This window comes from Halobaculum sp. D14 (assembly GCF_051195135.1).
Lineage (GTDB): Archaea > Halobacteriota > Halobacteria > Halobacteriales > Haloferacaceae > JBNTKA01.
In genome coordinates this window covers 113,699-168,588 of the sequence record NZ_JBNTKA010000001.1, presented here as the reverse complement: position 1 = coordinate 168,588, position 54,890 = coordinate 113,699, and the positions used below count along the sequence as shown (strand labels likewise).

Annotated in this window: 55 protein-coding genes (2 of these 55 running past the window's edge); 26 read left to right on the top strand and 29 right to left on the bottom strand. The window is 72.6% G+C overall.

Features of this window, described 5'->3' with window-relative positions:
- From ACQUST_RS00770 to ACQUST_RS00755, 4 genes are all read left to right on the top strand, one after another.
- On the top strand, positions 1-1,388 hold the 3' portion of the coding sequence (locus ACQUST_RS00770; RefSeq protein WP_435123906.1) for a transglutaminase TgpA family protein. It extends 913 nt beyond the left edge of the window; the window shows 1,388 of its 2,301 coding nt (coding positions 914-2,301); its start codon lies beyond the left edge, outside the window; the stop codon is at positions 1,386-1,388.
- Between the two features lie 114 nt (positions 1,389-1,502).
- Positions 1,503-1,796 (top strand): stress response translation initiation inhibitor YciH, encoded by a 294-nt coding sequence (gene yciH, locus ACQUST_RS00765; RefSeq protein ID WP_435123904.1) that lies wholly within the window; start codon positions 1,503-1,505, stop codon positions 1,794-1,796.
- 164 nt (positions 1,797-1,960) lie between these two features.
- Positions 1,961-2,938: a hypothetical protein gene (locus tag ACQUST_RS00760; protein ID WP_435123902.1), complete on the top strand. Its 978-nt coding sequence runs from the start codon at positions 1,961-1,963 to the stop codon at positions 2,936-2,938.
- Between the two features lie 108 nt (positions 2,939-3,046).
- Positions 3,047-3,226 carry a hypothetical protein gene (locus ACQUST_RS00755; protein WP_435123900.1) on the top strand — a complete coding sequence of 60 codons (180 nt, stop codon included), beginning with the start codon at positions 3,047-3,049 and terminating at the stop codon, positions 3,224-3,226.
- 220 nt (positions 3,227-3,446) lie between these two features.
- On the opposite strand, the gene ACQUST_RS00750 is transcribed toward ACQUST_RS00755, so the two are convergent.
- Positions 3,447-4,583, bottom strand: a complete 1,137-nt coding sequence (locus ACQUST_RS00750; protein ID WP_435123898.1) for a WD40/YVTN/BNR-like repeat-containing protein — start codon at positions 4,581-4,583, stop codon at positions 3,447-3,449.
- A gap of 240 nt (positions 4,584-4,823) precedes the next feature.
- Here ACQUST_RS00750 and ACQUST_RS00745 point away from each other — a divergent pair, with 240 nt between their 5' ends.
- Positions 4,824-6,935 (top strand): hypothetical protein, encoded by a 2,112-nt coding sequence (locus ACQUST_RS00745; RefSeq protein ID WP_435123896.1) that lies wholly within the window; start codon positions 4,824-4,826, stop codon positions 6,933-6,935.
- A gap of 14 nt (positions 6,936-6,949) precedes the next feature.
- Here ACQUST_RS00745 and ACQUST_RS00740 read toward each other — a convergent pair whose 3' ends face one another.
- From ACQUST_RS00740 to ACQUST_RS00710, 7 genes are all read right to left on the bottom strand, one after another.
- Positions 6,950-7,390 carry a rhodanese-like domain-containing protein gene (locus tag ACQUST_RS00740; RefSeq protein ID WP_435123895.1) on the bottom strand — a complete coding sequence of 147 codons (441 nt, stop codon included), beginning with the start codon at positions 7,388-7,390 and terminating at the stop codon, positions 6,950-6,952.
- Between the two features lie 130 nt (positions 7,391-7,520).
- Positions 7,521-8,174, bottom strand: coding sequence for an NUDIX hydrolase (locus tag ACQUST_RS00735; protein WP_435126060.1), 654 nt, complete (start codon positions 8,172-8,174; stop codon positions 7,521-7,523).
- Positions 8,175-8,224: 50 nt separating this feature from the next.
- Entirely contained in the window at positions 8,225-8,608 is a 384-nt protein-coding gene (locus tag ACQUST_RS00730; RefSeq protein ID WP_435123893.1) for a hypothetical protein, read from the bottom strand.
- Positions 8,609-8,640: 32 nt separating this feature from the next.
- Positions 8,641-9,237, bottom strand: coding sequence for a DUF5809 family protein (locus tag ACQUST_RS00725; protein WP_435123891.1), 597 nt, complete (start codon positions 9,235-9,237; stop codon positions 8,641-8,643).
- A gap of 23 nt (positions 9,238-9,260) precedes the next feature.
- Complete coding sequence (locus ACQUST_RS00720) at positions 9,261-9,806, bottom strand: DUF5810 domain-containing protein (protein WP_435123890.1); 546 nt, start codon at positions 9,804-9,806, stop codon at positions 9,261-9,263.
- A gap of 103 nt (positions 9,807-9,909) precedes the next feature.
- Entirely contained in the window at positions 9,910-10,482 is a 573-nt protein-coding gene (gene rimI / locus ACQUST_RS00715; RefSeq protein WP_435123888.1) for a ribosomal protein S18-alanine N-acetyltransferase, read from the bottom strand.
- A gap of 211 nt (positions 10,483-10,693) precedes the next feature.
- Positions 10,694-12,679, bottom strand: a complete 1,986-nt coding sequence (locus ACQUST_RS00710) for an aconitate hydratase (RefSeq protein ID WP_435123886.1) — start codon at positions 12,677-12,679, stop codon at positions 10,694-10,696.
- A 122-nt stretch (positions 12,680-12,801) separates the two neighbouring features.
- Between ACQUST_RS00710 and ACQUST_RS00705 the strand changes: the two genes are divergently transcribed.
- The 5 genes from ACQUST_RS00705 (at position 12,802) to ACQUST_RS00685 (ending at position 19,667) form a co-directional block, all read left to right on the top strand.
- Positions 12,802-13,428, top strand: coding sequence for a deoxyuridine 5'-triphosphate nucleotidohydrolase (locus tag ACQUST_RS00705; RefSeq protein ID WP_435123884.1), 627 nt, complete (start codon positions 12,802-12,804; stop codon positions 13,426-13,428).
- Between the two features lie 67 nt (positions 13,429-13,495).
- Entirely contained in the window at positions 13,496-15,325 is a 1,830-nt protein-coding gene (locus ACQUST_RS00700; protein ID WP_435123882.1) for an ATP-binding protein, read from the top strand.
- Positions 15,326-15,397: 72 nt separating this feature from the next.
- Positions 15,398-17,233, top strand: a complete 1,836-nt coding sequence (locus ACQUST_RS00695; RefSeq protein WP_435123880.1) for a flippase activity-associated protein Agl23 — start codon at positions 15,398-15,400, stop codon at positions 17,231-17,233.
- A gap of 95 nt (positions 17,234-17,328) precedes the next feature.
- Complete coding sequence (locus ACQUST_RS00690; RefSeq protein ID WP_435123879.1) at positions 17,329-18,708, top strand: ATP-binding protein; 1,380 nt, start codon at positions 17,329-17,331, stop codon at positions 18,706-18,708.
- Between the two features lie 131 nt (positions 18,709-18,839).
- Entirely contained in the window at positions 18,840-19,667 is an 828-nt protein-coding gene (locus ACQUST_RS00685) for an MBL fold metallo-hydrolase (protein WP_435123878.1), read from the top strand.
- A 48-nt stretch (positions 19,668-19,715) separates the two neighbouring features.
- Here ACQUST_RS00685 and ACQUST_RS00680 read toward each other — a convergent pair whose 3' ends face one another.
- Both ACQUST_RS00680 and ACQUST_RS00675 read right to left on the bottom strand, forming a co-directional pair.
- Positions 19,716-21,215 (bottom strand): aryl-sulfate sulfotransferase, encoded by a 1,500-nt coding sequence (locus ACQUST_RS00680; RefSeq protein WP_435123876.1) that lies wholly within the window; start codon positions 21,213-21,215, stop codon positions 19,716-19,718.
- 98 nt (positions 21,216-21,313) lie between these two features.
- Complete coding sequence (locus ACQUST_RS00675; protein ID WP_435123874.1) at positions 21,314-22,273, bottom strand: DUF5787 family protein; 960 nt, start codon at positions 22,271-22,273, stop codon at positions 21,314-21,316.
- Between the two features lie 94 nt (positions 22,274-22,367).
- Here ACQUST_RS00675 and ACQUST_RS00670 point away from each other — a divergent pair, with 94 nt between their 5' ends.
- Positions 22,368-23,132 carry a twin-arginine translocation signal domain-containing protein gene (locus tag ACQUST_RS00670; RefSeq protein ID WP_435123873.1) on the top strand — a complete coding sequence of 255 codons (765 nt, stop codon included), beginning with the start codon at positions 22,368-22,370 and terminating at the stop codon, positions 23,130-23,132.
- 282 nt (positions 23,133-23,414) lie between these two features.
- Here the strand turns inward: ACQUST_RS00670 and ACQUST_RS00665 are convergent, their stop codons facing one another.
- Entirely contained in the window at positions 23,415-24,659 is a 1,245-nt protein-coding gene (locus ACQUST_RS00665; protein WP_435123872.1) for an NUDIX domain-containing protein, read from the bottom strand.
- A 116-nt stretch (positions 24,660-24,775) separates the two neighbouring features.
- Between ACQUST_RS00665 and ACQUST_RS00660 the strand changes: the two genes are divergently transcribed.
- Positions 24,776-25,531: a coenzyme F420-0:L-glutamate ligase gene (locus ACQUST_RS00660; RefSeq protein ID WP_435123870.1), complete on the top strand. Its 756-nt coding sequence runs from the start codon at positions 24,776-24,778 to the stop codon at positions 25,529-25,531.
- Positions 25,524-26,597, top strand: coding sequence for a 5,10-methylenetetrahydromethanopterin reductase (locus ACQUST_RS00655; RefSeq protein WP_435123868.1), 1,074 nt, complete (start codon positions 25,524-25,526; stop codon positions 26,595-26,597). The genes ACQUST_RS00660 and ACQUST_RS00655 overlap by 8 nt, the downstream gene beginning before the upstream one ends.
- Positions 26,598-26,633: 36 nt before the next feature.
- On the opposite strand, the gene ACQUST_RS00650 is transcribed toward ACQUST_RS00655, so the two are convergent.
- Positions 26,634-26,861: a hypothetical protein gene (locus tag ACQUST_RS00650; protein ID WP_435123867.1), complete on the bottom strand. Its 228-nt coding sequence runs from the start codon at positions 26,859-26,861 to the stop codon at positions 26,634-26,636.
- Positions 26,862-26,984: 123 nt separating this feature from the next.
- On the opposite strand from ACQUST_RS00650, the gene ACQUST_RS00645 reads away from it, so the two are divergent.
- Positions 26,985-27,278 carry a DUF7573 domain-containing protein gene (locus ACQUST_RS00645; protein WP_435123865.1) on the top strand — a complete coding sequence of 98 codons (294 nt, stop codon included), beginning with the start codon at positions 26,985-26,987 and terminating at the stop codon, positions 27,276-27,278.
- 33 nt (positions 27,279-27,311) lie between these two features.
- Here ACQUST_RS00645 and mutL read toward each other — a convergent pair whose 3' ends face one another.
- Both mutL and mutS read right to left on the bottom strand, forming a co-directional pair.
- Complete coding sequence (gene mutL, locus ACQUST_RS00640) at positions 27,312-29,087, bottom strand: DNA mismatch repair endonuclease MutL (RefSeq protein WP_435123864.1); 1,776 nt, start codon at positions 29,085-29,087, stop codon at positions 27,312-27,314.
- Positions 29,080-31,944 carry a DNA mismatch repair protein MutS gene (gene mutS / locus ACQUST_RS00635; protein ID WP_435123863.1) on the bottom strand — a complete coding sequence of 955 codons (2,865 nt, stop codon included), beginning with the start codon at positions 31,942-31,944 and terminating at the stop codon, positions 29,080-29,082. The genes mutL and mutS overlap by 8 nt, the downstream gene beginning before the upstream one ends.
- Before the next feature lie 141 nt (positions 31,945-32,085).
- On the opposite strand from mutS, the gene ACQUST_RS00630 reads away from it, so the two are divergent.
- Both ACQUST_RS00630 and serS read left to right on the top strand, forming a co-directional pair.
- Positions 32,086-33,219, top strand: coding sequence for a thiolase family protein (locus ACQUST_RS00630; RefSeq protein ID WP_435123862.1), 1,134 nt, complete (start codon positions 32,086-32,088; stop codon positions 33,217-33,219).
- A gap of 204 nt (positions 33,220-33,423) precedes the next feature.
- Positions 33,424-34,806 carry a serine--tRNA ligase gene (gene serS, locus ACQUST_RS00625; protein WP_435123860.1) on the top strand — a complete coding sequence of 461 codons (1,383 nt, stop codon included), beginning with the start codon at positions 33,424-33,426 and terminating at the stop codon, positions 34,804-34,806.
- A gap of 125 nt (positions 34,807-34,931) precedes the next feature.
- Here serS and ACQUST_RS00620 read toward each other — a convergent pair whose 3' ends face one another.
- Both ACQUST_RS00620 and ACQUST_RS00615 read right to left on the bottom strand, forming a co-directional pair.
- Positions 34,932-35,114, bottom strand: a complete 183-nt coding sequence (locus tag ACQUST_RS00620) for an AbrB/MazE/SpoVT family DNA-binding domain-containing protein (protein ID WP_435123859.1) — start codon at positions 35,112-35,114, stop codon at positions 34,932-34,934.
- Positions 35,115-35,318: 204 nt separating this feature from the next.
- Entirely contained in the window at positions 35,319-35,669 is a 351-nt protein-coding gene (locus ACQUST_RS00615; RefSeq protein ID WP_435123857.1) for a nuclear transport factor 2 family protein, read from the bottom strand.
- Between the two features lie 148 nt (positions 35,670-35,817).
- Between ACQUST_RS00615 and ACQUST_RS00610 the strand changes: the two genes are divergently transcribed.
- Positions 35,818-36,333 carry a DUF367 family protein gene (locus ACQUST_RS00610; protein ID WP_435123856.1) on the top strand — a complete coding sequence of 172 codons (516 nt, stop codon included), beginning with the start codon at positions 35,818-35,820 and terminating at the stop codon, positions 36,331-36,333.
- 24 nt (positions 36,334-36,357) lie between these two features.
- Here the strand turns inward: ACQUST_RS00610 and ACQUST_RS00605 are convergent, their stop codons facing one another.
- Positions 36,358-37,248, bottom strand: coding sequence for a hypothetical protein (locus ACQUST_RS00605; protein WP_435123854.1), 891 nt, complete (start codon positions 37,246-37,248; stop codon positions 36,358-36,360).
- A gap of 92 nt (positions 37,249-37,340) precedes the next feature.
- Positions 37,341-37,961 (bottom strand): GTP-binding protein EngB, encoded by a 621-nt coding sequence (gene engB, locus ACQUST_RS00600; protein ID WP_435123853.1) that lies wholly within the window; start codon positions 37,959-37,961, stop codon positions 37,341-37,343.
- A 300-nt stretch (positions 37,962-38,261) separates the two neighbouring features.
- Between engB and lpdA the strand changes: the two genes are divergently transcribed.
- A complete protein-coding gene (gene lpdA, locus ACQUST_RS00595; protein ID WP_435123852.1) occupies positions 38,262-39,686 on the top strand; it encodes a dihydrolipoyl dehydrogenase in 1,425 nt (474 codons plus the stop codon).
- 60 nt (positions 39,687-39,746) lie between these two features.
- Here lpdA and ACQUST_RS00590 read toward each other — a convergent pair whose 3' ends face one another.
- Together ACQUST_RS00590 and ACQUST_RS00585 are read right to left on the bottom strand one after the other, a co-directional pair.
- Positions 39,747-40,325 carry a 2'-5' RNA ligase family protein gene (locus ACQUST_RS00590; protein WP_435123850.1) on the bottom strand — a complete coding sequence of 193 codons (579 nt, stop codon included), beginning with the start codon at positions 40,323-40,325 and terminating at the stop codon, positions 39,747-39,749.
- A 37-nt stretch (positions 40,326-40,362) separates the two neighbouring features.
- Positions 40,363-40,536, bottom strand: coding sequence for a DUF7554 family protein (locus tag ACQUST_RS00585; protein WP_435123848.1), 174 nt, complete (start codon positions 40,534-40,536; stop codon positions 40,363-40,365).
- 137 nt (positions 40,537-40,673) lie between these two features.
- On the opposite strand from ACQUST_RS00585, the gene ACQUST_RS00580 reads away from it, so the two are divergent.
- The 3 genes from ACQUST_RS00580 to ACQUST_RS00570 all read left to right on the top strand — a co-directional run bounded on the left by ACQUST_RS00580 (position 40,674) and on the right by ACQUST_RS00570 (position 44,330).
- Positions 40,674-41,906 (top strand): helix-turn-helix transcriptional regulator, encoded by a 1,233-nt coding sequence (locus ACQUST_RS00580; RefSeq protein WP_435123847.1) that lies wholly within the window; start codon positions 40,674-40,676, stop codon positions 41,904-41,906.
- A gap of 111 nt (positions 41,907-42,017) precedes the next feature.
- Positions 42,018-43,118, top strand: coding sequence for a DUF7096 domain-containing protein (locus ACQUST_RS00575; RefSeq protein ID WP_435123846.1), 1,101 nt, complete (start codon positions 42,018-42,020; stop codon positions 43,116-43,118).
- Between the two features lie 90 nt (positions 43,119-43,208).
- The gene (locus tag ACQUST_RS00570; RefSeq protein ID WP_435123844.1) at positions 43,209-44,330 is read left to right on the top strand and encodes a 60S ribosomal export protein NMD3; all 1,122 of its coding nucleotides are present in this window, start codon (positions 43,209-43,211) and stop codon (positions 44,328-44,330) included.
- Between the two features lie 103 nt (positions 44,331-44,433).
- Here the strand turns inward: ACQUST_RS00570 and ACQUST_RS00565 are convergent, their stop codons facing one another.
- The 3 genes from ACQUST_RS00565 to ACQUST_RS00555 all read right to left on the bottom strand — a co-directional run bounded on the left by ACQUST_RS00565 (position 44,434) and on the right by ACQUST_RS00555 (position 47,011).
- Positions 44,434-44,619 carry a hypothetical protein gene (locus ACQUST_RS00565; protein ID WP_435123842.1) on the bottom strand — a complete coding sequence of 62 codons (186 nt, stop codon included), beginning with the start codon at positions 44,617-44,619 and terminating at the stop codon, positions 44,434-44,436.
- A gap of 175 nt (positions 44,620-44,794) precedes the next feature.
- Positions 44,795-46,711, bottom strand: a complete 1,917-nt coding sequence (locus ACQUST_RS00560) for a helicase C-terminal domain-containing protein (protein ID WP_435123840.1) — start codon at positions 46,709-46,711, stop codon at positions 44,795-44,797.
- Between the two features lie 81 nt (positions 46,712-46,792).
- Positions 46,793-47,011, bottom strand: a complete 219-nt coding sequence (locus tag ACQUST_RS00555) for a DUF7561 family protein (protein ID WP_435123838.1) — start codon at positions 47,009-47,011, stop codon at positions 46,793-46,795.
- 153 nt (positions 47,012-47,164) lie between these two features.
- On the opposite strand from ACQUST_RS00555, the gene ACQUST_RS00550 reads away from it, so the two are divergent.
- Complete coding sequence (locus ACQUST_RS00550) at positions 47,165-48,184, top strand: NAD(P)H-binding protein (RefSeq protein ID WP_435123837.1); 1,020 nt, start codon at positions 47,165-47,167, stop codon at positions 48,182-48,184.
- A gap of 137 nt (positions 48,185-48,321) precedes the next feature.
- Here the strand turns inward: ACQUST_RS00550 and ACQUST_RS00545 are convergent, their stop codons facing one another.
- Complete coding sequence (locus ACQUST_RS00545; protein ID WP_435126057.1) at positions 48,322-48,483, bottom strand: DUF5786 family protein; 162 nt, start codon at positions 48,481-48,483, stop codon at positions 48,322-48,324.
- Between the two features lie 127 nt (positions 48,484-48,610).
- Here ACQUST_RS00545 and ACQUST_RS00540 point away from each other — a divergent pair, with 127 nt between their 5' ends.
- Positions 48,611-49,660, top strand: coding sequence for a DUF5784 family protein (locus ACQUST_RS00540; protein WP_435123836.1), 1,050 nt, complete (start codon positions 48,611-48,613; stop codon positions 49,658-49,660).
- A gap of 121 nt (positions 49,661-49,781) precedes the next feature.
- Here ACQUST_RS00540 and ACQUST_RS00535 read toward each other — a convergent pair whose 3' ends face one another.
- Entirely contained in the window at positions 49,782-50,066 is a 285-nt protein-coding gene (locus ACQUST_RS00535) for a DUF5789 family protein (RefSeq protein WP_435123835.1), read from the bottom strand.
- A gap of 143 nt (positions 50,067-50,209) precedes the next feature.
- Here ACQUST_RS00535 and ACQUST_RS00530 point away from each other — a divergent pair, with 143 nt between their 5' ends.
- A complete protein-coding gene (locus ACQUST_RS00530; protein ID WP_435123833.1) occupies positions 50,210-51,001 on the top strand; it encodes a PHP domain-containing protein in 792 nt (263 codons plus the stop codon).
- Between the two features lie 85 nt (positions 51,002-51,086).
- Positions 51,087-51,254 (top strand): DUF6757 family protein, encoded by a 168-nt coding sequence (locus ACQUST_RS00525; RefSeq protein ID WP_435123831.1) that lies wholly within the window; start codon positions 51,087-51,089, stop codon positions 51,252-51,254.
- Positions 51,255-51,396: 142 nt separating this feature from the next.
- Here the strand turns inward: ACQUST_RS00525 and ACQUST_RS00520 are convergent, their stop codons facing one another.
- Positions 51,397-51,897: a DedA family protein gene (locus ACQUST_RS00520; RefSeq protein ID WP_435126055.1), complete on the bottom strand. Its 501-nt coding sequence runs from the start codon at positions 51,895-51,897 to the stop codon at positions 51,397-51,399.
- 169 nt (positions 51,898-52,066) lie between these two features.
- The gene (gene hemB / locus ACQUST_RS00515) at positions 52,067-53,047 is read right to left on the bottom strand and encodes a porphobilinogen synthase (RefSeq protein ID WP_435123829.1); all 981 of its coding nucleotides are present in this window, start codon (positions 53,045-53,047) and stop codon (positions 52,067-52,069) included.
- A 142-nt stretch (positions 53,048-53,189) separates the two neighbouring features.
- Between hemB and ACQUST_RS00510 the strand changes: the two genes are divergently transcribed.
- On the top strand, positions 53,190-53,786 hold the full coding sequence (locus ACQUST_RS00510) for a DUF7474 family protein (protein ID WP_435123827.1): 597 nt from the start codon (positions 53,190-53,192) through the stop codon (positions 53,784-53,786).
- Positions 53,787-53,960: 174 nt separating this feature from the next.
- Here the strand turns inward: ACQUST_RS00510 and ACQUST_RS00505 are convergent, their stop codons facing one another.
- Both ACQUST_RS00505 and ACQUST_RS00500 read right to left on the bottom strand, forming a co-directional pair.
- Positions 53,961-54,704 carry a DNA polymerase sliding clamp gene (locus tag ACQUST_RS00505; protein ID WP_435123825.1) on the bottom strand — a complete coding sequence of 248 codons (744 nt, stop codon included), beginning with the start codon at positions 54,702-54,704 and terminating at the stop codon, positions 53,961-53,963.
- Positions 54,705-54,861: 157 nt separating this feature from the next.
- Positions 54,862-54,890, bottom strand: partial view of a DUF7535 family protein gene (locus tag ACQUST_RS00500; RefSeq protein WP_435123823.1) — the final stretch only. The gene runs 145 nt beyond the window's last position; the window shows 29 of its 174 coding nt (coding positions 146-174); the start codon falls outside the window, past its right edge; it ends in the stop codon at positions 54,862-54,864.

Below are 54,890 nucleotides of genomic sequence, written 5' to 3'. Positions count from 1 at the left end.
GCGGCTGGGTGCGGACCGGCGGGACGACGCGGTACAGCGGCGACCTGGCGTCGCCGCCCGGCGAGACCGAGCGCCTGGTCCAGGAGGTGACGGCGAAGGCGAAACTGAACGCGATGCCGGCGGCGTGGAAGCCCGTCTCCGTCCGGAACGCGCCGGTGGACACGATGCAGGTGACGGACCTCGACGGGCTGAAGCCGGGGACGGCGCTGCTCGTCAACGACACGTACACCGTGGTCAGCGAGACGCCGACGGCGACGCCCGCCGAACTCCGTCGCGCCGGCGTCGACTACCCGTCGTCGGTCCAGCAGCGGTACACCGGCCTGCCGGAAAGCACTCCGGACCGCGTCGCGAACCGCACCGCGCGGATACTCGACGAGGCGAACGCGACGACGCCGTACGACGCCGCCGTCGCCGTCGAGCGGTACCTGGAGTCGACGAAGTCGTACTCGCTGGACGTGCCGGCGCCGCGGGGGAGCGTCGCCGACCGGTTCCTCTTCGAGATGGAGTCGGGCTACTGCGTCTACTACGCGACGACGATGGCCGTGATGCTGCGGACGCAGGGCATCCCGGCGCGGTTCGTCACCGGCTACACGCCGGGCCAGCGCGTCGCCGAAGACGAGTGGGTGGTCCGCGGCCTCGACTCGCACGCGTGGGTCGAGGTGTACTTCCCGGAGCACGGCTGGGTCCGGTTCGACCCGACGCCGGGCGGGCCGCGCGAGTCCGCAGAGCAGGAGTCCGTCGAGGAGGCGCGCGCCAGCGGCGAGTCCGGCGTCGACGCCGCGGGCTCCGAAGACGGGACGTACAGCACGCCGACGCCGACGCCGGAGCCGGGGAGCGACAACGGGACGGCGGCCGCCGGCAACATCGGCGTGACGCCGTTCCCGAGCGGCGCCGGCGGCCTCGGCATCACGCCGGCCGGCCCGGGCGGCATCACCGGGAGCCTCGGCCGGCCGACGACCGGCGGCGGCGCGGCGGCCGGCGACGACGGCGGCTGGCAGCCGACCCGGGGGGACGCGGTGCTCATCGGCGCGCTCGTCGTCGGCGTCGTCGCCGGCGCGCGCCGCTTCGGGCTGACCGGCCGGGCGTACCGGGCGGTCTGGCTGCTCCACCAGTCACCGGGCGAGCCCGCGGCCGACGCCGAGCGGGCGTACCGCAGACTGGAGTACCTCGGCGCCGTCGCCTACCGGCCGCGGCAGACCGGCGAGACGCCCCGGCAGTACGTCGACGCGCTCGCCCGCGACGCGTTCGGCGACACCGCCAGAACCGTCGGCTCGGCGTACGAACGCGCCACGTACGGCGGCGGCGTCACGGCTGACGAGGCGGCCACGGCTGTCGACGCCACGGACCGGCTCGTCCGCGAGCACGCCCCGGTTCTGCGCCGGTTCTGACACGCCCGTTTCCGCCGCGGCGACGCGGGAAACCGCGGGACTGCGGCCGGATTCCGCCGGGGATGACAGTACCCGACACTGTTTAATACAGCCGTCCTGTATTTTGTAGTGGAAATGTCTGAGGTATGCTCGACGTGCGGGTTGCCTGAGGAACTCTGCGTCTGCGAGGACGTCGCCAAGGAGTCCCAGGAGATCACGATCCGCATCGACGAGCGAAGGTACGGCAAAGAGGTAACGGTGATCGACGGGTTCGACCCGAAGGACGTAGACATGGATTCGCTCTCGAGCGACCTGAAATCCAAGTTCGCCTGCGGCGGCACGGTCGAGGACGGCTCGATCGAACTGCAGGGGAACCACACGGGCCGCGTCGAGGACTTCCTCCGCGAGAAGGGATTCAACGTCGCGTGACCACCACCCGTACCTGACCCGCCGTCGAGCCACGGTCTTTTTCGCGCGCCGCCACCCGGAGCCGCGAGCCGCGCGTCCGTCGGACGCCGCCCAGAGTCGCCCGGATACCCGCGAGCGCCGCCTAATCTGTCCGCATCAAGGGCGCGCCGGGCGTAGCCGCTGGCATGTCCGACCCCGACTGGAGTTTCGAATCGAGCACCGACCCCGGCCAGTGGCGGCAGGTCGACTCGCCGGTGTCGACGACGCTGTTCGACGCCGCCGCGACCGTGAACGGGCCGGTCGCCGTCGGGAAGAAGGGCGTCGTCGTGGGGCGCGCCGACGACGGCACCTGGGGCGTCGTCGTCGAGAACGGGCCGGCCGCCCGCGGCGCGGCGCTGCACTCGGTCGCCGTCACCGACGACGGGAAGCGGCTCTGGGTCGCCGGGAACTCCGGCGCGCTCGGCTCGTACGACATCCCGACGGAGTCGCGCGAGGACCACTCGGAGCCGAAGGGAATCACCGGGACGCTGAACGCCGTCACGGTGTCCGGCGCGCGCGGCGAGGAGAAGCTGCTCGTCGCCGACAACTCCGGGAACGTCCTGCCGGGCTACGTCACCGACGACGGCGTCGACTGGGAGTTCGAGATGCGGCCGAACGGCGACACCGCCTTCGAGGACCTCGACGCCGACGACGCCGGCTACGGCTACGGCGTCGACGCGAACGCGAACGTCTTCGAGACGACCGCCGACCGGGGGTGGCAGCACGTCGGCGTCGCGGACGCGAGCGTGTCGCTGTACGCGGCCGCCGTCGACGGCGACCGGTTCCTCACCGCCGGCGGCAACGGCCGGGCGTTCGAGACGGTCGACGGCGGCGACGAGTGGACGCCGTACGACCTCGGGAACTTCTCGGTCCACGACGTCGACGTCCGCGACGGCTTCTCGCTGGCGGTCGGCAGCGGCGGCCACATCGTCGTCCGCGACGCCGGCGGCGACTGGGTCGGCGCCGACTGGCGGAAGAGCAAGACGGTCTACGGCTGCGTCGCCGGCGGCGACTCCTTCCCGAGCGTCGCGGTCGGCAGCGGCGGCCGAATCGTCGAACGCGTCTCCGAGCAGTCAGCGGACGGCTCGGGCGACGGCTCCGGCGACGGCTCCGGCGACGCCTGAGTCGTCGCTGCCTGAATCGCCGCTGCCCGAAGCGGCGCTGCCCGGGTCGGCGGCGAGCGCGCCGCGGCCAACCCTTATATTTCGGGTCCGCCTCTGTTCACGCGACTGATGGGTCTCTTCAAGCGGGTCGGTCGGCAGGTCGAACAGTTCAAGCGGACCGCCGAGGAGGCGGCGGCGGAACGCGCGGACTACCGGTGTCGGGACTGCGGCGAGCGGTTCCACGCCGACCACGACTCGTGCCCGGAGTGCGGCGCCGACGCGGTCGAGCGCGTGACCGACGCGGAGTGACCGCTGCCGCGGCGGCGACGCGGCTTCTCAGCGCAGGCCCGACCGATAGCGAGTGAATCGTCGTCGCTGTCGCGGTCGCTGTTGCCGTTGCTGTCGTCGTTGCTGTCGTCGTTGCTGTCGCGGTTCGCCTCGACGCTGTTCCCGTCGCCGTCCTCGACGACCGCCGAAAAGAGCGCGCGGCGAGTTCGGTTTCGCTCGACGCGAGCGACGCGGCCGGGACTCAGTTCTGCGTGTCGCTCGTGGAGCCGTCCGACGTCGAGTCGGTGGAGTCACCGGTCGAGCCGCCCGACGTGCCGTCCGTCGAACCGCCCGACGTGCCGCCGGTGGAGCCGTCCGAGGAGGTGTTCTCGCCGGGGTCGTTGTCGTCGCCGTCGAACGCTTCGCCGGTGCCGTCGTAGTTGTCGCCGTCCGGGCTCTTCCCGGACTGCCGGGTTTCGCCGCGGGGGCGCTGGATGACGACGCCGCCGCTGCCGACGGCGACGTCCGGGTCGCCGAGCGCGAGGCTGAACAGGTCCTTGCTGGTCGGCGAGTGGAGTTTCTCCCAGCGCTCCTTCCCGCTGCGCTGGTAGATGTCGCCGCTGTTGCCGACGACCACCATCTGCTCGGTGCCGTCGTCGCCGCGGTAGATGTCGATGGAGCGCAGCGACCGCTCGCCGACGCCGAGCGGCGTCCAGTCGTGGTAGGAGTCGTCGTACCGGTAGACGCGGCCGTCGCCGGCGGCGATGTACACCTTGTGTTCGGAGCCGGCGTAGATGTCGTAGAACTTCACCTGGGCGTTGACGACGCCGATGTCGTTCCACCCCTCCTCTCGCGTCGTCTTGAACGCGTTCCCGGAGGTGTCGATGCAGTAGCCGTAGCCGTCGGGCGTCGACGCGAGCGCCGCGATCTTCGACGCCTTCTGCGCCGGCTTCCGGACGATTCCCCAGTCGACGTCGTAGCCGTCGATGTAGAACGGCAGCACCTCGCCGGAGCCGTTCGCGGCGAGCAGCTTCTCGCTGCCGGCCTCCCCGGAGACGGTGATGCCCTCCCACGTCGACGTCATCTCGTTCGGGTAGGAGTAGTCGTACTTCCGCTGCTGGACGACGTCGTACATCCCGATGGCGCCGGAGGAGCCGAGGAACCACAGCCGCTTCCCGTCGTCGGTGACGGAGATGCCGTTCAGCGCGTTCTGCCGCGCGTTCGGGCCGTCCTCGATGATGACCTCCCAGCCGTCGCCGCGGTTCGCGACGATGACGCCGCTCTCGCCGACGGCGTACGGACCTTCCTGGGTCGCGACGACCTGCGTCAGTCCGGCGTCGAACGGCGTTTCGACGACCTTCCACTCGGGTCTGTCAGCTTCGGGGCCGAGATTCCACATGCGATTCGTGCGTCGGCCGGAATCGGCATGAAGCCGGAATTCTTCCCGGAGACGCACGGAGAACGGGAATCGTCGACGGCGACCCACTGCTCCTGCCGGCTCCGCACCGCTCCCGACGGATTCGCTCGGGCACGCTGAGTCGGTGTCGACTCGGCTGCCGCCGTGGACGGCGCCGAGCGCGTCGACGCGGGCGCCGCGGTGACAACGCCTTTGCGTCGCACGGCCGAACGCCGGAACCAGATGAGTCGCCGGCTCCGCGCCGCGTTGGTCCTGCTCGTTCTCGTCGCCGCCGCGGGCGCGTCCGCGCCGTCCGCAGCCGACACCGCCGCGGCACCGCAGCCGGGTGAGACGGCCGTATCGGCCACCGCAGCCACAGCGGCCGCAGCGACGTCGACCACGCAGCACGCCGGCACCGCCGCGGCGACGCAGACCGCCGGCAGCGACATCCGACTGGAGACGTCGCTGTCGCTGACGCCGGAGCGCCCCGGCGAAATCACGGTTCGGCTCCGCTTCGCGCCGCCGGACCGGGTGACGTCGCTGACGACGACGATCGACGCCGCCGCGACGGTGGTGTCGTCACAGGGGTTCGACCGCGTCGGCGGCGCCCGGTACGAGTGGGACGGCCGAACCGCGACGCCGACGCTGACCTACCGGCTCCCGGCGAACCGAACCTCGGCGTCCGGCCGGTTCGACGCCGCCGCGACTCCCGGACGGACCGCGACTCCCGGGCAGGCCGCACCGAGCGCGGCTGCTGCGACCCAGCAGTACCTGCTGGCCGACGCCGGGCCGTGGGCCATCGTGTCGATTCCGTGGCCGGCGGCGCAGTGGCGCTACACCGGCGCGACAGTCGGGCTGGAGCGGCGGACCGTCGTCGACGGCGCCGGCGTCGTCGGCACCCGGTTGGCGTTCCTCGGCGAGCACCGCGTCGTCGAGCGCACCGCGTCCGGCCAGACGTTCCGGCTCGTCGTGCCGGCGGCCGCCGACCTGCGCGAGCAGCCGGACGACGTGCTGGCGTCGCTGGCGTCGGCGTCAGCGGCGCTCCGCGTCGGCGACCGCGACCCCGTCGTGACGATGATTGCGGCGCCGACGAGCGTCGACTGGGCGGTCAGAGGGCTGCAGGTCGGGGAGGCGGACGCGTGGGTCCGCGCCGACGAGCGGCTGTCGACCGCCGACAATCCGTGGCTGCACGAGTACGTCCACACCCGCCAGTCGTTCGCGACGACGAACCGGACGAAGTGGGTCGTGGAGGGCAGCGCCGACTACTACGCGGCGCTGCTGACGCTCCGGCAGGACCGCATCGACTTCGAGCGGTTCGCGGCGAACCTCGAACGCGGGAGCAGACAGCCGTACAGCGGCGTCGTGCTCGCCGACCCGGAGACGTGGGTGTCGGGCGCGCAGTACCTGAAAGGCGGGCTGGTCGTCGGCGTGCTCGACCGGCGGATTCGGCTCGCGAGCGACCGGAGCCACTCGTTCGGGTCGGTGTTCTCGGCGCTGAACGGCCGCGACGACGCGGTGACCCAGTCGGCGTTCCTGGCCGCCGTCGCCGCCGCCGGCAACGACTCGGTCGCGGCGGCCGCAGACCGGTTCACGACGACGACGGCGGCGCCGGAGATGTGGACGCAGGCCGAACACGAGGCCGCCTTCGGCGCGCTCCCCGCCCGCGTCGGCTACACGCTCCCCGAGGTCGGCCGGGTGAGCGGCGTCGCCCGGAACGAGACGGTGCGGCCGCCGTTCCTGCTGGCCGCCGGCGAGACGCTGCGGCTCCCCGTCGAGGTCGTGAACGACGGCGGCGCTGCCGGCGAGTACCGCGTCGCGCTCGCGGTCGACAACCGCACCGTCGACGTCGCCGACGGCGAGATTCAGCCGGAGACCGCGACGACGGTGACGCTGTCGCACCGCTTCGACGAGCCCGGCCAGTACCGCGTCGAACTCCGCGGCCGCAGCTACGTCGTCCGCGTGCGCGAGCCGGCGACGCCGACGGTCGCGTCGGTGACGGCGAACCGGTCGACGGTCCGCCCGGGCGGGGCCGTGGCGGTGACGGCGACCGTCGCGAACGACGCGCCGGTGCCGGCGGTCGGCGACCTCCCGGTGACGGTCGACGGCGACCGCCTCCGCACCGAGTCCGTCGCGGTCGCGCCGAACGGCTCCGTGACGCTCCGGGCCGTCGTCGCGTTCGACGAGCCCGGGACGCACCGCGTCGCCGTCGGGAACCGCTCGACGACCGTGACGGTGCAGGAGCCGACGGCCGCCACGTCGACGCGGACACCCGGGTTCGGCGCGGTCGCCGGAGCGCTGGCGGTGCTGCTCTGCGGGCTCGTCGGCGCGGCGAACGCGAAACGGCGGGAGAAGTAGCGGCGCCGGCCGGCTCAGAACGGTGACTGCGGGCCTTCGTCGGCTTCGCCGGCGACCCGTTCTCGGCCGTCGTCCGCGGCGCCGGTCGTCAGTTCGCCGTCCCACTCGGTGAGTCCGCCCGCCATGCTCTCGACGGTGGCGTCTGCGGTCCCCTCGTACGACTGGATGAGCCGCGCGGCCTGCACGCTGGACTTGCCGTGCGGACACACCGTGACGATGCGGTCGGCGCCCGCGAGCGCCTCGACGCGGTCTGCGAGCTCCGGGAACGGGACGTTCTCCGACCCCGGGATGTGGCCGCGGCGGAACGCCGCCGGCTGCCGGATGTCGACGACGCGCACGTCGAGGGCCGCGTCGCCGTCGCCGTTGCTGTCGTCGCGGTCGTCGCCCGCACCGCCGCCGTTCCCTCGTTCGTCGAGCAGCGACTGCACGTCCGCGGGAGCGATTTCGCCGTCCATGGCCGAACGAATCCGGCGGGCGCGGAAAAGCGCGTCGCCGCGCCGGCGTTCGATACCTCCGGCGGGCGCGGAAAAGCGCGTCGCCGCGCCGGCGTTCGATACCTCCGGCGGCCGCGGCGGCGCCGGGTCGCTACAGCAGCCCCTCTTCGGCGGCGAGCAGGACGCCCTCGACGGTCGCGTCGTTCGTCGGCCGTTCGCGGGCGACCGCGGCGGCCTCGTCGACCGGGACGCTGCGCGGCGTCAGGTACTCGTTCGCGTCGAGGTCCTGCTCGGTCGGCGTGAGGTCCTCGGCGAACACGAACGCGCGGCGGTGCCGCAGCACGCCGGTCGCACACTGCACCTCCTGGAGCAGCGCGGTGCTGCCGGCGTCGAACCCGGTCTCCTCGCGGAGTTCGCGGCGCGCCGCCGCCGTGAACGACTCGCCGGCCTCGACGATGCCGGCCGGCAGTTCGAGGTGCGTCTCGCGGATGGTCGGCCGGTACTGCTCGACGAACAGCAGCCGGTCCTCGGCGCGCGCGACGACGACCACCGCGGTCGGCAGCTCCGCCCAGTAGTACCGCTTCGTCGACCCGTCCGGCTGCTCGACGAGGTCGTAGCCGCCGGTGAACCAGCCGGTCTCGTACTCGACGGCGGACTCCACGACCGGCCACTCCGGCGCGCCCGGCCAGTCGTGCCGCCGCCCGTCGTCGAACGCCGGCTCGTCGGAGGTCCAGCCGTCGCCGGCAACGTCGCCCTCGCGGTCCGCGTTGCTGCCGCGGTCAGCGTCGTTGCCGCCGCGGTCCACGTCGTCGCCGTCGCGGTCGGCGTCGTCGCGGTCACCGTCACCGTCGCGGCTCACGGCTGCACCACCTCAACTCGGTAGCGCTCGCCCTCGTACCGGACGAACACGGCGTCGCCGGCGGTGGCGTTCGCCGGCGCGAACGACCGGAGCGACCCGACCTCGTCGAACGGCGAGTTCGCGAACCAGTCCTTCCGGCCGCCGAGCGCCGACCGGTACGCCGACGACCTGCCGTCGTCGCTCTCCAGCGCCTCGAACAGGTACGGGTACCGGCGCTCGGAGAAGTCCGTGACGTTTAGCGCCGGCCCGTCCGCCGCCGGCTCGGCGGTGAGGTAGTACGGGTCCCCCGAGCCGAGATACGACGGCACGGCGCCGAGCGCGAGCAGCAGCACCACGACGGCGGCGAGAAGGAGGAGGAACGAGCGAGTGACGCGTCGCATACCGTCACGTACCGGCTACCTGCGCAAACCGGTTACGGCTCGCCGTCGTCCGCCGCGTCGTCCGGCTCGGCGTCCGACGCAACGTCGTCGTCCGCCGGCCCGTCGGCTGCTGGCTTGTCGTCGCCGCCGCTGTCCTCGTCGCCGCCGCTGTCCTCGTCGCCGCCGCTGTCCTCGTCGCCGCCGCTGTCCTCGTCGCCGCTGTCCTCGTCGCCGTCGAGGTGTTCGCGGTACACGTCGCCGAAGGCGTACCGGCGGAGCGTGCCGAGCGCCGCCTCTCGCTCGTTCTCCCACGTCGCCGCGACGACGACGTCGGCGAACGGGACGGGGTGCCAGACGACGCGGCCGACGTTCCCGCTGCCGATGACGTCGGCGTCGTACGACGGGTGGTCGTCGAGCCAGTCGTCGAACTCCTCGCGGCTGCCGACGTGGACGCGGAGCAGCGACGCGAACAGCGCGTCCCGCACCGTCTCGACGACGTCGCCGGTGACGCGCTCGCTGTACTCGTCGCGGTCGAACTCCATCGCCTTCGCCGTCTCCCGGACCGCGACCTTCGCGGTCGGCACCAGCGCGTCGTACTCGTCGCGGGCGGCCTCGGGCGACTCCGGCGCCAGCGTCCCCTCGGTTTCCATATGCGTGGCTCGGCCCGCCGGCGTCAAGAGTCGTTTCCTTCGTCCGCGTCGCCGGCCGCGTCGTCTGCCGCGTCGCCGGCAGCAACGTCGTTGTCGCCGCCGGCCGCGCCGCCGCCGCTGTCCTCCCCGGGGTTCATGCCGTACATCTCCTCGGTGAGTTCCTGTGCGTCCTGCAGCACGGACTCGACGGCGTCGTCGACGACGCCCTCGGCCATCCCCTCGAAGCCGCCGGCGCCGGCACCCGCACCGGCACCGCCGCCGGCCGGACCGCGGCCAGCCCCGACGTCAGGGCGGCCCTGCGCCGGCCCGTCGCCGTGGTCGTGGCCGGCGTCGCCGTGGCCGTGGTCGTGTGCGGTGTCCTCGAACACCTCGTCGTACTCGGTCTCTTCGGCGTGCTCGGTGACGTCGGCGGCGAGGTCGGCGGGCGTCCGGTCGCCCCAGTCCGCGACGGTGTCGTCGAGCCACGCCTCGTGTTCGTCGCCGTGAAGCATCGCCGTGAACGCGAGGTGGTTCGCGAGGTGCTCGCCGTCGCGCTGCGGCACGTCGCACACCGGACAGGCGTATCCCATGTCCGCCCGTCGGGCGCCGAGACGCAAAACACCTGCCGTCCGCGGCGACCCGCGCGAGGGCGCCCACCGCGGGGAGAACCGGAGTTGCGGGTCGCTCGTCGGCTCAGCCGTCTTCGGGGGCGTCACACCGGTTCGCGGTCCGAATCCACTCGCCGAGGTCGACGGCCATGACGAACGCGTCCTCGCCGTCGCCGTAGTACTGGCTGACGCGGCGCACCGGCTCGAAGCCCTCCGAGCGGTACAGCGACTGCGCGCGGTGGTTGGACTCGCGGACCTCCAGTTTCACGACGCTGGCGCCGACGGTCGCGAGCCGCCGGAGCGCGCGGCGCAGCAGCCGGCGGCCGACGCCGTGGCCCTGCCCGCCGGGCCGCACCGCGATGTCTTTCACGTGGCCGATGTCGCGTCCGTGGTCCCGCAGCACGTCGGCGACGACGTAGCCGAGCACGTCCGCCGCGGCGATGCCGTCCGCTCCGACGTCGGCGGCGGCGTCGGCCGTGGCGACGAAGAACCCCTCGGCGTCGAGCAGGTTCTCGAACGCCGCGAACGGCCACGGCTGCGTGAAGACGGCCTGTTCGATGCGGAACACGGACAGCAGGTCCGCGCGCGTCACGGCTCTGACGTCGATGCCGTCCTCGCCGGGCGCGCCCCCCTCCACGGCTCCGCGTGAAGTGGTCACACCCCCGCTAAGGAGCTACGGTACATAAACACGGTGGCCCCGACGTGTCCGGGGAGCCCGAAAAAGTGCCGCGTCGTCCCGGCTACGCCCCGCGGACGCGGGTGTGCCGGTGCGCTGCGAGCGGGTCGAAGCCGCGGTCAGAGGCGGCGACGCCGCCCCGGTCGGTCCGCGGCGCGGTCGGTCCGCGTTCAGTTCGCGTTCGGTTCGGGGTTCAGTCGTCCGCGGGCGCCGCGCCCGAGCCGGAGTCGTGCTGCGCCTTCGTCCACGAGAGCTTGCCGCCGGCCGCGAGGATGTCGCGCTCGCGTTCGGAGGCGTCGAGGTGGGCGGTCGCCTCCCAGTCGTCGTTCACGCGGATGGTGAACTCCTCCTGGCCGGAGCGGACGCCCGCGCCGACGTCGTCGACGATTTCGACGTCGTCGCCCTGCTCGATCTTCTCGTAGGTCTCCTCGTCGATGGTGAGCGGAACGAGCCCGAAGTTGAACAGGTTCGCCTTGTGGATGCGCGCGAAGCTCTGTGCGAGGACGCCCTCGATGCCGAGGTACATCGGGCACAGCGCCGCGTGTTCGCGCGAGGAGCCCTGCCCGTAGTTCTCGCCGGCGACGAGGAAGCCGCCGTCGGCGTCGAGCGCGCGCTGTGCGAACGTGTCGTCGACGCGCGAGAGCGTGAACTCGGAGAGCTTCTCGATGTTCGAGCGGAACTTCAGGATGTCAGCCGTCGCCGGGATGATGTGGTCGGTGGTGATGTTGTCCTCCATCTTGAGGAGCGCCTCACCCTCGATGTCCGACGCCAGCTCGTCCTTCAGCGGGACGTCGCCGATGTTCGGGCCCTTGACGAGTCCGTCGTCGACGGCCTCGTCGGGGCTGATGATGTCCGGGTCGTCCTGGCCCATGCCGGGGCTGTACTTCGTCCCCATCTCGAGGCCGGGCGCCTCGAGGTCGCCGAGTTCGTCGGCGAGGTCGCGCGGGTCCACGATTTCGCCGGCGATTGCGGCCGCGGTCGCGACCTCCGGCGAGCAGAGGAACACGGAGTCGTCCTCGATGCCGGAGCGACCCTCGAAGTTCCGGTTGAAGGTGCGCAGCGAGACGGAGTCCGACGCCGGGACGTGGCCGATGCCGATACAGGCACCGCACGTCGCCTCGGAGAAGTTGACGCCGGCGGCCATCATCTCGGCCGTCCAGCCCTCGCGAGCGAGCATCTCGGACGCCTGCTTGGAGCCGGGCGCGACGATCATCTCGGTCTTCTTCGCGACCTCGCGGCCCTTCAGCATCTTCGCGCCGGGGAGGATGTCCTCGTAGGCGCCGTTCGTACAGGAGCCGATGATGACCTGCTCGACGTCCTCGCCGGCGACTTCGCGGACCGGGACGACGTTGTCCGGCATCGACGGCTTCGCGATGAGCGGTTCGAGCGAGGACAGGTCGACCTCGATGGTCTCGGCGTACTCGGCGTCCTCGTCCGGCGAGAGGTCGACGTACTCCTCTTCGCGGTCCTGCCGCGCGAGCCAGTCTTTCGTCTTCTCGTCGGTGCCGAAGATGGAGGAGGTCGCCCCCAGCTCCGTCCCGAGGTTCGTGATGGTGGTGCGTTCCGGGATGGTGAGCGTCTCGACGCCGGGGCCGGTGTATTCGAGCACCTTGCCGACGCCGCCCTTGACGCTCAGTTCGCCGAGCAGGTGGAGCGCGACGTCCTTCGCGGTCGCCCACTCGGGGAGTTCGCCGGTCAGTTCGACGTTGACGATCTCCGGCATCTCGACGTAGTAGGGGCCGCCGCCCATCGCGACGGCGATGTCGAGGCCGCCGGCGCCGATGGCGAGCTGGCCGAGGCCGCCGGGCGTCGGCGTGTGGCTGTCGGAGCCGAGCAGCGTCTTGCCGGGCGCCGCGAAGTTCTCCTTGTGGACCTGGTGGCAGATGCCGTTGCCGGGCCGGGAGAAGTACGCGCCGTACGTCCCTGCGGCCGACCGGAGGAAGCGGTGGTCGTCCGTGTTCTTGAAGTCGAACTGGTACGTCTGGTGGTCGCAGTACTGCGCCGCGAGTTCGGTCTGCACTTCGTCGAGGTCGAGCGCCTCGAACTGGAGCCAGACCATGGTGCCCGTGGTGTCCTGGGTGAGCACCTGGTCGATTTCGATTCCGATCTCCTCACCGGGCGTGAGTTCGCCCTCAACGAGGTGGTCGCTGAGGATTTTCTCCGTAATCGTCTCTCCCATATCGTCCGGACTTCGACCTCGCGGAGATATAAATCCGGCGAGTCATCCCACTGTCGTTCGTGAGGAATACGGCCCGTGCGGTCATTCTTGCGGCGAATTTTGTTTTCACTCGGGTGTGAGTTGTGGTTTCGTTGATTCCGCCGGCGACGCGGAACCGGGTCGGCAATCGCGCCGTTTTTGTCCCGACTCGCACAGCCACCGGTATGTACGAATCCGGCGCGTTCGTCGCCGACCACGTCGAACCGCTGCGGGAGGGGCAGGTCCAGCCGAACGGCGTCGACCTCACCGTCGACGCGGTGTACGAACAGACCGCCCCGGGACGCATCGAACGCGGCGACAAGCGCGTCGGCGACCGCCGCGAACTCCGCCCCGTGAACGGCGACGGCGACGGCGCCGGCGAGTACCGCCTCGACCCCGGCGCGTACGTCGTCCAGTACGGCGAGACGCTCCGCGTCCCGGACGGCCACGTCGGCTTCGTCTACCCGCGGTCGTCGCTGCTGCGGAACTCCTGCATGCTGAACACGGCCGTCTGGGACGCCGGCTACGAGGGCCGCGGCGAAGGGCTGCTGCAGGTCGGCCACGCCCTCGAACTGGAGCGGGGCGCCCGCGTCGCCCAGTTCGTGCTCTCCACCGCCGAACACGACGGCCGGTACGACGGCGACTACCAGGGCGAACGGCTGTCCGCCGCCGACGGCGACAGTGACGACGACGGCGGCGACGACGACGACGCCGGCAGCGACGCGGCGTAAGATTACGTGGGCGACTTTGTCTGACGAAAGATTGTTAGTGGTCCATGGGGAACCGAGCGCCACACTCGTGGCTCACGGGAGGGAATCGGCGCCGGACGGGAGCGAACGGCTCCACAGACGCGCGTTTCGCGAAACGACGGATCCGGCGGTCATCGTCGACACCGAGTTCGTCATCGTCGACGTGAACGAGGCGCTCTGCGACCTGACGGGCTACGGCCGCGACGAACTGCTCGGCTCGTCGCCGCTGCGACTCGTCGACGACCCGGCGGTGTACGAGGAAATCGTCGACGCGTTCTCCGCCGGCGAGTCGTGGGCCGGCGACCTGGAGTCCACGACGAAGGACGGCCGGCTCGTCCACACCCGCGGGAGCGCCGCGCCGCTCGACGCCGACGGCGTCGTCCGCGGCTACGTCGTCGTCTTCTCCGACATGACCCGGCAGCGGCGCTACGAGGAGTCGCTGCGCATCCTGAACCGCGTCCTGCGGCACAACATCCGGAACGACGCGAACGTCGTGCTCGGCCACCTCGAGCGCGTCGCGAGCGAGGTCGACGAGGAGCTTCCCGACGCCGCCGGCGACGCCGTCGAGTCGTCGCTCGAAACCGCCGGCAGCCGGGTCCGCGAGATGCTCCACCGCGCGCGGACGACCCGGCGGTTCAGCGGCATCCTCACCGGCGGCGACGCCGACTCCATCCGGCCGGTCGACCTGTCATCGGCGGTGAAGGAGGCCGTCGCGGACGTCCCGGCGACGAACGCCTCCATCTCCGTCCACGGCGTCGACGACGAACTGGACGTGCTCGCCGACGACATGCTCGGGCCGGCGCTCCGCGCCGTCGTCGAGAACGCCGTCGAGCACAACGACAAGGACGCCGCGAAAGTGACGGTGACCGTCGACGTGAACCCGGAGACGGTGACGCTGTCCATCGCCGACAACGGCCCCGGCATCGACCAGCACCGCCGCGACGAGGTACTCGGCCGCGAGGAGCGCACGCAGGTCGAACACGGCGAGGGGCTGAGCCTGTTCTTCGTCGACCGGCTGATGGACGTGTACGGCGGCGACGTCGACGTCCGCGAGAACGACCCCGAGGGGACCGTGTTCGAACTCCGATTTCGCCGGGCGACGGCCGGCGCCGACCCGTACATCGACCACGCCGAAACGCCAGCCCGCCCGGAGACGCCCGAGTCGGACGCCGCTGCCACCGGCGACGGCGGCGTCCCCGCGGCCGACCGCGGCGTCGGCGGCGACGGCGCCGCCGAGAACCCCGACGGTTCGGACGCCGGCGGCGACGCTGCCGCCGGAACCGAAGCCGACGCGGTGCGGCGCGCCTGGACCCGCGGCCGCGCCGCCGGCGCGGACAGCGGTAGCGGGCGGTCCGCCACCGGAACCGGGTCGGGCGCCGAGGCGGCGGACGGAGACAACAGAAGCGGACCGCCGACCGACACGCCGGGCGAGTTCGGCGGCCGCCGCGTCGGCCGCGGGACGTCGGGGACGGACCGCGTCGCGGCGCTCGCGGCCGCGGCCGTCGGCGACTCGGTGACGCGGAGCCGGCTCGCCGGGCAGACCCGGTGGCTGCCGTCGGTGGTGCCGGCGCTCGGCGCGGACGACCAGCCGCACCACCTGCTTCGGCTCCGCCGGTCCGGGCCGCTGGTCCGCGACGGCGAGACGCTGCTGCGCGGCGCCGCCGCCGCGGCGTTCCTCGACGACGCCGTCCTCGTCGCCACCGCGGACGCCCGGTTCGAGGTCGCCTACCAGTCGCTCGCGGCGGTCGGCCGCGTCGACGACGCGCTCCTGCTCGACACGGAGAGCCGGAGCTACCGGCTGCAACTCCCGCGTAGCGGCACCGAAGCCGAGTACGTCGACGCCGCGGTCGCGTTCCTCCGCGACGAACTGCGGCGCTGACCGGTGACGTCCCCGCCAGTCCGTCCCGCGCGGTTCGACAAGACACTTATCCGGACGCCGTGACGCTCGACCGTGTCGCGTCGCCCGCGTCGCCGCGCAGTGGTCGAGACGCTCCGGAGTCCACGGCGAGCGGTTCCGCTGTTGGCGCTGCTCGCGCTGACGCTCCGGCTGTGGGGGCTCGGCGCCCGGGCGATGCACTTCGACGAGGCGCGCGTCGGCTACTGGACGCTGCGCTACCTCGACACCGGCTACTTCGCGTACAGGCCGGTCGTCCACGGGCCGTTTCTCTCCATCGCGACGGCGCCGCTGCTCGACCTGTTCGGCGCCTCGGAGTTCACGGTCCGGCTGCTCCCGGCGGTGCTGGGCGGCCTCCTCCCGCTCGCCGCGTTCGGGTTCCGCGCCGCGCTCGACGACGACGAGACGGTCGCGCTCGCGGCGTTCCTCGCCGTCTCGCCGGTGCTCGTGTTCTTCTCGCGGTTCTTCCGCGAGGACCTGCCGCTGGCCGCGTTCGCGTTCGCCGCGGTCGCCGCGGCGTACCGCGGCTACACCGACGGCCGGCCGTGGCTGCTCGTCGCCGCCGGCGTCCTCTGGGGGCTGGCGCTGACGACGAAGGAGAACGTCGTCGTGTACGCCGCCTGCGTCCTCGGCGCCGTCGGCGTCGCGCTCGCGGTGCGGTGGCGCATCGACGGACGAAGCGGGGTCCGCGCCGCGCTCGCACGGGCACGGCCGCACCTACCGGCGGTTCCGGTCGCGGCCGTGGCCGCGCTCGCCGTCGCGTGGGTGTTCTACGCGCCCCGCGGCTACTCGCCCGGGTTCGACGACCTGCTCGCGACGCCCGTCGCCGCCGTCGCCGCCGGCACCGTCGGCGCGTGGACCACGTTCGCCGGGAGCCTCTGGGTCGGCGGGCACAGCCACCCGTACGCGCCGTACCTGCTGCACCTGCTCGCGACGGTCGCCGTCGGCGCGCCGGCGCTGTACGCCTGCGCGCTGGCCGGCGTCGGCCGGGAGTTCCGAAGATTCGTCCGCGGCGACGCCGCCCGGCCGCTCGTCGTCGCCGCCGGCGCCTGGGGGCTCGTCTCGCTCGCCGGCTACCCGTACGCGACCGACATCAAGGCGCCGTGGCTCGCCGTCCACGCCGCCGTCCCGCTCGCCGTGCCGGCCGCCGTCGGCGCCGTCGCCGTCGGTCGCCTGATTCGCGCGTGGAACGCCGACCGAGTCGCTGGCCGTGACAGCGCGGCCGACTCGGCCGGTCGCGACGCAGACCCGGCCGGCCGCCGCGCCGACGACCGCGTCTCCCCGGGGTTCCGGGTCGCCGTCGCGGTGCTGGTGGTCGCGCTCGTCGCCGCGCAGACCGGGTTCGTGCTGCTCGCCACGTCGTACACGGAGCCGACGCCGCGGGTGAACCTGCTCGCGCAGGGCGCACAGCCCGGCGACGACCTCGACCCGCTGGTCGCCGACGTCGAGGCGGCGGCCGGCGACGGCGGCGTGCTGTACTACGGGTCGTTCTTCCGGCTGCCGAACGAGACGGTCGCGGCCGTGCCGCCGCGGGACGCGGGGCCGTGGCTCGGCCTGTGGCTCCGCCGCCTCCCGCTGACGTGGTACGTCGAGCGCGCCGGGGCGACACACCGGCACGCCGCCGACGCGGAGTCGATTCCGGCGAATCCGCCGCCGGTCGTGTTCGCCGCGCCGGCGGAAGCCGACGAGGTCGCCGGGGCGCTCGACGGCTACCGGCGCCGCGAGTACGACCTCGCGCTGTACGGCAACCCGGTCGTCGTGTTCACCGACGAGGCGGCGCTGCACGGCGACGACGCGTCGACGGAGACGGCACGCAGCCTGCCGACACACACCTCGTCGACGCCGCGGTCGCGGCCCGGCGTCTCGCCACAGCCGCCGGAATCGGCGGTCTGACCCTCGAACGACGCCCGGAGCCGGCTTCGCCGCGGCGGGGGTTCGCGCCAGTCGCTTCGACGCGCTTAACCACCTTCGCCGGCAAGTTCTCGGGGATGAGTGACCCGGCAGTCGACGTGGTCGAACTCCTCGTCACCGCCCACCGATACACCGAGGACCGCGGGCTCGACCCGGACGACCTCCCGCCCCGGTACCGGCGCGTGTTCTGGACGGAGTCGACAGAGGACGAATCGAGCCCAGGGACCGTACAGCGGCCGCTGCACGTCACCGAGGCGGACGCGAAAACCGCGACCGGCGTGGAGCGCCCCTGGGAAGCCGTCTCCGACCTGCTGTTCACGCAGCGCGAGGAGTTCTCCGGCGAGATCTCGCTGACGCAGTCCGGCATGGCCGTCGAGTGGCTGCTCGACCGCGTCGACGACGACCGGCTCCGGTCGAACCCGGTGCTCGCGAAGATCGCCGACGAGTCCGACGAGGCGTTCGAGGCGACCTACGAGGAGGCGAGCGACGAGAACCGGCCGATCCGCGCCGACCGCGTCTGGATCGACGCGCTGCTCGACGAGTACTTCGACGAGGAGGAGGACGCCGAGATGCTCGACCTCGTCACGGTCCGGGCGCCCGAGGAGATCGAGATGACGCTGAAAGACCTCGTGCTCACCGACGACCAGGAGGGCGAGATTCGGAAGCTGATGAAGGCCATCGAGCACCGCGAGTACCTCGCGAACATCGGGCTCCGCGAAATCGGGAAGCTGCTGTTCGTCGGCCCGCCCGGCACCGGGAAGACGACGGCCGCCCGCGCGCTCGCGCACGAACTCGGCCTCCCGTTCGTCGAGGTGAAGCTGTCGATGGTGACGAGCCAGTACCTCGGCGAGACCGCGAAGAACGTCGAGAAGACGTTCGAGGTCGCAAAGCGGCTCGCGCCCTGTATCCTGTTCATCGACGAGTTCGACTCCGTCGCGAAGACCCGCCGCAGCGACGAGCACGCCGCGCTGAAACGCGCCGTCAACACGCTGCTGAAGAGCATCGACGACATCTCGCTGGTCCGCGACGAGGTGCTTCTCATCTCCGCGACGAACCACCCGGACCAGCTCGACGCCGCCGCGTGGCGCCGCTTCGACGAGATCGTGAACTTCCCGAAGCCGGACCGGGAGATGCGCGCGGACATCCTCCGCGTCATCACGCGCCAGATGGAAATCGCGGAGTTCGACCCGGACACCGTCGCCGACCGCACCGAGGGACTCACCGGCTCCGACCTCCGGCTCGTGCTCCGCGAGGCGGTCCTGGAGGCGCTCACCGACGACCGCATGGCCATCACGCAGGAGGACATCATGGACGCCGTCGCCGACTTCGAGGAGCGCGACAACCTCAAGAACATGGACATGATCGAAGGCGAGGGCGCCGAGGTCCCCGAAGTCGCCGGCGACGGCCGCGGCGAACACGACCACGGCGACCACGACGGCCACGACCACAGCCACTGACGGCTTCCGGCTCCGGACTCCCCTCTCTCGACTCCCGGCTCTCGACTCGCGACTCGCGGCCATCGCCCGCCGCCGTCGACCGCCGGCTCCGACACCCCTTACTCCCCCGGCCGCGTTCGCCCGGATAGCGAATGCGCGTCACCCTCCTCGGCACGGGCGACACGACCGGGACGCCGACCGTCGGCTGCGACTGCGACACCTGCCGGGCCGCCCGCGACCGGGGCGTCCAGCGCTCGCGGTTCTCCGTCCACGTCGCGAACGACCGCACCGGCGAGTCGCTGCTCGTCGACTTCTCGCCCGACTTCCGACAGCAGTTCCTGACCCACGACGTCGACGTGCCCGACGCCGGCGTCGTCTCCCACATTCACTTCGACCACCTCGACGGCCTCGGGAACGCCTACCGCGTCGTCGACGACGACCTCCCGGTGTACGCCGCCGACGAGACGGACCCGGTGACCGGCGAGTCCGTCGCGGACACCGTCCGGTCGAAGTACGACTACCTCGACCGCGTCACCGTCCGCGACGCCACGCCGCACCGCGCCGAACGCGTCTGCGGACTGGACGTCACGCTCGTCCCCGTCGACCACCCGCCGCTCGTCTGCTACGGCGTCGTCGTCGAGGACCCCGTCACCGGCGCGAAGCTGTCGCTGACCGGCGACACCAGCTACGACGTCCCCGAGGAGTCGCGCGCGGCGCTCGCCGACCCCGACCTGCTGCTCGCGGACGCCATCGTCCCGGCGTCGCTGTGCGAGAAACATCCGCTCGGCGGGTCGCACCACGACGCCGACGGCGTCCCGCGGACGTTCGGCACGAAACACATGACCCGCGAGGGCGCGCTGTCGCTCGCCGACGACCTCGACGCCGCACGCGCCAGACTCGTCCACGTCGCACACTTCTACCCGGCGGACGAGGCGTTCGACGACCCGATTGCCGTCGACGGCGAGACGTACGACCTGTAGGTCGGTCCCCCGACGGCCGGCCGGTCGACCCGTCTGCACTGCCGCCGGTCAGGCTCGGCGCCGGCCGAGCAGCGCCGCGACCAGCACCGCGGCGGCCGCGACGGCGGCGCCGAAGCCGGCGATAGTCGTCGACGTCTGGGACGGCACCGGCGTCGCCGCGGTCACGGTCCGCTCGTCGCCGTCGCCGCCGGGCGTCGCGGTGGCGAGCGACCGGAAGCCGCCGTCGTGGGTCGTGATGGCGGCCGCGCAGGATTCGAGCGCGGCCGTCTCGGGCGGCGTCGCGTTCGAGAGAGCGTAGGTGCCGCCGCCGCCGATGTCGGCCATCGTCGGGCCGCGGGAGCCGCCGACGTCGCGGTAGCCGTCGGCGTCGAAGCCGGCGGCCGGGACGCGCTCGGCGTCGTAGACGAGCCACGGCGCGTACACCTCCCAGACGACGCGGCCGCGCGGCGTCACCTCCAGCACCCGGTTGTTCCGGGAGTCGCCGAGAAGCGTGTGGCCGTTCCGGAGCCGGTCGGCGTCCCGCGGCCACGACAGCGAGTCGCTCGACCCGACGCGCCACGTCTGCGTCCACTCGCCGCCGCGCTTCGCGTACTCGACGACCCGGTCGTTCTCGGAGTCGGCCACGACGACCGTCGGGTTGCCGGCGTCGCTCCGCAGGAAGTCGGGGTTGTGCTGCCGTTTCATGGTGTCGTAGTCGCCGTCCGACCCGAGTTTCAGTTCGACGTCGCCGGACGACCGGTTCACCAGCAGCACCTGGTCGAAGTTCCGCGGCGACACCAGGAAGTGGGTCGCCCGGTCGCCCTCGCCGTCGGGGTTGACGGCGTCGACGTCGTTCACGTGCGTCCAGTCTTCGGAGTAGTTCCCGCCGGCGGACGCCGGATACCGCGGGTCGAACCGCCAGGTCCACGTGATTTCGTCGGTCTCGCGGTTGTAGACGACGATGCGGTCGTCGTTCGTCCCGTTCGCGACGTCCGGGTTCCGCATGTTCGCGACGACGACGTGCGTCCGGTTCAGCGGGTCGGCGTCGTGGGTGTCCACGAACGGCAGTTCGTCGCGCCACACCGTCTCGCCTGTCGTCGCGTTCAGTTCGTACAGCACCGTCGTGCCGCGCTGCGTCCCGGTGACGAACACGTTCCCGTTCGGCAGCGGGTCGACGTCGTACGACCAGACGACGCCGTGCTTCCGGCCGCTGTGGTGCACCCACAGAATCCCGCCGCGCGGCCCGAACGCGACCAGCCGCGCCGCCGTCTTCCCGCCCTCCTCGCCGAACCGGGCGCCCTGCACCGACACCACCGTGACGCCGTTCGCCGGCTGGCTGACGCGGCCCGCACACACCGGCGCCCCGGTCGCGTTCGACGGCGTCGACGCCGCGGACGCCGCGGCCGACGTGGACGTCGACGTGGGAGTGGACGTCGACAGTGCCGACGCCGACAGCGACGCGGCAGTCGTCGGCGACGACGCCGGCGCCGCCGCAGCGCCGCCGACCGCCGCCGGAGCGACGACGCCGGCCACCAGCAGGACCGCACACAGGAGGGCGAATCGTCTCATAGCGAAGCCTGCCGCCTCGCCGAGTAAGTACCTTCTCGTCCGCCGCCGCCGAACAGTCGCTGAAACGTCGCCGGACGGCGCTGTCGTCGGGTCGTCGGTCAGCGGAAGCGGTCGAGGCCGGCCTGCCGCCGCGAGACGCCGGGCGGGTCGCGTCGCCACGGCGTCCGGGCGTCACGGAGCGCGTCGGCGTCGACGTCGGCGGCGTCGCCGGGGCGGAAGCCGGGGCAGTCGGCGCCGCAGTCCGAGGCCGGGTCGACGACGGCGTCGAAGTGCTCGCAGTGCGGGCGGGCGTCGTCGGTCGCGGCGCAGCGGGCGCACGCCGGGAAGTCGTAGGTCCGCCAGCCCTTCCCGTACGCCCGCTCGGCGATGCGTCGTCTGCGCCGCCGCTTCGCGTCCGCGGAGACGACGTCGACGTCGGTGCGGAGCGGCCGCTCGTCGAGCAGTTCGACGCCCGGCTCGTCCACCGGCAGCGACGCGGCCTCCCGGACCACGTCGCGCTCGCCGGTTTCTGGGTCGAACCGCCAGACTCCGACCGGCTCCGGGATGCGGTTCAGGTGCGCGCCCGTCACGTGGCTCTCCGTCGCCAGCCACACCTCGTCGAACAGCGCGAGGCTCACGTCCAGCCGAAGCTGCCGGCGCAGGTCGCCGGGGCGGCCGAGGTCCGGCTTGTTCTCGACGCCGACCAGCCGCCCGAACCAGTCGTCGGGGTAGCGCGTCGTCTGCCGGACGTACCGTCGGCCGCCGCGCCGCTCCGCCGAGAAGAAGCCGGCGTCGACCGCGGCGTCGACGACGCCGTCGACCCGCTCCGGGTGGCAGTCCAGCGCGTCGCGCGGCCGCCGCGGCTCGCCGACGCCCACCGCGGACTCGATGGCGACGCCCGGAATCGACCGGTCCGTGATGCGGGCGCGGTCGTCGAACTCAGGGCCGGGGGTGACGCCGACGACGTCGACGACGCGGCCGCCGGGGTCGGTGACGCCGCCGCCGAGCTGACGCGCGAGCACCCAGTCGGTGCGCGCTTCGAGGGCGGCACACAGCGCCAGCTCGAACCCGAACTCCATGCGGCCTCCTCGGGCGCCGACGGACAAAAGCACACGGCCACGGAGTCCCGGAGAAATCCCGGCTTGAGCATCCACGCGGCGGAACAGCCCGGCGATGAACCGTCCGAGTCGCAGAACGTTCCTCACGGCCGCCGCAGCGGCCGGAACCGCCGGTCTCGCCGGCTGTACCGACACCGCGGACGACGCGCTTCCGTCCGTCCCGCAGACGCGCCTCTCGGAGGCGGGCTGGACCCGGCTCCGCGAGCAGCGCCGCCCGCTGTTCGACCGCGTCGTCGACGGCGTCGCGGTCAACGCCGTCACGCACGCCGTCCGATTCGGCAACGACGAGCGCTGGCGGCGGCTCCGGAACGCCACGCTCGGCCGCGTCGACGGCCGCCTGAACTCGTTTTTCGCCGGGCGCGTCACGTTCTCCGCGCCGCAGCAGCCGGCGCCGACCGCTGACGCGCTGTGCGCCGCGACGGAGCGGGCCGCCCGCGACGCCTTCAGACGCCGACTCGGCGCGCGAGGCTTCCGCGCCGTCGACGCCGTCGACCGCGGCGAGCTCGCGGCTGCGAACGGCGAAACAGCCCGCACAACGACGTACACCGCCGCGTTCCCCGTCGAGGGGTTCCGGCTCTCGGTCGGCTCCCGGGAGCTCTCGGTTTCGGCGGACGCGATCGACGCGGAGGGGTTTCTCGCCGTCTGGCCGGACGGCGACTCGGTGCTCGCCGCCGGCGGCACCTACGCCGCCGAACGCGGCCGCCGGACCGTCACCGAGCCGCTCACCGACGACATCTCGGTGACCGTCGACGTCGACCTCCAGTTCGACCCGGACCAGTACGCCCGGGATATGCAGCGGCTCGTCGCGGGCGTCACGTAGCGCCACCGAGCCGCAACCGCAGCCGCAGTCGCAGCCGAAACCGCCGCTGCCACGCGCTCCGACCGCGACGGAGGCCTGCGAACGTTTAGATACGAGGACGGGACCAGCGGCTCACGATGTAGTCGCGCCACGCCCACGTCCCCGCTGTGTCAGCCCAGCTGCCCGCGTCGCTCACGGGGTCTCAGGAGATGGACGGCTCGGGTGAAATCCCTCGTCACACGGGGCTCGGTGGGGGTAACCCTCGTCACCGCCGTCCACGACCGGCTACGGCGCCCGGCGGTTTCACTCGTCCGGTTCCGCGTCGTCGCCCCCGTCGTCCCACGCCGCCAGCGCCCGGTGGGTCGCCGCGGTCGCCGCCACGTCGGCCGCGTCGAGTTCGCCGTCCTCGGTGACGACCGTCACGAGGTCTGCGGGCGTCCGGTCGAACAGCGGCGCGTACCCCTCGACGGAGTCCGGAACGTCGAACGCGGCCGACTCCGGGTGGTGCGTCGCCGCTCCGGAGATTTTGTCGCGCGCCGCGGCGACGTACACCGGAACCGACTCGTGAGCGGCCGCTACGGCGGCGGCCCGGGTCCCGGTTTTGTTCGCGACGTCGCCGTCGGGGAACACCGTGTCGGCGCCGACCAGCACCGCCGCCACGTCTCGCTCGGCGAGCACCGCCGCCACCGCTGCGTCCGGGAGCAGCGTCACGTCGCGGCCGTCCTCGCCCGCCGCCAGCGACGCTGCCACCTCGCGTCCCTCGCCGCCCGGCACCGATTCGGCGACGAACACCGGCACGTCGGCGGCGCGAAGCGCGGCGTCGACGGTGCCGGACCGCGACAGCGTCAGCGTCGGGCCGTCGAGCAGCGCCGCCGCCTCCGCGGCTGCTCGGTCGTCCGCCTCGACCGCGGCCGCCACCGCGTCCTCGGCGCGCTCACGGACGGCGTCCGGCGTGCGGTCCGCTTCCGAGAGCACCCGGTTCACTCGGTTCCGGAGCACCGCCATCCCGGGACGGGCGTCGCGGAGCGCCCGCGCCGTTTCCGCGACTTCACTCCACGACTCAGCGCAGGCCGCGTCGTCGCGGAGCGCCTCCAGCGCGCGGACCGAGAGCGTCGCCGAGCCGTGCGTCCGGTCCTGTTCGACGGTTTCGGCGGTCGGCGAAACCGTCCGGTAAGCGTCCCAGAGCCGCGGTACGGTCCGCCGTCTCAGCATCGCGGTCGCCGGGACCCACTCGGAGTCGTCCAGTTCGTCGTTCAGCGACACCGCTCGCGTCTCGCAGTCGAACAGGAACGGGTGGACCGTGAGCTCGCCCTGTTCGTCGTCCACGCCGACCGGGTCGCCGGCGCGGACCAGCGTCAGCGCGGCCTCGTCGACGCCGACCGCCTCGCAGACCTCTCGGCGTGCGTCGTCGAGCGCCTCGGCCGGGTCGCCCTCGACGGAGCCGGAGACGCCGCCCCAGCGGCCGCGGTACGTCCCGACGTCGTCGCTCCGTCGGACGAGCAGCAGGTCGCCGCGGTTCCGCAGGAACGCCGTCACGACGTGCGCCATGTCCGGTGGTCGGCCGGCGGCGACTCGAAGCTGTCGCCGCGGCGCGGAGCGACCGGAACACCGGAGACGCGCGCCACCACCGGCGGCCTTTTGCCGGGGACGGCCGCAGACCCGGTATGGAGCTGTTCGCCGTCCCCGACCTCCCCGAAATCACCGCCGGGGACGACATCGCCGCGCTCGTCTCCGACCGCGTCGACCTCCGCGACGACGACGTCGTCTGCGTCGCCTCGACGGTCGTCTCGAAGGCCGAGGGCCGCGCGGCCGACCTCGACGACTTCCCCGCCGGGCCGCGCGCCAGAGAGGTCGCCGCGAACCTCGAAGCAGCGACGGGCGACGAGAAGGACCCGCGGTTCGCGCAGGCCGTCCTCGAAGAGTCCACGGAGCTGCTGATGGAGTCGCCGTTCCTGCTCACCGAAACACGGTTCGGCCACGTCGGCGTCAACGCCGGCATCGACCGGTCGAACGTCCCGGAGCACGACTTGCTGCTGCTGCCGACGCGGCCGTCGGAGTCGGCGGCCCGCATCCGCGACGGCGTCGCCGCCGACCGCGTCGTCGTCACGGACACCTGCGGCCGGCCGTTCCGGCACGGCCAGCGGGGCGTCGCCATCGGCTGGGCCGGCATGCAGGCGTCGCGCGACTGGCGCGGCGAGCCGGACCGCGACGGCCGCGAACTCGGCGTCACCGTCGAGAACGTCGTCGACGAACTGGCGGCCGCCGCGAACCTCGTCTCCGGCGAGGGCGACGACGGCACGCCGGTCGTCGTCGTCCGCGACTTCGAGTGGGGCGACCACGGCGGCAGCGACCGGCACTTCCGCGACGTCGACGGCGACTTCGTCCGGCAGGCGCTCCGGGGGTGGGAGTTCGATGCGTGACGCCGCCGACGCCGACGCCGAGGAGGACGGCGACGCTGGCGCGGGCGCAGACGGCGACCGGGGCGGCGAGACCGAGCCGGCGCTCGGCATCGAACTCGCGCCGGAGCACTCCGTGAACCGCCTCGTCGACCTCGGCGTCGACGCCGAGGCCGCCGGCTACGACGAGCTGTTCGTCTCGCATCACTACAACAACCGCGATGCCTTCTCCGTGTTGTCGCGGCTCGCGGCGGCCACGTCGACGGCTCGGCTCGGCCCGGGCGTCGCGAACCCGCTGGAGACGCATCCGGTGACGCTCGCCTCGAAAGTCGCGACGCTCGACGAAGCGTCCGGCGGCCGCGCCGTCTTCGGCATCGGCCCGGGCGACCCGACGACGCTCCGGAACCTCGGGCTGGACGACGACCGCGGGCTCCGCCCGGTGCTGGAGGCGTTCAAGGCGGCACAGCGGCTCTGGGCGGGCGAGCGCGTCGACGGCGCGGCCACGTTCGACGCCGACGACGCCGGTCTGAACTACGCGCCGCCGCAGGGCGCCGACATCCCGGTGTACGTCGCCGGCGAGGGGCCGCACATGTGCCGGATGGCCGGCAAGCACGCCGACGGCCTGCTGTTCAACGGGTCGCACCCGGACGACCTCGCGTGGGCGCGCGAGCAGGTTGACCAGGGCGTCGCGGACCGCCCGGCGTCCCGCGGCGGATTCGACCTCGCGGCGTACGCGTCGGTCTCGGTCGCGGCGGACGACGTCGCCGCCCGCGAGGCCGCTCGGCCGCCGGTCGCGTTCATCGCCGCCGGCGCCGCTCCGCCGGTGCTGGAGCGACACGGCGTCGACCCCGACGCAGCCGCCGCCATCGGCGACGACATCGCCGCCGGCGCGTTCACGGACGCCTTCGACCGGGTGACGCCCGCGATGGTCGACGCCTTCAGCATCGCCGGGTCGCCGGACGCGGTCGCAGACCGGATGGCCGCGGTGCTGGAGCACGCTGACTCGCTGGTGGTCGGGTCGCCGCTCGGCCCCGACCTCGAAGAAGCGATTCGGCTCGCCGCCGACGCCTTCCGCGACGCCACGGCGTGACCGGCGGGTCCGCGTCCGCTCGTCTGCGGTTCGCCGTTACCGCGGCTGCCGGCCCGGCGCCGGCTCCAGCGCCCCGATTTCTCGGCCGAGCGCGCCGAGCGCCAGCGCCCCGAGCACGGCGGACGCGCTGAGCACGAACACGGCGCCGACGGCGAGCGACACGAACGCGAGCGGGTCGCGCAGCGCCGCCTCCGTCACGAGCAGCACGACGAGGTCGACGGCGCTGGTAACCAGTCTCGTCAGGAACGCGATGAGCGTAGCCATGCCCGGACGTCGCCGCCGCGGGGACTTGAGCGTTGATGCTTCCGGCACCGATTGCGCCCCGGCCCGCGCGGCGCCGACGGCCCGTCCCGTCGGAGTTATCCCTGCTGCGGCGCTGGCTCCGGTATGCCCACCGACCGCTCGCTCGACGAGTTCGTCGGCGACGCGGCCGACGACGACGCAGACGCAGACGAGGCCCCGTCCCCGGAATCCGACACCGAATCCGGCGAGGTCGCGGCCGCCGGAAGCGACGAAGAGGACGCGGAGCCGGTCGTTCTGGACCCGTCGACGGTCGACCCGGCGGAGCCGACGTACTCGTGGTCCGCCGACGGCGCGGCCTGTGCGGCCTGCGGCGAGCAGGCGACGACGCGGTGGCGGCAGGACGGCGACTACGTCTGCGCCGACTGCAAGGAGTGGTAGCGCGGGCCGCCGGGTCCGCGGCCGGCCGACCCCTTATCGGCGCGCCGAGTCGCGCTCGAAGCCGGCGGCGAGCGTCGCCTCGTCCACGCTGAGCACCGTCGGCCGGCCGTGCGGGCACGCGTACGGCTGCTCGCACTCGCCGAGCCGGCGGAGCAACTTCGTCGCCGCCTCGTCGTCGAGCGCGTCGCCGGCTTTCAGCGACGGGTGACACGCGAGGTCCGCGAGCAGCGCGTCCCGGACGCCCGCGTCTCCGCCGCGGCCGCCGGCGTCGTCGCCGACGGTTCCGGCGTCGTCGCGGAGCGCCGCCAGCACGTCGCGGAGCGCGTCCGCGTCGGCGACGCGGCCGAGCGGCGCCGGCACCGCCGTCACGCGGTACGTGGTGCCGCCGAACGGTTCGACGTCGAAGCCGAGCCGGCCGAGTTCGTCGCGGTACGCTTCGGCTGCGGCGGCCGCGCCGGGGTCGAGCGACACGGTTTCCGCCGGGTCGAGGCTCGCGGACGGCACCGCTTCGTCCGCGAGCGACTCGCGGAGCCGCTCGTAGTTCACGCGCTCGTGGGCGGCGTGCTGGTCGACGACGAGCAGGTCGCCGTCGGCCTCACACAGCAGGTACAGGTCGCGGAACTGCCCGATGACGGCGGCGTCGGCGAAGTCGGAGTCGACGCCGTCGACCGGCGCGAGCGACGAGTCGAGGTCCATCGCCACCTCGCCGCTGCGCCGCAGGTCCGCGGTCGTCAGCGCGTCCCGAACCCCGGATTCGACGGCGTCGGCGACGGCGTCGGCGGCGCGCAGCGCGACGCGCGTCTTCGCCGGGTGGACGTTCGGGTCGACGGCCCACGCCGGCACGTCGAGTCGGAGCGCGGCCACCGGCTCCCGGCCCGACGGCAGCAGCGACCCGTACCCCTGCGCGACGGCGGCGCGGAGCGCCTCGTTCCGGACCGGCCGGCCGTTGACGGCGACGTGGACGTGCTCCCGGGTCGACCGCGTCGTCGACGGGTACGCGAGCGCGCCGTCGACGCGGAGCGCCCCGGTCCGCCCCGCGAAGTCGACGTCCGCGCGGTGCTCGAACGCGGTGGACTGGCTCGCCGTCTCGCGGTCGTAGACGGCGAGTAGCGCGTCCGTCACGCCGGTTCCGGGCGTCGAAACCGTCTCCGTGCCGTCGTGGGTGAGCGAGAACGCGACCCCGGGCCGGAGCACGGCGTACTCCGCGACCAGCGACGAAATCCGGGCGAACTCCCGCGCCGGCGACGCGAGCGACTCCCGGCGCGCCGGCCGGTCGGCGAAGAGATCCGTCACCGTAACCGTGGTTCCTCGGGCGCGGCCGGCGTCGCTGACGCTGACTTCGCCGTCCGCCACGGTGACTTCGGTGCCGACGTCGCCGCCGTCGTTCGTCGTCACCGTCAGGTCCGCGGCGTCGGCGACGCTGGCGAGCGCCTCCCCGCGGAAGCCGAGCGTCCCGACCGATTCGAGGTCGGCGGCGTCGCGGAGTTTGCTGGTCGTGTGCGGCTCCACCGCGAGCGCGGCGTCCGCCCGACTCATTCCGCGGCCGTCGTCGGCGACCCGGATTCGGTCGGTGCCGTCGCCGTCGACCGCGACGTCGACGCGGGTCGCGCCGGCGTCGAGGCTGTTCTCCACCAGTTCGGCGACGACGCGGGACGGCCGCGTCACCACTTCGCCGGCCGCGATTCGCTCCACCGTGGACTCCGGCAGTTCGCGGACCTCCGCGTTGGCGGCAGCGGGTCCGGCGTCGGTATCGGCCGCCGCGTCGGCATCGGCGGCCGCGTCGCCGGCGGCGTCCTCCCGGTCAGCCATCGTCGCCACCCGTCTCGTCGGTGCCGTCCGGGCGGCTCGCGTCGCCGGCGGCGGACGGTTTCGCGGATTCGTCCGGAAGCCGTCGCTGCAGGTCGGACAGCCGATTCAGCGCCTCTATCGGCGTCGTCTCCGCCACGTCGACGCCGCGGAGCGCCGCCAGCACGTCGCGTTCGGCGGCCCGGAGTTCATCGCCCGCGGCGGCGTCGCCGGACGCGGCGGCGGCCCGGTCGGGCGTGCTCGGCGCATCGGCGTCCGCGCCGGCGACGTCCGAGAGCGTGCGCTGAGCGTCGTCGCCGAGCGCGGAGTCCGAGCCTCCCACTCCGTCCCCGCCCGCGTCGCCATCTTCGTCGACGTCCGGGTCGCTGTCCGAGTCGGCGACGTCGGCGGCAGTGTCCGCGTCGGCGTCGACGAACTCGCGGGCGCGGGCGACGACCCGTTCGGGGACGCCGGCGAGGTCCGCGACCTCGACGCCGTACGACGACGAGGCGGCGCCGCGGCGGACCCGGTGGAGGAACGTCACGTCGCCGTCCTCGCGGGTCGCCGCGAAGTGGAGGTTCCTGACGCGGTCGTACCGGTCCGCGAGCGCCGTGAGGTCGTGGTAGTGCGTCGCGAACAGCGTCGTCGCGCCGAGTTCGTCGTGGACGAACTCGACGGCGGCGCGGGCGATGGCGCGGCCGTCCGTGGTCGCGGTGCCGCGGCCGACCTCGTCGAGCAGCACCAGCGAGTCCGCGGTGGCGTCGTGGAGGATGTCGGTGAGTTCGCGCATCTCCCGCATAAACGTCGACTCGCCGCCGGCGATGTCGTCGCTCGCGCCGACCCGCGTGAACACCCGGTCGACGACGGGGAGTTCGGCGGCCTGCGCCGGTACGAAACTGCCGGCCTGCGCCAGCACGACCGCGAGCGCGACCTGCCGCATGTACGTCGACTTCCCGCTCATGTTCGGCCCGGTGATGAGCGCCACGGTCCCGCCGGGCAGGTCCGCGTCGTTCGGCACGAACTCGGGTTCGGTGCGCTCCACCACCGGGTGGCGGCCGCCCTCGATGCGGACGTCGTCGCCGCCGAGTTCCGGCCGGACGTAGTCGCGTTCGACCGCGACGGTCGCGAGCGACGCCAGCGCGTCCAGCCGCGCCAGCGCGTCAGCGAGCGCCTGCACCCGCTCGGCCGACTCCGCGACCTCGGCGCGGACCTCGCAGAACAGTTCGTACTCGAGGCCGTCCGCGCGCTCCTCCGCGCCGAGGATTTCGTCCTCGCGACGCTTCAGCTCCGGCGTGTAGAACCGTTCGCTGTTCTTCAGGGTCTGCCGACGCGTGTAGTCGTCTGGGACGTCGTCGAGCTGGCCGTTCGTCACTTCGATGTAGTAGCCGTGGACCTGGTTGTAGCCGACCTCGAGGTTGTCGATGCCGGTGCGGTCGCGCTCGGCGGCTTCGAGGTCTGCGACCCACTCGCGGCCCTCGCGGGCGGTGGCGCGGACCTCGTCGAGGTCGTCGTCGAAGCCGTCGCGGATGACGCCGCCCTCGGTGAGTTCCTGCGGCGGCTCCTCGACGACGGCCTCGTCGATGCGGTCGCGCAGGTCCGCGAGCGGGTCGACCGCCTCCCGGAGGTCCGCGAGCGCGTCGACGTCGGCCAGTTCCGCGCGGACGTCGGGGACGACGGCGAGCGTCTCGTGGAGCGACCGGAGGTCGCGGGCGTCCGCGCGGCCGCGGCTCACCCGGCCGACGAGCCGTTCGAGGTCGTACGCCGCGGAGAGCCGTTCGCGGACCGCTTCACGGACGAGCGGCCGCGCCGCGAGCGCGTCGACGGCGTCGTGGCGCGCCTCGATGCGGCTCCGGTCGACCAGCGGCCGTCGGAGCCACGCCCGGAGCCGTCGCCGGCCGAGCGCGCAGCGCGTCTCGTCGACGGTGTCGAACAGCGTCTCGCCGGACGGCGCGCGGTTCTCGAACAGTTCGAGGCCGCGGAGCGCCGTCGCGTCGAGCCCGAGCGACTGCCGCGGGTCGTACCGCCGCACCCGGCTCACGTGCCCGAGTTCGTCGCCGCCGCTGCTCCACTCCGCGTACGACAGCACCGCGCCGGCAGCCCGGGTCTCCGCGTCGCCGAAGCGGTCTGCGGCGGCGTACCGGTCGAGCACGGCGCCCGCCGCGTCGGCCCCGAACTGCTCGTCGTCGCCGGCGGCGACCGCGGCGTCACCGACCGCGTCGCCGAAGCGGTCCGCGTCGACGCCGGGGCCGACGAGCAGTTCGGCGGGCGCGGTCCGCGCCAGTTCGGCCTCGACGGCCGCGGCGGAGCCGGCGGTCGCGGCGCACTCCCCGGTCGACACGTCGACGTACGCGAACCCGAACCGGGCGTCGTCGCCCGCGGCGGTGCCGGCGGTGCCGGCGGTTCCGGTGGCGCCGTCGCCGCGGGGCTGTTCGGCGGTGCCGTCCGCGTCACCGCGGGCGACCGCGGCGACGTACGTGTTCGTCCCGGCGGCGAGCAGTTCCTCCTCGACGACGGTGCCGGGCGTCAGAATCTGCGTGACGGCGCGGTCGACCAGCCCGGACGCCTCGTCGGGGTCTTCGACCTGGTCGGCGAGCGCGACGCGGTACTCCGCGTCGAGCAGCCGTTCGAGGTACTTCGGTGCGTTGTCGACCGGGATGCCGCACGCCGTGTACGTCCCGGTGGAGTCCTCCCGCTCGATGCGGGTGAGTTCACAGACCCGCGCGACCTCGTCGGCGGTGTCGCAGAACGACTTGTAGAAGTCGCCGACGCGGAACAGCAGGACGCAGTCGTCGTACGCCTCCGCGAGGTCGACGTACTGGGCCAGCATCGGCGTGAGCTCGTCCCGGCGGTCGAGCATCTTCGCCGGTGCTCCCGTAACCATGGTCGTGAGGCGGCGGCGGACGCTCGAAAACCTTGCGCACGCCCCGCCGGCCGGCCGCGCGACGCCGCGGCGCCGAGCAACGGCCGGGAACGGGTGTGCGGTTCTCCCTGATTTATCACCGTCCAGCCCGTCCGTGGAGCCATGGCAACGCCCGTCATCGCGGCCGCCGTCAGAACGCCGTTCGGGAAGGCAGGCGGCGTCTTCGCCGACACGCGCAGCGAGGACCTGTCCGTCACGCTCATCGACCACGTCCTCGACGAGCACGGCCTCGACGCCGACGACGTCGACGACCTCATGTGGGGGGTCGCCCAGCAGCGCGGCGAACAGGACAACAACGTCGCGCGCGTCATCGCGCTGCTCTCCGAACTCGGGGAGGGGACGCCGGCGACCACCATCAATCGGTGGTGCGCGTCGTCGATGCAGTCCATCATCTCGGCGTCGGACGCCGTCGCCGCCGGGAACCGCGAGTGCATCATCGCCGGCGGCGTCGAGTCGATGAGCCGCGTCCCGATGGACGGCGACTCCTACCAGCACCTCCACCCGGAGCTGTCCGAGCAGTACAACGTCTTCCAGCTCCAGATGGGGATGACCGCCGAGAAGGTCGCAGAGGAGTACGGCGTCAGCCGCGAAGCGCAAGACGAGTACGCGCTCCGCAGCCACCGACGCGCCGCGGAAGCGACCGACTCCGGCCGCTTCGACGACGAAATCGTCCCGGTGGAGACCGACGAGGGCGTCGTCGACGAGGACGAGGGAATCCGCCGCGACACCGACCTCGAAACGCTGGCGTCGCTCGACCCGGCGTTCACCGGCGACGGCACCGTCACCGCCGGGAACTCCTCGCAGGTCACCGACGGCGCCGCCGCGACGCTCGTCTGCTCCGCCGAGTTCGCCGACGAGCACGACCTGCCGGTGCTCGCCGAAATCGGGACGAACGCCGTCGCCGGCGTCGACCCGACCGTCATGGGAATCGGCCCGGTCCCGGCGACCCGCGGCCTGCTCGAGCGCAGCGGCCTCGACGTCGACGACTACGACCTCGTCGAACTCAACGAGGCGTTCGCCTCCCAGTGCGTCTACGCCCGCCGCGAACTCGGGATTCCCGAGGAGAAGTACAACGTCAACGGCGGCGCCATCGCCATCGGCCACCCGCTCGGCGCCTCCGGCGCGCGCCTCCCCGTGACGCTCATCCACGAGATGCGGAAACGCGACGTCGACCGCGGCCTCGCCACGCTCTGTGTCGGCTTCGGGCAGGGCGCGGCAATCGAGTTCAGCCGCTGACGGCGCCGCCCGCGGCGTCGCCGCCGAATTCGCCGCCACGCGGTCGCCGTCGCGACGTGTTCGGCCAGACGCTCGCGTCCGCCGTCACGCGACCGCCGGCGTCACCGCCGTTCGCGCGGCCGGTCGCTCCTTTTTCGCGGGTCCGTGCCACTCGTTCGAACGGACCCGACACGGTTTTGCGGCGCCCCGCAGAACCGTCGCGCAATGATTTCGCGGCAGCTGCTCCGAGAGGAGCCGGAGACGGTGCGGACGGCGCTCGAACAGAAGGGCGTCGAGGACGTCGACCTCGACCGCGTCGTCGAACTCGACGAGGAGTGGCGCGAACTGAAGGGGCGCGGCGACACGCTGCGGCACGAACGCAACGAGGTGTCCTCGAAGATCGGCCGGCTGAAACAGGAGGGCGACGAGGAGGCGGCTCAGGAGGCCATCGAGCGCAGCCAGGAGCTGAAAGCCGAACTCGCCGAAATCGAGGAGCGCGCGGACGAACTGGAGGCGGAACTCCACGAGGCGATGCTGCGCATCCCGCAGATTCCGCAGGACGACGTCCCGGTCGGCGCCGACGAGGACGAGAACGTCGAGCGGCGACGCGAAGGGTTCGACGACCTGCGCGACCTCCCGGAGCCGGTGACGCCGCACTACGACCTCGGCGAGGAACTGGACGTCCTCGACTTCGACCGCGGCGCGAAAGTCGCCGGCGGCGGCTTCTACTTCGCGAAGGGGGAGGGCGCGATGCTGGAGCACGCGCTCATCCAGTTCATGCTGGAGGTGCACCGCGAGCAGGGGTACGTCGACGTGTTCCCGCCGATTCCGGTGAACAGCGCGTCGATGGAGGGCACCGGGCAGTTCCCGAAGTTCACCGAGGACGCCTACCCGGTCGGCGACACCGACCCCGCGGCGTACGACGACGACGACCTGTGGCTGCTGCCGACCGCCGAGGTCCCGGTGACGAACATGTACCGCGACGAGATTCTGCTGGACGACGACCTGCCGCTGAAACACCAGGCGTACACGCCGAACTTCCGGCGGGAGGCCGGCGAACACGGCACCGAGACCCGCGGCATCGTCCGCGTCCACCAGTTCAACAAGGTGGAGATGGTGAACTTCGTTCGGCCGGAGCGCAGCGACGAGCGGTTCCACGAACTGCTCGACGAGGCCGAGGAGGTGCTGCGGCGCCTCGGCCTGCCGTACCGGATTCTGGAGATGTGCACCGGCGACCTCGGGTTCACGCAGGCGAAGAAGTACGACATCGAGGTGTGGGCGCCCGGCGACGACATGCCCGACGGGCCGGACGCCGGCGGCCGCTGGCTGGAGGTGTCGTCGGTGTCGAACTTCGAGGACTTCCAGGCGCGACGCGCCGGCTTGCGGTACCGGCCGGAGCGCCACGAGAGCGCCGAGTACCTCCACACGCTGAACGGCTCCGGGCTGGCGGTGCCGCGCGTCGTCGTCGCGATTCTGGAGTACTACCAGAACGAGGACGGCACCGTCGACGTCCCCGAGCCGCTCCAGCCGTACATGGGCGGCCGCGAGGTCATCGAAGGCGGCGAGAAGGTCGGCGAGTCCGCGGTCGGCGCCGGCGAGAAGGAGTAGCGCCGCTCGGCGGTCGGCGGCGGCGTCAGAAGAACGGCTGGTGCGGACGCGCCCTGACGCGTCCGCGAGGGACGGCTACCCGATACTGGCCGTCCGCGGTCCGTCGGCCGTCGCCCGGCCGCGCGTCACTTCAGCTGCTCGGGCGGGACGAAGCTCGGCCGGTCGTCGGTGGGGTCGTCCGTCCACCACACCTGGTCGCCCTGTTCGAGTTCGTAGCGCTCCACGATCTCCTTCGGGATGGAGACCGTGAAGCCGCCGTTGGATTCCTGTACGGTTCGACTGTCTGCGTATGGACCGTTGCCCGGCATACACGACCACCGACGGGTGCCGACTGCATAAAGTCCCGGCAGACATTTCCCACAATTTCTGATATGACTAGAAGATACACAAAACCGCAGCACGTAGAGGCCTTTCGCCACAGCAAATCTGTCCGAAGTGTCATAGTTGTCTGCCGTGGTTTCTGCGGGAGACAGGAGAAACAAATCCCCATCGTGTGGGTCAGTGTCACGCGATTATCGGGTGAACGTCCGAAGTTCGACCAGTCGGTCCGCGTCGTCGAACCGGAACACGTCCACGAACGCGAACAGTTCCTCGCCGCCGGCGTCGAACAGGCGGCCGCGCGCCGCGCGCTCCCCAGAGTCGGCGTCGGCGTCGGCGTAGACGGCGTCTACCGAGTGGACGGTGTCCGGGTTCGGCCGCTCGTCGCGCATGAACCGGACGAACCGGTCGCGGCCCTCCAGCGTCCGGTCGGGCCGCCGGTGGACGAAGTCGGCCGAGAGCAGCGAGGCGAGGTCGTCGTAGGCGCCGTCGTCGATGGCTCGGTAGTACGTCCGGACGGCGGCTCCGCGGTCGTCGTCGGTCATGGGTGCTGGTTCGGCCGCGGGTGCTTGAATCGGACGGCCGCGCCGGTCCACCGCCAGGCTCGGTTTCCGCGCCGAACGCGCCGCTGAGTGCGCCGCTGTGCGCCCCGCTGAACGCACCGCTTATCCGCGGCGGCCGCCGAGACGGCGTGTGGAGCTGCACGTCCGGTACGAGGGCGACGACGACCCCGACAAGTGCACGGCCCGGAAGCTCGACCGGTTCGACCTCGCGTCGCTGCACCGGTCGGACCGCGAGACGCCGTACGGCGTCGTGTTGAATCCGCACGCCGAGCGGGCGCTCTCTCCGGCGGACGCACCGGACGGCGTCGCCGCCGCGGAGTCGGACGACGCGCTCGTCGCGCTGGACTGCTCGTGGGAGTCGGCGGGCGAAGCGATGTTCTCGCTGCCGGGAGAGCACCGCGCGCTGCCGTACCTCGTCGCCGCGAACCCCGTGAACTTCGGCCGGCCGATGAAGCTGACGACCGTGGAGGCGCTCGCGGCGGCGCTGTGCGTCTTCGGCGACCGCGAGCACGCCGAGCGGATTCTCGCGAAGTTCACGTGGGGCGAGACGTTCCTCGAACTCAACGACGAGCCGCTGCGGCGGTACGCCGACTGCGCCGACTCCGGCGAGGTCGTCGAGGTTCAACAGGAGTACCTGGACCGCTGACCGCGACGCGGCCGCCGGCGGTTCTCAGCCGTCGAGTCCGGTGGCGTCGTCGACGTCGCGGGCGGCCTGTAACTGGTCGTCAGTCGGGATGAACAGCCGGTCGGTCTCCGGGTCGTAGACGCCGTTCGGCGCCTCGGACGCCGGGACGGCCTCGATGCCGCCGCTCGGATACGTCTCCGGAGCGCCGGCAGCGTCGCCGGCGGCGCCCCCGGCGTCGGTTCCGGTTCCGTCGGCGGACCCGCTCTCGCCGACCGCAGCGGCGACGCTGTCGGCGTTGGCTCGGACGGTGTCCGGGTCGACGCCGCGGCGCGCCGCCCAGTCCGCCGGGTCGGCGCCGGCGTCGCTGACGGCGTAGGCGTCGAGGGCGGCGGCCGCGTCGGCGCCGGCGTCGAGGTACGCCCCGATGCGGTCCAGCGCGTCGGCGGCGGTGGCAGTGTCGCCGGCTGCGTCAGTCCCGGCCGCGCCGTCGTCGGCAGCGCCGCGGCCGACCGCGCCGTCGCCGGATTCGGCTCCGGGTTCGGCCCCGGTTTCGACGTACACCGGGAAGAAGAACGGCTGGTCGCGGTCCTCGGTGACCGACCGCGGGAACGCCAGCGTCCGGTCGTATTCGGCCTGGAACGCCGCGAGGTTCACGGCGGCGACGACGGCGAGCAGCCCCTCGTCGAGTTCGTAGCCGGCGGCGGTGACGGCGTCGCGCAGCTCGTCGAGGTCGAACGCGAACCACGACGAGCCGGGGGCTTCGCGGACGTGGTGGTCGAGCCGGTCGGGGTCGGCGCTGCGTTCGCGTTCGGCGGTGAGCCGGTCGCGGACCGCGTCGTGGACGACGCGCAGCCCGACGCGGACGTCGTGGTCGCCGAAGCCGCTGCGCTCGACGGCGTCCGCGATGTGGTCGTCGTCGATTGCGGGCCGATGCATACCGGATGAGACGCGGCGCCGGCCAAGAAGGTTGTCCTCGAACCGCCGGCTGCGTCGCCGGACGGCGCCGGGCAGCGTCGAACCGCGGCGGGTCAGGCGACGAACTTCAGCAGGTCGTCGCGGTTGTGGTCGTGGAACACGTCGCGGAGCGCCTCGCGCAGCGGGCCGATGCTGCCGCGTTTGGCGGTGACGGGCGCGATTTCGTCCCACTGCTGCCACGGCGGGTACAGCCCGAGGCGGTCGCAGAGTTCGTTCAGGCGTTCGTCTCGGTCGTCGACTTTGTCCATCTTGTTGACGGCGACGACCGGTTGGACGTCGACGTCCTGCAGGAAGCCGAACAGTTCGACGTCGTGCGGGATTTCGCCGTCGCCGCTGTGCCGGTCGATGATGTCGATGACGCTCTTGCCGTCGATGACGAGGACGCCGGCGAGGATGCTGTCGGCGTTCTCCTCGACGTACCGGACGACGTCGGTCTTGATGGCTTCGCGGTGGTCGGCTTCGACGCCGGACATGAAGCCGAACCCGGGCAGGTCGGTGAACATGAAGCTCTCGCTTGACCAGTCGTAGTGGTTCGGCTGCCGGGTGACGCCGGGCTTCTTCCCGGTCGTGAAGTCGTGGCCGGTGAGTTCGCGCATCAGCGTCGACTTCCCGACGTTCGACCGGCCGACCAGGACGACCTCGGCGTCGCAGTTCGGCCGGTTCTCGAAGGGCATACTCGGCGGAAGGGCGCTGAGCCGGATAAACCGCGCGACTGCCGGCGCTGACGGCGGTTCCGGAGTCCGGGCCGCGGGCCTGCACGACGGCGGCCTCGCCCTCCCCAGCCGACGCCGGCGCGCCCTCGCTGCCGCTCGGCCGCGCCGCCGCCCCTCGCGCGCTCCCGGCCGCGACGCAGCGCGGCCGCCGCGCGCCATGATGGAGGGCTGCGGGAAACCCGGCGTGGTGTGGCCGGGCGACGCGGCGCGGGCGGCCGCAATTCCTGCCTGTTTATGGCCCCGGGGGCGGAACGGCGGGGCATGGTCGTCGGAGACATCTCCACCGGGACGGACGTCGCAGTCATCGGCGCGGGGCCGGGCGGCTACGTCGCCGCCATCCGCGCGGCACAGCACGGGCTCGACACGACGCTCATCGAGCGGGACGCCTACGGCGGCACCTGCTTGAACCACGGCTGCATCCCGTCGAAGGCGTTCATTCACGGCGCCGACGTCGCCCACGAGGCGGGGTCCGCCGAGGAGATGGGCATCCACGCCGACCCGGCGGTCGACGTCAGGCAGATGCAAGAGTGGAAGCAGGGCGTCGTCGACCAGCTCACCGGCGGCGTCGAGAAGCTCTGCAAGGCGAACGGCGTCAACCTCGTGCAGGGCACCGCGACGTTCGCCGACGAGAACCGGCTCCGCGTCGCGCACGGCGGCGACGGGCAGGGCAGCGAGTCCATCGAGTTCGACAACGCCGTCATCGCCACCGGGTCGCGCCCCGTCCAGATTCCGGGGTTCGAGTTCGACGGCGAGAACGTCCTCTCCTCGCGGGACCTGCTCGGCATGACCGAGACGCCGGACCGGCTCGTCGTCGTCGGCGCCGGCTACATCGGCATGGAGCTGTCGACGATGCTCGCGAAACTCGGCACCGACGTCACGGTCGTCGAGATGCTCGACGACGTCCTCCCGGGGTACGAGGAGGACGTCCGGAGCGTCGTGCGGCGGCGCGCCGAGGGCCTCGGCGTCGAGTTCAACTTCGGCGAGGGCGCCGCCGAGTGGTACGAGAACGGCGAGGGCGTCACGGTCGCCACCGAAACCGAGGCCGGGGACCGCAGCGAGTACCAGGCCGACGCGGTGCTGGTCGCCGTCGGCCGCTCGCCGGTCACGGACACGCTCGACCTCGACGAAATCGGGCTCGAACCGAACGACGACGGCTTCCTCGAAACGGACCACCAGGCCCGGACGGACGTCGAGCACGTGTTCGCCGTCGGCGACGTCGCCGGCGAGCCGATGCTCGCGCACAAGGCCAGCAAGGAGGGCATCGTCGCCGCCGAAGCGGCGGCCGGTGAGCCGGCGGCGCTCGACCAGCAGGCGATTCCGGCGGCCGTGTTCACCGACCCGGAGATCGCGACCGTCGGCCTCACGGAAGCGGAGGCGGCCGACGACGGCTTCGACCCGGTCGTCGGGCAGATGCCGTTCAACGCCTCCGGCCGCGCCATGACGACCGGCGACACCGACGGCTTCGTCCGCGTCGTCGCCGACGAGGAGTCCGGGTTCGTGCTCGGCGGGCAGATCGTCGGCCCGGACGCCTCCGAACTGATCGCGGAGCTCGCGCTCGCCATCGAGATGGGCGCGACGCTCGAAGACGTCGCCGCCACCGTCCACACCCACCCGACGCTCGCGGAGGCGGTGATGGAGGCGGCCGAGAACGCGCTGGGGCAGGCGATTCACACGCTGAACCGCTGACGGCGACGCGGCCGCCCACCGTCGAGCGGTTCGACTACGTTCGGCCGACCGAGTCGCGGCTCAGCCGAGCGGCTCGCGCCAGACGAACTCGCGGTACTCGCGGCTCCACAGGCCGAGTTCGTCGACGGTCCACTCGACCGGCACCGCCGATTCGATTCTGCCGCGGAGCCGCGCCGTCACCGCCCGGAGCGACGCGTCCGCGCTCCCGTTCTCGCTCCCGTCTCCGTTCCGGCTCCCGTCCCCATTTTCGTTCCCGGGTCCGCTCCAGCCGCGGGCGAGCGTGACGTGCGGCAGGTACGCGTCGCCCTCGACGCGGTCGACGGCGCCGAACTCGGCGGCGAGCCGGCGGTGCAGCCGGACCAGTCCGGGGCTGTCGACCGAGAGGGAGACGACGGCGTCGCCGCTCGGCGCGGCGAGCACGTCGAGGCCGTCGACGCGCGCCGGGAACGGGTCGGTGTCGCGCAACACGGGCCGGAGCGTCTCGCGGAGCGCCGCAGCCGCCGCCGTGTCGTCTCGCGGCTCCGGCCCGCGGTCCGTCGCCGCGGCGTCGCCGAGTCGCTTCACGACGAGCGTGTGGCGGTCGCGGACCGACCGGAAGCCGCCGAGGTCGTCGCGGAGCGCCGCGGCGAGTCGCTGCACGGCGGCCGGGACGGGCGCGTTCAGGCTGTCAACCGGCTCAGATGCGGTCGAGCAGCCACAGCACGATGAGCACCACGACGACGACGCCGAGTATCGACGGGAGCGCGCTGACGACGCCGAGCGCGAAGCCGAGCACCTCGGTGATGATTTCGACGACGAGCCACACGACGACGAGTACGAGCACCAGCTTCAGTAGGTCTTCGACGTCCATACGCCCGGTCTCGGCGCCTGAGAACAAAAACGCGGGGGGGGCCGCGCTGCGCCGGACGCTCCGCGGTCCTGTCTCCCGGCTGTCACCGGGCGTCCGCGGTGACAACCGTTTTGAGTCGGCCGGGCACACCCGGGAGTATGCATCGAGCCGTCGCGGCGCTGCTCGTCGCAGCCCTCCTCGGGTCGGTCGTCGCGCCGGCCGGGGCGGCGAGCGGCTTCGCCGACGGCGGCTTCGCGCAGACCGGCGACGTCGAGGCCGACCAGGTGTCGATGCGCGCCGACGTGGCGGCCGACGGCGACGCCGCCTGGACCATCTCGTATCAGGTCCGCCTCGGCGACGAGAACACGACCGCGGCGTTCCGCGAACTCCAGGCGGACGTCCGCGCGAACACGTCCGCGTACACCGACCAGTTCGCCGCCCGGATGCGGTCGACCGCCGCGGTCGCCGAGAACGCGACCGGCCGCGAGATGTCGATTACGAACGTCTCCGTGACGACCCGAATCCAGCAGGTGCCGACGCGGTACGGCTACGTCGTCTACCGGTTCCGGTGGACGAACTTCGCGGCGACCGAGGGGAACCGGCTGGTCGCCGGCGACGCGCTCGCCGGCCTGTACCTCGACGCCGGAACCTCGTTCACCGTGTCGTGGCCCGACGGCTACGAACTCCGCTCGGTCGACCCGAACCCCGACGACCGCGGCGACACCTACGTGACGTGGCGCGGCGAGCGCGACTTCGGGCCGAATCAGCCCCGGGTGGTCGTGGCCCCGACGTCCGCGCTCCCGATTCGGCCGGCGTATCTCGCGCTCGCCGTCGTCGTCCTGCTCGGCGTCGCGGGCGCCGCGCTGCTCCGACGCCGCGGCGCCTTCCCGCTCGACCGCAGCCACGAACACGGCGAAGCCGCCCGGGACACGGGCTCCGGCGCAGCCGCGGCAGACGCAGCGCCCGGCGACGAGGAGACGGCCGCGGAGTCGACGGCTGCCTCCGGAGCCGAAGCAGGCGGCGGAGCCGCCGAAGAGGCCGAGGAAGGAGAGAAAACTGAGGAAACCGAGCCGGAATCGGGGGGTGCTGCGTCCGAGACGCCGGCGGAGCTGCTGAGTCCGCGCGAACGGGTGCTCAGGCTGGTGGCAGAGCGCGGCGGCCGGATGAAGCAGGCCGAGGTGACCGAGGAACTCGGGTGGAGCGCCGCCCGGACGAGCCAGGTCGTCGGGCAGCTCCGCGACGCCGGCGAACTGGAGAGCTTCCGGCTCGGCCGCGAGAACGTCCTCCGGCTCCCCGAGGAGGACGAGCAGTTCCCCGACAGCGGCTCCGTCGCCGACGACGCTGACGACGGTGGCGACGCAGACGACGGGGACGGCCCGCGAAACCGCTGACGGGCGCCGGGGTGGAGCCGCACGGTCGGCGCGGCTTAACGTCGCTTAACCGCGGTAAATCCGACGGAAGGGAGTGGACGGTATTAGTGGGCGGAGCGCGTCGGGTGAGATATGCGACGCTTGACGGTGCTGTTCGTGGTCGCCGCGGTGCTCGCGGCCGGAGTCCCGGCGACCGCGGCGGTCGCACAGGAGTCCGGCGGGCAACAGCCCGGCGCGACGTTCGCCGGCGTCGTCGGCGTTCAGGGCGCCGAAATCGACGGCGAAGTCGCGAGCCGCGCGCTCAGCCAGCGGCTCGCCGCGGCGGACTCGAACGCCTCGACGGCCGCGGTCGTCGCCGCCGAGTCCGCGTCGGCACGCGACCGGCTGCAGGCGCTTCGCGAACGCCGCGAGACGCTGCGGGCGCAGTACCAGAACGGGACGATGTCCCGCGCCGAATACCGGTCCAAACTGGCGCGGGTCGTCGCCGAGTCACGGGCGCTCGAACGCCAGCTCAACACGACCGCCGAGGTGGCAGACCGGCTCCCCGCCGAGACGCTGCGGGAGCACGGCGTGAACGTCACGGCGCTCCGGCAGCTCCGGCGCGGCGCGGCGGCGATGAACGACGGCGAGGCGGCCGAAGCCGCCCGCGAAATCGCCGGCGAGCGCGTCGGCTCCGGGTTCGGCGGCCCGCCGGAAGCCCCGGGGAACCGCGGGCGGGGGAACGAGTCGGACGGCGACCGACGCGGCCCGCCTGAGGACGCCGGCGGCGACGCGCCGGGCGAGCCGCCGGAGACGCCCGGAAACGCGACGAACAGTTCCCGCGGCGCCGGCGAGCAGGCCGACCGCGCGAACCGCACCGTCGGCGGCGGCGGCGCGGCAGCGAACCGGTCGAACGCCGGCGGCGACCGAGACGCCGGCGGCGACCGAGACGCCGGCGCGGCGAACCGCTCGGCGGGAAACGCGACGTCTGCGGGCGAAGGGTCTTCTGCAGCCGGTGACTCGTCCAGCGGCGGCTCCGGCGGCGCCGGCAACGGTTCGTCCGCCGGAGCGGGCGCCTCGGGCGCGGCGGACGGCGCGGACGGGAACAGCAGCGGTGACGGAAGCGCCGACCCCGGCGCGGGGTCGGGCGACGAGCAGCGCCGAACGGACCGCGATGACGCGCCCGGCGGCGCCGACTCCGGTGCCAGAGGCGCGGACGCCGCCACCGCGACCGCGACGCCGTCGGCCGGCTGAGGCGGCGCCGCCGCGGACGAGTCAGCGCAGCCGAGAACGGCCGGAGCCAGCCGGGCCGCTTAAACCGCGGAGTCGCCTACGACGGCCAACATGAGCGAATCTCGTGGCTCCCGGGAGTTCTGTCCGCGGTGCGGCGACGCCGTACCCGAGCGGGAGGAGCCGCTCCCGGGCGCGCCGCGCGAGCGCGACCGGATGCTGTGTGACGCCTGCTACTTCGAGGACTTCGACCTGGTGGACGCGCCCGACCGCATCGAAGTGATGGTGTGTTCGGGCTGCGGCGCGGTCCACCGCGGCAACCGCTGGGTCGACGTCGGCGCCCGCGACTACACCGACGTCGCCGTCGACGAGGTGTCGGAGGCGCTCGCGGTCCACGTCAACGCCGAGCAGATGCAGTGGGGCGTCGACCCCGAACAGGTCGACCAGAACACCATCCGGATGCACTGTCAGTTCTCCGGCGTCGTCCGCGACACCCCCATCACCGAGGAGGTCGTCGTCCCCGTGAAGATATCCCGACAGACCTGCCAGCGCTGCGGCCGCGTCGCCGGCGGCAGCTACGCCGCCGAGGTCCAGATTCGAGGCCGCGACCGCGTCCCCGACGCCGACGAGCAGCGCGAAGCCGTCGACATCGCCGAGTCGCTCGTCCAGCGCCGGGAGGCCGACGGCGACCGCGACGCGTTCGTCACCGAGATCATCGACCAGCCGGAGGGGAAGGACATCAAGCTCTCGACGAACAAGCTCGGGAAGGCCGTCGCGACCCGCGTCACCGACCGGCTCGGCGGCAGTTTCACCGAAGCGCCGACGCTCGTCACGGAGGACGGCGACGGCAACGAGGTGTACCGCGTCACCTTCCCGGTCCGGCTCCCGAAGTTCCGCCCCGGCGACGTCATCGACCCGGACGACGGCGACGGCCCCGTGCTCGTCCGGTCCGTCCAGGGGAACCTGAAGGGCGTCAGGCTGGCCTCCGGCGACCACTACGAGGCGTCGTTCGAGGAGGGCGAAACCCCGGACGCGGAGAAGGTCGGCGAAGCCGACGACGCCGCCGACACCACCGTCGTCGCCGTCGAGGACGACAACGCGGTGCAGGTGCTCGACCCGGAGACGTTCGAGTCAGTGACGGTGCCGAAGCCGGACTACTTCGACGCCGACGCCGACGACGTCCCCGCGCTGAAGACCGACGCCGGGCTGTACGTGCTGCCCGACGACGAGGACTGACCGAACCGACGCCGCTCCGCAAGACCTGCCGCTGTTCCTCCGGTCGACTGCGCGAAAAGTGCCGGGGAGTCTCGGCTCCGCTCGGATGGTCGCTGCTCGGCTCTCAGTCGGCGTTCGCGGGCCGCGTCGACGACGCCGCAGCCTGCGGGGCCGGGCGGTCCACGCCGAACCGCTCGCACAGCGCCGCGAACCGCCGCTCGGACACGCCCGCGCGCCGGGCCGCCTGCGCGGCTGTCAGTGTTCCCGCGTCGTACAGCGTCAGCGCCGTCTGGGCCGCCTGCCGGCTCATGTCCACTCAATGTGGAAGGTGATACATAATCCTTCGTGAGATAATATGTCATGAAGGGCGCCGGAGCGTGCGGACGGTATTCTCCCACGTACTAGGCACTCCCCACGGCTCGGCCGATGTTGGAGGGCGTCGCTGTCGGGCGGAAACGTAGAACACCGCGGTGTCGCCGCGGCCGCTACTCGCCCCAGACGTCCGACAGCGGATGGTCCGCCATCGGGTCGTCGTCGCCGTCGGAGGACGAGGACGAAGAAGACGAGGCGGTGGACGAGCCGGACGCGGAGCCGATGGACCGCGACGTCGACCCGGCGCCGCCGCGTCCGCCGCCGGCGCTGCTACTGCTGCCGCCGCGGCCGCTGCGTCCGCCGGCGTTACGGCCGCTGCGCGTTCCGCCGGGGGAGCCGCCGGCGATGCCGCTCGGCCCCGGTTCGGCGTCGACGCCGGCGAGCGCGGCCGCCGGGTCGAACTCGGGGAGGTCCGGCGTCGACAGCCGGTCGACCTGGTCGCGGAACCACGACGGCGTGTCGTGCTCCGCGCGGTCGAACAGGTCCAGCAGGCTCGAATCCGCGAGGTACGTGTCGCCGTAGTCGTCCGGCGCGCGGACGACGCGGCCGCACGCCTGAATCACGGTTCGCAGCGCGGCGCGGTGGTACCACGCCCACTGCCCCTCTTCGAGCCGCCGCGCCACCCGCGAGTCGCCGGTGTTGAGGTACGGCGCCTTACACAGCACCTGCCAGCGGCAGAGGTCGCCGCGCAGGTCGAGCGCCTCCTCCATCTTCACGGAGACGAACACCTCCGGGCGGTCGGTCGCCTTCCACTCCTCGAGTTGGGCGTCGCGGTCGGCGCGGCCGTGCGTCCGGACGCGGGCGGCGACGCCGAACTCGCGGAACTTCTCGGCGAGCCGGTCCGCGATGGCGTAGCTGTGCGCGTGAATCAGCCCCTTCTCGTCGGGGTGGCGCGCCATCAGCTGGAGGCAGAGCCGCGCGACCTTCGGCAGCGTCTCGTCGCGGTGCTCGTACGTCATCTTCCCCTGCGTCACGTCGTACAGCGGCCGGTTCTCCACCGGGAAGGTGTGTCCGACGTCGACGAGCGCGACGCGGTCCGGGTCGAGGCCGACCTGCCGGCAGAACGCCGCCTTGTTCAGAATCGTCGCGGACAGCAGCGCGAACTTGTTGCCGCGCTCCCAGACGGTGTGGCTGAGGTACTTCTCGGGGTCGAGCGGCTTCACGGTGAGCGGGCTGTCCGCGCCGCCCGGCTGGTCGACCACCCACGTCGTCGCCGAGTCCCGGTCCCGGTAGTCCTCGACGAAGTAGTTCAGCTCCGAACGGAGCTCCTGCAGCCGGTCGCGGCGCGCCGCCTGCTCCGGCGTCAGTTCGTCGCGCGCGAGCAGGTCGTCTTTCGCGCGCTCGCAGACGCCGGCGAGCTGCTCGGCGAACCGGGAGGTGCGTTCGACCGGACCGACCTCGGCGTTGGTGACGTCCGGGACGGTGACGTCGTCCCAGACCGGTACTGTCTCCGGGCTGAGTTCGATGGCGGCGTACATCTCGGCCCACTCCGCGAGGCCGTGCGCCTCGTCGACGACGACGACGTCGCGCTTCCGGAACACGTCCGAGCCGGCGGTCTGCATGAAGTACGCGAGCGTCATCGCCGCGATGGACCGGTTCGACGCGATGGCCCGGTCGGAGTAGTACGGACACCGGTGTTTCACGGAGCAGTCGTAGCCGCGCTGGCGGGCGCACGGCGCCTGGTTCACCGGCGTCGTCTCCTCGCCCGGCAGGATGCAGGTGTAGTTGGACTTCCCGCGGATGACGTTGAGGTCGTCGAGCAGGTCGTCCGCGGCGACGTCGTCGAGCTGGGACACCTGCGGCGTCGTGTAGTATGCGCCGGTGGCCTGCGCCGGCGACGCCTCCTCGACGGTCCGCGCGGCGCCCGCGATCGCGCGCGCGAGCAACGACTTCCCGCTCCCGGTCGGCGCGCGGACCAGCACGACGTCGTTGCCGGCGGCGAACGCGTCGCGGATGTCGGCCAGCGCGGCCTCCTGGTTCCCGCGGTAGGAGGGCGCCGGGAACGACGAACGGATGCGGTCGGGGTCCACTGTTCGGTGGATGGAACCGCCGGCGCGAGGGTAAGGGTGTCGGATAGCGACCCCGGCGCCGGCGCCGAGGTTCGGGCGCCGCTACGGGTCCGCGTCGCCGAGGGCGTCGACGTGGTCCGCCGTGACCGGCTCGTCGTCCGGGAGCCGGTCGATGCAGTCGTAACAGAGGAACCGCTCGGCGCCGTCGCGTAACTCCAGCGTCAGCCCCCGCGTGCTGCCGGACTCGAACGACCACAGGTCGCCGATGCCGCCGCCGACCCTGACACGCTGCCCGCAGCCGTCACAGCGGCGTTTCGCCATGCGTCGGCTCCGCTCCGCCGCCGGATAAACGCCGCGGCGTCGACGGGTCGGCGAGTCGGAGCCGCGGCGCCGGAGCCGCCCAGTTCTCACGCGGGGCGGCGACGAAATCTGCGCGACAAAGGGGTTATGTCAGCCGGTGCCGATACGCACGGTATGCGAGTCCTCGTGACCGACGCGGCCGGGCCGGTCGGCGGTCGGCTCGTCCCGGCGCTCGCCGCCGCCGGCCACGAGCCGGTCGTGCTGGTCCGCGACGCGGACGCGGTCGACGTCGGCGACGACGTCCGCGTCATCGAAGGCGACCCGGCCGCCCCGGAGTCGTTCCGGCTGGTCACCGGCGCCTCCGCGACCGCCGGCCAGTCGCTCGCCCGCCTCCTCACCGCCGTCGCCGTCGACGCCGCGTACGTCCTCGGCGACGACCCGCTCCTCCCGACCGACGAGTCCCGCGCGGTCGCCGCCGCCGCAGCCGACGCCGCCGCGGCCGCCGGCGTCGACCGAATCGTTACGCTCGGCGCGCTCGGCGACCGCGACCCCGGCACGTCCGACAGCGACGCCGACGGCGACGAAGCCGAGTCGGACGACACGACTGCCGACGTTGCTGCCGGCGGTACTCCCGCGGCGGAGACGGCCGTGACGACGCTCCGGACGGGCGTCGTGGTCGGCGCCGGAGTGCGGAGCTTCGAAATCGCGCGGCGGCTCGCGGCGCGGCACGCCGTCGCGGTGACGCCGCGGTGGGTCCGCACCGACTGCCAGCCGGTCGCCGTCGACGACCTGGTCGCGTCGCTCGTCGCCGCGGTCGACGCCCCCGACGCCGCCGGCGGAACCTTCGACGTCGGCGGGCCGGACGTGGTGACGTTCGGGTCGCTGCTGCGGCGGATTCGGGCGGCGCTCGGCGGGCGGCTGTACGCGCTGCCGGTGCCGGTGGCCGCGCGTCGACTCTCGGCGCGCTGGGTCGCCTCGGCGGCCGACGTCGACGCCGCCGACGCGGCGGCGTTCGTCGACGCCTTCCGCGCGCCGCTCGTCGCCGCGGACGGCGCCGCGCTCCACGACCACGTCGGCGGCGACGCGCCGTCGACGCCGGTGTCGGACGCGGTGGGTCGCGCGCTCGGCGTCGACGACGCTGACGCCGACCCCGGTTCGGCCGGGACCGCCGCGGAGCCGCCGCTCCAGACCTGACGAAGCGGTCGAGCCGGTCGGCCGAGACGCTGGCCGAGCCGCGGGGACAGTCACGAGCCGTGGCTCGGAGGCAGTGGCGTGTCACAAAACCGTGTCGCGGTCGCGGTCGGCTGCCGCGCGGTCGTCGCCGTCCGCCGCTACTCCTGTTTGAGTTCGCGGAACTGGTCGAGCAGCGCGTCGGCGTCGTCGCCGGAGTCGTACGTGAGCGAACCGCGGTACTCCGACCGCTCCTCGGCGAAGTCGGCGTCGACTCTCGTCTTCTGCTCGCGGCGTTCGTGTTCGTCGTCGTACGCACCCATCGACATGGTATGCCAACACTTGGCACTGGTTGGCTTATAGATTCGGGTGAAATTCAAAGTGAGATTGGCCGGAATAAATGTGCGCGGGAGACGGTGGCTTGAAATCGCCGCCGCGACGAGAGACGGTGTGGCCCGTCCCCTCCGGTTCCGATACGCCCCCGGCACCTGGTCGCTCGACCGCGTCCGCGGCGACGTCTACCGGCCGCTCGACGCGAACCTCGGCGCGGAGATGGACAGCCCGTGGTTCAAGGCGCCGAGCGGCTACGACGCCCGCCGGTTCGACATGGACGACGGCAGCCTCGCGCTGTTCTGCTGGACCGACGGCGACGACGGCCCCGAAGGCACCGACGGCGGCCCCGGCGGCTACTGGCTCGGCAACACCGAGACGCCGTCGTCGCTGTGGCGCACCGAGAAGTACGCGCTCGAGTCGGTCCCGTACCCGGTGCAGCGGTGGGCCGAACGCGAACTGACGGCGGTGCTCCACGAGGACGAGCCGTGGCTGGAGTCGTACCCGTACGTGTCGTGGTTCTTCCTCCCCGTGTTCTGCTCGAAGGACGGCGCGGAGACGACGCGGGAGTTCTTCCGGGAGTACGCCGCCGGCTTCCCGGACGCGACGCGCGAGGAGGCGCTGTCGTTCTACGAGGAGTTCCTGTCGACCGGCGTGCTCGACGACGACCGCGAGGAGATGGCGGCGAAGCTCGGCACCTCGGAGTACTTCGACGAGACCCGGATGACGGCGACGATGGGCGAGTTCGACGTGGCGCGGCTGCTCACGCTCGCCGACTACGACATCACGCCCGAAATCGAGGTGACGACCGACCACGTCATCGACTTCCGCGCCGAGCGGCCGGGCGGCAGCGGCGACGACGCCGTGCTGGTGGAGGTGACGCGGCCGGTGGCGCCGAACCGCCGCAGCGCGAACACGCCGACCGCGGCGGTCCGCGACACGGTCGAGACGAAGACGTCCGGGCAGCTCGAAGCGCACGGCGGCGGCGTCACGCTGTTCGTCGACTGCTCGTCGTTCCTCGACGACGACTGGGCGGCCGTCCGCGGCGAGCAGCCCGAGGTCGGCCACCGGCCCGCCGTCGTCTTCCGGTCGCGTCCCAGCGGCCGGACGGAGGCGTACCGGAAGGGGAGCGTGCCGCTGGAGCTGGACGGCGCGCTGGAGTGGGTGTAGCGACGCCGGGGACGGCGACGCAGACGGCGACACCGACAGCGACGCAGCAGCCGCTGCCGTGTTTGCGCCTCGAAAAATCGGGGTTGCCGCGGCGACGACGGAGCCGAGCGCCGCTGTGCGTTCAGAACGAGAGCTGCGTCGGGCCGTCTTCGCCGACGGCGGGCGCGTCGCGGTCGCTGTAGAAGCGTCGGCCGATGGCTTCGGCGCTGACGCCGCCGTACAGCGCGTCGCGGACCTCTTCGGCGGACTCGAAGGTGTCCGGGCCGAGCCGGCCGAGTACCGTCCCGACCGACTCTGCTCCGTCCTGGAGTTCGATGCGGCACTCACCGTAGGCGTCGATGAGTTCCCCGGACGTCGCGGGGTAGCTGTGGTCGGTCAGGTCGGCATCGGTGCCTGTCAGGCGCATACACGAATCCAGCCCGCCGAGATTTATAATGGTTGTCCATGTAGGACATTGGACTGACCCAACGGACTAAGTGACCTTAATGAACCTTAGTTCGGATTCGGTGCATCACAAGGGCTTTCCTCGCCACCGGCGGACACCTCGGCATGGTCGTCGCGGACCTCCACGCACACACGACGGTGTCGGACGGCACGCTCACGCTCGAAACGCTGCCGGCGGCGGCCGACCGCGCCGGCGTCGACGTCGTCGCGCTCACCGACCACGACCGCCTCCACCCCGGGCTCGACGAGCCGGTGTCGACGGTCAGCGGCGTCACCGTCGTCCGCGGCATCGAACTCCGCGTCGAAACCGCGGCCGAACGGGTCGACCTGCTCGGCTACGGCGTCACCGAAACCGACGCGCTCCGCGAGGAGTGCGACCGGCTGCAGCGCGACCGCGTCGACCGCGGCCGCCGCATCATCGAAGCCGTCGAAGCCGAACTCGGCGTCGACCTCGACGTCGAACCGCGCGAGGGGCTCGGCCGCCCGCACATCGCCCGCGCCATCGCCGACAGCGACGCGCCGTACGACGTCGAGCGCGCGTTCGACGAACTCATCGGCGACGACGGCCCCTGCTTCGTGCCGCGCGACGTCACGCCGTTCGACCGCGGCGTCGACCTCCTCCGGGAGGCCTGCGACCTCGTCGGCCTCGCGCACCCGTTCCGCTACGACGACCCCGGCGCCGCCCTGGAGCGGTGCGCCGACCTCGACGCGGTGGAGCGGTTCTACCCGTACGACCGCCACGACGTCGACGAGGACCCGGGGCGAATCGAGGCGGCCGCCGTCGAACACGACCTGCTTCTCACCGGCGGCAGCGACGCCCACGACGAACGGCTCGGCGTCGCCGGCCTCGACCGCGAGCACTGGCACCGCGTCCGCGACCGACTCAGCGGCGTCTGAGCCGCGCGAGGCGGTGAGTCCGGGCCGGGCCGACCCGGCCGCTCCGGGGAAGAGGCTTAACCCCGTGGACCGCGAAGATTCGGGTATGCAGTGCCACTACTGCGAACGCGACGCGGCGTACGCCGCAGAGCAGGGCGGCGTCTCTGTCGGGCTCTGCGAGCAGCACTTCCGCGAGCGCGTCGAGGAACTGACGGAGCACGAGGGGCTGGAGGCGCTCCGCGAGCGCGTCGACGTCACGCAGGCCGACGAGTAACAGCACCGACGGCCGGAGACGTTCGGCGAGACGAACAGCGAACCCGGCACCGAACCGAGGGCGGTGACTCCGGAACGGAATCGTGGAGCGGGTCGCTGCCGGCGGATTCTGCGGACGTGACGGATGCTTCGGAGTCTGCGGCTCAGAACAGGAAGTCGACGCCGGCGAAGTACAGCGCGGCGAGAATCGACTCGAAACACAGCGTGCCGAGCGCCGACAGCGCGAGGAACCGCCGGCCGTCGAGGTCGGAAAAGCCGGCGGGGACCGTCAGCATCCCCCGCGTGAACAGCAGCGAGTTCGACACGGCGACCGCCGCCGGGCCGTGCCGCTCGAACCAGCCGTCGAACCGTTCTATCGACGACTCGCTCACCCGGAACCACCGCTTCGACAGCAGGTACTCCCGGCCGCCGCGACGCGCCACGCGGAACAGCGCGTACTGGCCGGCGGTCGCGCCGAGAACCGCCACGGCGATGATGGCGACGGCGCGCTCGGGCGTCGCGCCGACCAACAGAATCGCGCCGGGGACGAGCAGTTCGCTCGGCATGAAGTACATCAGCATCGCGCCCTCCAGGACGAACACCGCGAACAGCGCCAGCAGCGCGTACTCCGACGTCAACAGCCCTTCCAGCCACTGCGGCATCATCTCTATCGGCGTGGGCTGAGTCACGGCCGTCCGTAGCGACCCGGGCGATAAATCGCTTGTGTCGTGCAGTTCCGGCGCGAACCGCGGCGTTCACCGGCGGCAGCGACGGAGCGGCGCCCCGAGTCGAGGGAGAGTCGGAGTTCGGCGGTCGTCGACGCCGCTTCCGGCGTCAAAGCGTCTCGGCGACGTCCTCGGCGAAGTAGGAGACGATGAGGTCGGCGCCGGCGCGCTTGATGCCGAGCAGCGACTCGCGGGCGGTCGCTTCGAGGTCGAGCCAGCCGCGGTCGGCGGCGGCGTGCAACATCGCGTACTCGCCGGAGACGTTGTAGGCGGCGACCGGCCGGTCGTGGTTCTCGCGGACGTCGGCGACGACGTCGAGGTACGGCAGCGCCGGCTTCACCATCAGGACGTCCGCGCCCTCCTCGGCGTCGATTCGGGTTTCGCGGGCGGCCTCCCGGCGGTTCGCCGGGTCCATCTGGTAGTGCCGCCGGTCGCCGAAGGCGGGGGCGCCGTCGGCGGCGTCGCGGAACGGCCCGTAGAACGCCGACTCGTACTTCGCGGCGTAGCTCATGATCGGCACCTCGGCGTGGCCGGCGTCGTCCAGGCCGTCGCGGATGGCGGCGACCATGCCGTCGGTCATCGACGACGGCGCGACCATGTCGGCGCCCGCGTCGGCGTGCGAGACGGCGGTGCGGGCGAGCAGGTCGAGCGTCTCGTCGTTCTTCACGGTGAGCGTCGGGTCCTCGGCGGCGTGTTCTTCGAGGACGCCGCAGTGGCCGTGGTCGGTGTACTCACAGAGGCAGACGTCGGTGATGACGTACGCGTCGGTCTCCGCGTCGATGCGGCGGACGGCGCGCTGAACGACGCCGTCGTCGGCGTACGCCCGCGACCCCTCGGCGTCCTTCGACGCCGGGATGCCGAAGACGATGACGGCCTCGACGCCGGTCGCCAGCACCTCCTGGACGCGCGCGACCGCCTCGTCCACCGGGACGCGCTCGTGGCCCGGCATCGACTCGATGGGGACGCGCTCGTCCGTGGTCGCGTCCACGAACACCGGGGCGATGAGGTCCGAGGCCGACAGCTCCGTCTCGGAGACGAGCGGCCGGACGCCGTCCGTGCGGAGCCGACGCGGCCGGTCGGTGAGGTTCACGTGTCGGCGTCGGTGCGCCGACCGCAAAACCTCGTCGGACGCCCGCGGAACTGCCGCGGTTCTGCCGTGAGCGCTCGCGGCGGCGCGGCCGGCGGCCCGGTGAACCACGGGAGATAAGTCGGCGCGTCGCCGTGTACCGGCTATGCCGCGGTTCGCGTATCCGTGCCCGGGCTGTCGCACCACGAACAGCCTGCACGACGCGGGCTGTGAGTTCGAAGGGACGGAGTGGCACCACGTCGAGAAGGCGTACACGGACCTGCTCGCCGTCCTGACCCGCGAGACCGTGACCGAGGAGGCACTGCGCCACGCCGTCCACGACGAGTGGTCGGGGCTGCACCGCGCCGCGCTGGACCTGCTGGAGCGGGAGGGCCGCGTCCGCGAGACGGACGCCGGGCTGTCGCTGCTGACGGCGGAGCGGTACCGCGAGGAGGTGTCCGAGCCGACGCGGGAGCCGATGGCGACGATCTACCGCGAAGGGTCGTACCCGGGCTGTCACGACAACGCCGTGTTCGCGCTGGTGGCGTGGTACGAGATGGTCGGGCTGTCGTGGGAGGAGACCAGACAGAACGTCGTGGAGTGGCTGCACAACTCCGGGACGTGGAGCCGCGGCGGCTTCGAGGAGTCGAGCCCGGAGGAGCTCGTCGACAGCAAACGCCACGTCTACGAGGCCGGCTACGGCTGGAAGGAGAAGGCGCAGGCCGCAAAGCGCGTCATCGACCGCCACCGCGGCACCGCGTAGCGCGGAGCGGCCGCGCGACGGAACGGCCGCGATTCGTTCGGAGTCGAGTTCGTTCGAAAAGCGAGCGAGTGACGAGCGGCGGGACTTCGGAGGCCCTCCGGGGGCAGGTCGGGCAGGGCGTCTGGACGGGCGGGCGCGGACCGGGCGGGCGCGGACCGGGCGGGCGCGGCGGCGTCAGTCGCTCTGGATGCGCGGCGCCAGCATGAACGTGACGCGGCCCATGCCTTCGGCGAACTCGTAGTGGAGCTTCACCGGGAACTCCTCGCCGAGTTCGACGCGGACCTCGGCGTCAGACGGAATCGCCTTGTTCATGTCCTTCAGGTAGTCGAGGCTGAACAGCGAGTCCGCCGGGCCGGCCTGCAGGTCGATGAGGTCGTCGCGCTCCAGTTTCAGGTCGACGTCGTCGGTGTCGCCCTCGGCTTCGATGCTGAACGCCTCTTCCGCCTCGTCGACGCGCAGCCGGATGTGGTCGGACACCATGTCGGCGGCCTTGATGCCGCGGTCGAGCTGGGCGCCTTCGAGCACGATTTCGGCGGGGAGGTCGAGGTCCGGGATGTCGGGCTCCTGCCGGATGGAGTCCGGGTCGATGAGCGCGAGCGTGTAGCTCAGCCCCTCCATCTCGATGTGGAGCTTCCGGGTCTCCTCGTCGAGTTCGAGGTGGATGAGGTCGTCCGCGTTCGCCATGCCGGCGATGTCCTCAAGCCGGTTGAGGTTCACGCCGATGACGCCGCCGTCGGCCTCGTACGACTCGAACGCCGCCGCCTCGAGCGTCAGGTCGACCATGCCGACGTTCGCGGGGTCGACGGCGCGGATGGCGAATTCGTCGTCGTTGAGGTGGACCTTGCACTCGTCGACCAGCACGCTCACCGAGTCGAGCGCGTCCCGGAGGGTCGACGCGCTCACGATGGCCTTGAACATATGAGGAAACCTTCGGTTGACCCCCTCAAAATACCCGCGGTTCGGGTGCGCGCGCCCGCGCTCGCGGCGTCAAGATTGGTCGGCTTGGACAACGCGGACTACCGGCGGCTCGACGGCTCGGTGCGGCGGCAGCACGGCAGCGGACCGCGGGACCGCGTTAGCGGCTGCCGCTGCTCGCGCCCGCCA

What these genes read in the sequence shown, in the direction of transcription:
- yciH (WP_435123904.1), top strand. Translation starts at nt 1,503, where the DNA reads ATGTCTGAGGTATGCTCGACGTGCGGGTTGCCTGAGGAACTCTGCGTC.
- ACQUST_RS00760 (WP_435123902.1), top strand. Translation starts at nt 1,961, where the DNA reads ATGTCCGACCCCGACTGGAGTTTCGAATCGAGCACCGACCCCGGCCAG.
- ACQUST_RS00755 (WP_435123900.1), top strand. Translation starts at nt 3,047, where the DNA reads ATGGGTCTCTTCAAGCGGGTCGGTCGGCAGGTCGAACAGTTCAAGCGG.
- ACQUST_RS00750 (WP_435123898.1), bottom strand. Translation starts at nt 4,583, where the DNA reads ATGTGGAATCTCGGCCCCGAAGCTGACAGACCCGAGTGGAAGGTCGTC.
- ACQUST_RS00745 (WP_435123896.1), top strand. Translation starts at nt 4,824, where the DNA reads ATGAGTCGCCGGCTCCGCGCCGCGTTGGTCCTGCTCGTTCTCGTCGCC.
- ACQUST_RS00740 (WP_435123895.1), bottom strand. Translation starts at nt 7,390, where the DNA reads ATGGACGGCGAAATCGCTCCCGCGGACGTGCAGTCGCTGCTCGACGAA.
- ACQUST_RS00730 (WP_435123893.1), bottom strand. Translation starts at nt 8,608, where the DNA reads ATGCGACGCGTCACTCGCTCGTTCCTCCTCCTTCTCGCCGCCGTCGTG.
- ACQUST_RS00725 (WP_435123891.1), bottom strand. Translation starts at nt 9,237, where the DNA reads ATGGAAACCGAGGGGACGCTGGCGCCGGAGTCGCCCGAGGCCGCCCGC.
- ACQUST_RS00720 (WP_435123890.1), bottom strand. Translation starts at nt 9,806, where the DNA reads ATGGGATACGCCTGTCCGGTGTGCGACGTGCCGCAGCGCGACGGCGAG.
- ACQUST_RS00710 (WP_435123886.1), bottom strand. Translation starts at nt 12,679, where the DNA reads ATGGGAGAGACGATTACGGAGAAAATCCTCAGCGACCACCTCGTTGAG.
- ACQUST_RS00690 (WP_435123879.1), top strand. Translation starts at nt 17,329, where the DNA reads ATGAGTGACCCGGCAGTCGACGTGGTCGAACTCCTCGTCACCGCCCAC.
- ACQUST_RS00685 (WP_435123878.1), top strand. Translation starts at nt 18,840, where the DNA reads ATGCGCGTCACCCTCCTCGGCACGGGCGACACGACCGGGACGCCGACC.
- ACQUST_RS00680 (WP_435123876.1), bottom strand. Translation starts at nt 21,215, where the DNA reads ATGAGACGATTCGCCCTCCTGTGTGCGGTCCTGCTGGTGGCCGGCGTC.
- ACQUST_RS00675 (WP_435123874.1), bottom strand. Translation starts at nt 22,273, where the DNA reads ATGGAGTTCGGGTTCGAGCTGGCGCTGTGTGCCGCCCTCGAAGCGCGC.
- ACQUST_RS00670 (WP_435123873.1), top strand. Translation starts at nt 22,368, where the DNA reads ATGAACCGTCCGAGTCGCAGAACGTTCCTCACGGCCGCCGCAGCGGCC.
- ACQUST_RS00665 (WP_435123872.1), bottom strand. Translation starts at nt 24,659, where the DNA reads ATGGCGCACGTCGTGACGGCGTTCCTGCGGAACCGCGGCGACCTGCTG.
- ACQUST_RS00660 (WP_435123870.1), top strand. Translation starts at nt 24,776, where the DNA reads ATGGAGCTGTTCGCCGTCCCCGACCTCCCCGAAATCACCGCCGGGGAC.
- ACQUST_RS00655 (WP_435123868.1), top strand. Translation starts at nt 25,524, where the DNA reads ATGCGTGACGCCGCCGACGCCGACGCCGAGGAGGACGGCGACGCTGGC.
- ACQUST_RS00650 (WP_435123867.1), bottom strand. Translation starts at nt 26,861, where the DNA reads ATGGCTACGCTCATCGCGTTCCTGACGAGACTGGTTACCAGCGCCGTC.
- ACQUST_RS00645 (WP_435123865.1), top strand. Translation starts at nt 26,985, where the DNA reads ATGCCCACCGACCGCTCGCTCGACGAGTTCGTCGGCGACGCGGCCGAC.
- mutL (WP_435123864.1), bottom strand. Translation starts at nt 29,087, where the DNA reads ATGGCTGACCGGGAGGACGCCGCCGGCGACGCGGCCGCCGATGCCGAC.
- mutS (WP_435123863.1), bottom strand. Translation starts at nt 31,944, where the DNA reads ATGGTTACGGGAGCACCGGCGAAGATGCTCGACCGCCGGGACGAGCTC.
- ACQUST_RS00630 (WP_435123862.1), top strand. Translation starts at nt 32,086, where the DNA reads ATGGCAACGCCCGTCATCGCGGCCGCCGTCAGAACGCCGTTCGGGAAG.
- serS (WP_435123860.1), top strand. Translation starts at nt 33,424, where the DNA reads ATGATTTCGCGGCAGCTGCTCCGAGAGGAGCCGGAGACGGTGCGGACG.
- ACQUST_RS00620 (WP_435123859.1), bottom strand. Translation starts at nt 35,114, where the DNA reads ATGCCGGGCAACGGTCCATACGCAGACAGTCGAACCGTACAGGAATCC.
- ACQUST_RS00615 (WP_435123857.1), bottom strand. Translation starts at nt 35,669, where the DNA reads ATGACCGACGACGACCGCGGAGCCGCCGTCCGGACGTACTACCGAGCC.
- ACQUST_RS00605 (WP_435123854.1), bottom strand. Translation starts at nt 37,248, where the DNA reads ATGCATCGGCCCGCAATCGACGACGACCACATCGCGGACGCCGTCGAG.
- engB (WP_435123853.1), bottom strand. Translation starts at nt 37,961, where the DNA reads ATGCCCTTCGAGAACCGGCCGAACTGCGACGCCGAGGTCGTCCTGGTC.
- lpdA (WP_435123852.1), top strand. Translation starts at nt 38,262, where the DNA reads ATGGTCGTCGGAGACATCTCCACCGGGACGGACGTCGCAGTCATCGGC.
- ACQUST_RS00585 (WP_435123848.1), bottom strand. Translation starts at nt 40,536, where the DNA reads ATGGACGTCGAAGACCTACTGAAGCTGGTGCTCGTACTCGTCGTCGTG.
- ACQUST_RS00580 (WP_435123847.1), top strand. Translation starts at nt 40,674, where the DNA reads ATGCATCGAGCCGTCGCGGCGCTGCTCGTCGCAGCCCTCCTCGGGTCG.
- ACQUST_RS00575 (WP_435123846.1), top strand. Translation starts at nt 42,018, where the DNA reads ATGCGACGCTTGACGGTGCTGTTCGTGGTCGCCGCGGTGCTCGCGGCC.
- ACQUST_RS00570 (WP_435123844.1), top strand. Translation starts at nt 43,209, where the DNA reads ATGAGCGAATCTCGTGGCTCCCGGGAGTTCTGTCCGCGGTGCGGCGAC.
- ACQUST_RS00565 (WP_435123842.1), bottom strand. Translation starts at nt 44,619, where the DNA reads ATGAGCCGGCAGGCGGCCCAGACGGCGCTGACGCTGTACGACGCGGGA.
- ACQUST_RS00555 (WP_435123838.1), bottom strand. Translation starts at nt 47,011, where the DNA reads ATGGCGAAACGCCGCTGTGACGGCTGCGGGCAGCGTGTCAGGGTCGGC.
- ACQUST_RS00550 (WP_435123837.1), top strand. Translation starts at nt 47,165, where the DNA reads ATGCGAGTCCTCGTGACCGACGCGGCCGGGCCGGTCGGCGGTCGGCTC.
- ACQUST_RS00545 (WP_435126057.1), bottom strand. Translation starts at nt 48,483, where the DNA reads ATGGGTGCGTACGACGACGAACACGAACGCCGCGAGCAGAAGACGAGA.
- ACQUST_RS00535 (WP_435123835.1), bottom strand. Translation starts at nt 50,066, where the DNA reads ATGCGCCTGACAGGCACCGATGCCGACCTGACCGACCACAGCTACCCC.
- ACQUST_RS00530 (WP_435123833.1), top strand. Translation starts at nt 50,210, where the DNA reads ATGGTCGTCGCGGACCTCCACGCACACACGACGGTGTCGGACGGCACG.
- ACQUST_RS00525 (WP_435123831.1), top strand. Translation starts at nt 51,087, where the DNA reads ATGCAGTGCCACTACTGCGAACGCGACGCGGCGTACGCCGCAGAGCAG.
- ACQUST_RS00520 (WP_435126055.1), bottom strand. Translation starts at nt 51,897, where the DNA reads ATGATGCCGCAGTGGCTGGAAGGGCTGTTGACGTCGGAGTACGCGCTG.
- ACQUST_RS00510 (WP_435123827.1), top strand. Translation starts at nt 53,190, where the DNA reads ATGCCGCGGTTCGCGTATCCGTGCCCGGGCTGTCGCACCACGAACAGC.
- ACQUST_RS00505 (WP_435123825.1), bottom strand. Translation starts at nt 54,704, where the DNA reads ATGTTCAAGGCCATCGTGAGCGCGTCGACCCTCCGGGACGCGCTCGAC.